Annotated in this window: 41 protein-coding genes, 1 tRNA gene and 1 pseudogene (2 of these 43 running past the window's edge); 20 read left to right on the top strand and 23 right to left on the bottom strand. The window is 67.8% G+C overall.

The features are described from left to right. Together VGI12_01485 and VGI12_01480 are read right to left on the bottom strand one after the other, a co-directional pair. On the bottom strand, positions 1-2,259 hold the 5' portion of the coding sequence (locus VGI12_01485; GenBank protein ID HEY2431314.1) for a PD-(D/E)XK nuclease family protein. The gene continues 1,101 nt to the left of window position 1, outside the view; only the first 2,259 of its 3,360 coding nucleotides appear in the window; its start codon is at positions 2,257-2,259; its stop codon lies beyond the left edge, outside the window. Between the two features lie 105 nt (positions 2,260-2,364). Continuing rightward, a complete protein-coding gene (locus VGI12_01480) occupies positions 2,365-3,432 on the bottom strand; it encodes an NADH:flavin oxidoreductase/NADH oxidase (GenBank protein HEY2431313.1) in 1,068 nt (355 codons plus the stop codon). A gap of 19 nt (positions 3,433-3,451) precedes the next feature. Here VGI12_01480 and VGI12_01475 point away from each other — a divergent pair, with 19 nt between their 5' ends. Next, complete coding sequence (locus VGI12_01475) at positions 3,452-4,309, top strand: GNAT family N-acetyltransferase (protein HEY2431312.1); 858 nt, start codon at positions 3,452-3,454, stop codon at positions 4,307-4,309. Positions 4,310-4,327: 18 nt separating this feature from the next. On the opposite strand, the gene VGI12_01470 is transcribed toward VGI12_01475, so the two are convergent. After that, positions 4,328-5,701, bottom strand: a complete 1,374-nt coding sequence (locus VGI12_01470) for a hypothetical protein (protein ID HEY2431311.1) — start codon at positions 5,699-5,701, stop codon at positions 4,328-4,330. A gap of 119 nt (positions 5,702-5,820) precedes the next feature. On the opposite strand from VGI12_01470, the gene VGI12_01465 reads away from it, so the two are divergent. After that, the gene (locus tag VGI12_01465) at positions 5,821-6,243 is read left to right on the top strand and encodes a hypothetical protein (GenBank protein ID HEY2431310.1); all 423 of its coding nucleotides are present in this window, start codon (positions 5,821-5,823) and stop codon (positions 6,241-6,243) included. On the opposite strand, the gene VGI12_01460 is transcribed toward VGI12_01465, so the two are convergent. Continuing rightward, complete coding sequence (locus VGI12_01460) at positions 6,218-7,114, bottom strand: hypothetical protein (protein ID HEY2431309.1); 897 nt, start codon at positions 7,112-7,114, stop codon at positions 6,218-6,220. The two genes, VGI12_01465 and VGI12_01460, sit on opposite strands and share 26 nt — an antisense overlap. A gap of 173 nt (positions 7,115-7,287) precedes the next feature. On the opposite strand from VGI12_01460, the gene VGI12_01455 reads away from it, so the two are divergent. From VGI12_01455 to VGI12_01440, 4 genes are all read left to right on the top strand, one after another. Further along, complete coding sequence (locus VGI12_01455; protein ID HEY2431308.1) at positions 7,288-7,773, top strand: periplasmic heavy metal sensor; 486 nt, start codon at positions 7,288-7,290, stop codon at positions 7,771-7,773. A 97-nt stretch (positions 7,774-7,870) separates the two neighbouring features. Further along, positions 7,871-8,044 (top strand): hypothetical protein, encoded by a 174-nt coding sequence (locus VGI12_01450; GenBank protein ID HEY2431307.1) that lies wholly within the window; start codon positions 7,871-7,873, stop codon positions 8,042-8,044. Between the two features lie 361 nt (positions 8,045-8,405). After that, positions 8,406-12,509, top strand: coding sequence for a DNA/RNA non-specific endonuclease (locus VGI12_01445; protein ID HEY2431306.1), 4,104 nt, complete (start codon positions 8,406-8,408; stop codon positions 12,507-12,509). A gap of 57 nt (positions 12,510-12,566) precedes the next feature. Continuing rightward, positions 12,567-13,541, top strand: coding sequence for a WYL domain-containing protein (locus tag VGI12_01440; GenBank protein ID HEY2431305.1), 975 nt, complete (start codon positions 12,567-12,569; stop codon positions 13,539-13,541). A gap of 107 nt (positions 13,542-13,648) precedes the next feature. Here the strand turns inward: VGI12_01440 and VGI12_01435 are convergent, their stop codons facing one another. The 5 genes from VGI12_01435 to VGI12_01415 all read right to left on the bottom strand — a co-directional run bounded on the left by VGI12_01435 (position 13,649) and on the right by VGI12_01415 (position 20,170). After that, positions 13,649-16,177: a DUF5916 domain-containing protein gene (locus VGI12_01435; GenBank protein HEY2431304.1), complete on the bottom strand. Its 2,529-nt coding sequence runs from the start codon at positions 16,175-16,177 to the stop codon at positions 13,649-13,651. A gap of 144 nt (positions 16,178-16,321) precedes the next feature. Continuing rightward, entirely contained in the window at positions 16,322-17,308 is a 987-nt protein-coding gene (locus VGI12_01430; GenBank protein HEY2431303.1) for an L-histidine N(alpha)-methyltransferase, read from the bottom strand. After that, positions 17,274-18,620 carry an SUMF1/EgtB/PvdO family nonheme iron enzyme gene (locus tag VGI12_01425; GenBank protein ID HEY2431302.1) on the bottom strand — a complete coding sequence of 449 codons (1,347 nt, stop codon included), beginning with the start codon at positions 18,618-18,620 and terminating at the stop codon, positions 17,274-17,276. Before VGI12_01425 ends, VGI12_01430 begins: the two co-directional genes overlap by 35 nt. A gap of 4 nt (positions 18,621-18,624) precedes the next feature. Beyond that, entirely contained in the window at positions 18,625-19,467 is an 843-nt protein-coding gene (locus VGI12_01420; protein ID HEY2431301.1) for a Ku protein, read from the bottom strand. A gap of 130 nt (positions 19,468-19,597) precedes the next feature. After that, entirely contained in the window at positions 19,598-20,170 is a 573-nt protein-coding gene (locus VGI12_01415) for a hypothetical protein (protein ID HEY2431300.1), read from the bottom strand. Between the two features lie 241 nt (positions 20,171-20,411). Between VGI12_01415 and VGI12_01410 the strand changes: the two genes are divergently transcribed. From VGI12_01410 to rpmE, 11 genes and pseudogenes are all read left to right on the top strand, one after another. After that, positions 20,412-20,495 (top strand) — tRNA-Leu (locus tag VGI12_01410). A 158-nt stretch (positions 20,496-20,653) separates the two neighbouring features. Continuing rightward, positions 20,654-21,973 (top strand): trigger factor, encoded by a 1,320-nt coding sequence (gene tig / locus VGI12_01405; protein HEY2431299.1) that lies wholly within the window; start codon positions 20,654-20,656, stop codon positions 21,971-21,973. A gap of 64 nt (positions 21,974-22,037) precedes the next feature. Further along, positions 22,038-22,646, top strand: a complete 609-nt coding sequence (locus VGI12_01400) for an ATP-dependent Clp protease proteolytic subunit (GenBank protein ID HEY2431298.1) — start codon at positions 22,038-22,040, stop codon at positions 22,644-22,646. A 5-nt stretch (positions 22,647-22,651) separates the two neighbouring features. Next, positions 22,652-23,902 carry an ATP-dependent Clp protease ATP-binding subunit ClpX gene (gene clpX, locus VGI12_01395; GenBank protein HEY2431297.1) on the top strand — a complete coding sequence of 417 codons (1,251 nt, stop codon included), beginning with the start codon at positions 22,652-22,654 and terminating at the stop codon, positions 23,900-23,902. A 68-nt stretch (positions 23,903-23,970) separates the two neighbouring features. Further along, entirely contained in the window at positions 23,971-26,349 is a 2,379-nt protein-coding gene (lon, locus tag VGI12_01390) for an endopeptidase La (protein ID HEY2431296.1), read from the top strand. A 71-nt stretch (positions 26,350-26,420) separates the two neighbouring features. Further along, entirely contained in the window at positions 26,421-27,032 is a 612-nt protein-coding gene (gene yihA, locus VGI12_01385; protein HEY2431295.1) for a ribosome biogenesis GTP-binding protein YihA/YsxC, read from the top strand. Next, complete coding sequence (gene rho, locus VGI12_01380; protein ID HEY2431294.1) at positions 26,993-28,393, top strand: transcription termination factor Rho; 1,401 nt, start codon at positions 26,993-26,995, stop codon at positions 28,391-28,393. The genes yihA and rho overlap by 40 nt, the downstream gene beginning before the upstream one ends. Positions 28,394-28,497: 104 nt before the next feature. After that, on the top strand, positions 28,498-28,851 hold the full coding sequence (locus VGI12_01375) for a PadR family transcriptional regulator (GenBank protein ID HEY2431293.1): 354 nt from the start codon (positions 28,498-28,500) through the stop codon (positions 28,849-28,851). Between the two features lie 40 nt (positions 28,852-28,891). After that, entirely contained in the window at positions 28,892-31,552 is a 2,661-nt protein-coding gene (locus VGI12_01370; protein ID HEY2431292.1) for an ABC transporter permease, read from the top strand. Positions 31,553-31,706: 154 nt separating this feature from the next. Further along, complete coding sequence (locus VGI12_01365) at positions 31,707-32,672, top strand: aldo/keto reductase (protein HEY2431291.1); 966 nt, start codon at positions 31,707-31,709, stop codon at positions 32,670-32,672. A gap of 88 nt (positions 32,673-32,760) precedes the next feature. Continuing rightward, positions 32,761-32,958: pseudogene (gene rpmE, locus VGI12_01360) on the top strand (50S ribosomal protein L31). A 135-nt stretch (positions 32,959-33,093) separates the two neighbouring features. On the opposite strand, the gene VGI12_01355 reads toward rpmE, so the two are convergent. From VGI12_01355 to VGI12_01325, 7 genes are all read right to left on the bottom strand, one after another. Continuing rightward, on the bottom strand, positions 33,094-34,494 hold the full coding sequence (locus tag VGI12_01355; protein ID HEY2431290.1) for a ribonuclease H-like domain-containing protein: 1,401 nt from the start codon (positions 34,492-34,494) through the stop codon (positions 33,094-33,096). Between the two features lie 28 nt (positions 34,495-34,522). Further along, positions 34,523-37,018, bottom strand: a complete 2,496-nt coding sequence (locus VGI12_01350) for a DEAD/DEAH box helicase (protein HEY2431289.1) — start codon at positions 37,016-37,018, stop codon at positions 34,523-34,525. Positions 37,019-37,115: 97 nt separating this feature from the next. After that, positions 37,116-38,426 carry an amino acid carrier protein gene (locus VGI12_01345; protein ID HEY2431288.1) on the bottom strand — a complete coding sequence of 437 codons (1,311 nt, stop codon included), beginning with the start codon at positions 38,424-38,426 and terminating at the stop codon, positions 37,116-37,118. A 99-nt stretch (positions 38,427-38,525) separates the two neighbouring features. Continuing rightward, the gene (locus VGI12_01340; protein HEY2431287.1) at positions 38,526-39,305 is read right to left on the bottom strand and encodes an SDR family oxidoreductase; all 780 of its coding nucleotides are present in this window, start codon (positions 39,303-39,305) and stop codon (positions 38,526-38,528) included. A 158-nt stretch (positions 39,306-39,463) separates the two neighbouring features. Then, entirely contained in the window at positions 39,464-40,276 is an 813-nt protein-coding gene (locus VGI12_01335) for a DUF547 domain-containing protein (protein HEY2431286.1), read from the bottom strand. A 30-nt stretch (positions 40,277-40,306) separates the two neighbouring features. Then, on the bottom strand, positions 40,307-41,107 hold the full coding sequence (locus tag VGI12_01330; GenBank protein ID HEY2431285.1) for an alpha/beta fold hydrolase: 801 nt from the start codon (positions 41,105-41,107) through the stop codon (positions 40,307-40,309). A gap of 258 nt (positions 41,108-41,365) precedes the next feature. Continuing rightward, positions 41,366-42,130, bottom strand: a complete 765-nt coding sequence (locus tag VGI12_01325) for a glutaminyl-peptide cyclotransferase (GenBank protein ID HEY2431284.1) — start codon at positions 42,128-42,130, stop codon at positions 41,366-41,368. 76 nt (positions 42,131-42,206) lie between these two features. Between VGI12_01325 and VGI12_01320 the strand changes: the two genes are divergently transcribed. Beyond that, a complete protein-coding gene (locus VGI12_01320; GenBank protein ID HEY2431283.1) occupies positions 42,207-43,826 on the top strand; it encodes an alpha/beta hydrolase-fold protein in 1,620 nt (539 codons plus the stop codon). Positions 43,827-43,841: 15 nt separating this feature from the next. Here the strand turns inward: VGI12_01320 and VGI12_01315 are convergent, their stop codons facing one another. Further along, on the bottom strand, positions 43,842-44,549 hold the full coding sequence (locus VGI12_01315; GenBank protein ID HEY2431282.1) for a hypothetical protein: 708 nt from the start codon (positions 44,547-44,549) through the stop codon (positions 43,842-43,844). Positions 44,550-44,603: 54 nt separating this feature from the next. On the opposite strand from VGI12_01315, the gene VGI12_01310 reads away from it, so the two are divergent. Next, positions 44,604-44,906: a hypothetical protein gene (locus VGI12_01310; protein HEY2431281.1), complete on the top strand. Its 303-nt coding sequence runs from the start codon at positions 44,604-44,606 to the stop codon at positions 44,904-44,906. Positions 44,907-45,163: 257 nt separating this feature from the next. Here VGI12_01310 and VGI12_01305 read toward each other — a convergent pair whose 3' ends face one another. After that, positions 45,164-48,436 (bottom strand): hypothetical protein, encoded by a 3,273-nt coding sequence (locus VGI12_01305; GenBank protein ID HEY2431280.1) that lies wholly within the window; start codon positions 48,434-48,436, stop codon positions 45,164-45,166. A gap of 130 nt (positions 48,437-48,566) precedes the next feature. Between VGI12_01305 and VGI12_01300 the strand changes: the two genes are divergently transcribed. Further along, positions 48,567-49,784, top strand: coding sequence for a hypothetical protein (locus VGI12_01300; protein ID HEY2431279.1), 1,218 nt, complete (start codon positions 48,567-48,569; stop codon positions 49,782-49,784). A gap of 18 nt (positions 49,785-49,802) precedes the next feature. On the opposite strand, the gene VGI12_01295 is transcribed toward VGI12_01300, so the two are convergent. From VGI12_01295 to VGI12_01275, 5 genes are all read right to left on the bottom strand, one after another. After that, a complete protein-coding gene (locus VGI12_01295) occupies positions 49,803-52,889 on the bottom strand; it encodes a hypothetical protein (protein HEY2431278.1) in 3,087 nt (1,028 codons plus the stop codon). 106 nt (positions 52,890-52,995) lie between these two features. Next, on the bottom strand, positions 52,996-54,069 hold the full coding sequence (locus tag VGI12_01290) for an alpha/beta fold hydrolase (protein HEY2431277.1): 1,074 nt from the start codon (positions 54,067-54,069) through the stop codon (positions 52,996-52,998). A 19-nt stretch (positions 54,070-54,088) separates the two neighbouring features. Further along, a complete protein-coding gene (locus tag VGI12_01285; protein ID HEY2431276.1) occupies positions 54,089-55,558 on the bottom strand; it encodes an amidohydrolase family protein in 1,470 nt (489 codons plus the stop codon). Positions 55,559-55,714: 156 nt separating this feature from the next. After that, the gene (locus tag VGI12_01280) at positions 55,715-56,539 is read right to left on the bottom strand and encodes a helix-turn-helix transcriptional regulator (protein ID HEY2431275.1); all 825 of its coding nucleotides are present in this window, start codon (positions 56,537-56,539) and stop codon (positions 55,715-55,717) included. A 136-nt stretch (positions 56,540-56,675) separates the two neighbouring features. After that, on the bottom strand, positions 56,676-57,671 hold the 3' end of the coding sequence (locus tag VGI12_01275; GenBank protein ID HEY2431274.1) for a hypothetical protein. The gene runs 1,707 nt beyond the window's last position; 996 of the gene's 2,703 nt are visible here — the last part of the coding sequence; its start codon lies off the right edge, out of view — the gene reads right to left on this strand; it ends in the stop codon at positions 56,676-56,678.

The raw sequence follows: 57,671 nt of genomic DNA, 5'->3' as shown, positions 1-57,671 counted from the left end.
GCGCGCGCGCGGCTCGATCTGCATCAGCTCCCGCAGCACGGCGAGATCGTGCTCCACGTCGTCGATCGCGTCGGCCGGGCTGGCGGGGGCCGGCCACGCCAGTCCGGCGCCGCCGGCATCGAACGCCGCCGCCTGCAGCTGCGCCGGCGGTGGAATCCTCCCGGTGATCGCCCGCATCACGTCGAGCACGTAGAAGCTCGGCACGCGCGGCCGAGACTCGCCGGCCTCGAGACGCGGATAGGAGAGCCACAGGCGCTCGGTCGGCGCGCCGACCGCCAACCGCAGCAGCAGCCGTTCGGCGCGCGCCCGATCCTCCTGCAGCGCCAGGCCCGCGGCGAGCGGCGCGCGCATCTCGTCGTCGAGCAGCATCGGATCCTCGTGCGGCCGCTGCGGAAACATCCGCTCCGCGAGACCGGCGACGAAGACGACGCGGAACGTCCGGCCGCGCGCCTGCTCGGGACCGCCGACAAAAACGCGTCCGTAGCGGCTGCGCGGCGGGCGCGGCTGAAAAGTCCGCAGCGTGTCGGCAAGCACGCCGCGCGCTTCGCCGAGCGTGATCGGCCCGACGTCCGACATCGGGTTGAGTTGTCTGAGGGCGCGCCGCACGTGGCCGGAGCCGGGCTCCCGAAGCACGCGCGGCACCAGGGCTTCGAACAGCTGCAGCCACTCGCCCCACGTCGCGCGCGCCGGCCATCCGGCCAGGCTCTCGACGATCGGCAGCGCGAATCGGCTCAGATGTCCCAGATTGACGAAGTCGCGGGTAATCCGCTGCGCCTTCGGCGAATCCTCGAGCGCGTCCTTCTTCAGCTCGGCCGCGATCTGAATCTCATACTTGCGCTCGAGCCCCTTGAGGCGGCGGCGCCAGCGCTCCGCGTCGCCGCCGATGACCGACGATTCGACGATGAGCGATTCCCATTTCCAGGGCTGCGCGAGCGTGCCCTCGTCTGGATCCCCCTCGTCGCGCGCGTCGCCGGGAAGATCGGGCGGCGGCTCGAGCGCAGGGGCGTCCTCGTCGGCGACGGTCAGATAGCGATAGGGTCCCTCGAGCATCGCTTCCTCGGCGTCGGCGAGCGCGGGCGGTACCGCGCGGCTCGCCTCGGCGGCCTTCGGTACCTGTCCGAGCGACAGGTATTCGGCGAACCGCCGGGCCGAAAGCCCTTCGCAGGCGCAGTCGAGCAGCGCCAGGAACGCACGGCCGGCCGCGGCGGGACGGACGACGCCGCGATCGAACCAGGCGCGCGCCTGCCCGGACTCGTCCGGAATCGCCCGACGGAGCGCGTCTTCGAGCAGACCGACGTAGCGCTCCGGCGAACGCACGAAGACGGCGATCTCGTCGAGCGGCACGCCACGCCGCGCCTCCTGCAGGATGCGTCGCGCGATCTCGACGCACTCGCGTCCTTCGCCGGGTGCGGAGAACAGGCGCACGTCGCCGGCGGCCTGGCGCTCGGGCGGCTGCGATTTCGCGAACAGGTACCGGCGCAACGCGACGAGGTCCTCGTCGCCGGACGGTTCCAGGATTTCAGGCGTCACCCCCAGCGCGGCGAGGCGGTCGAGCGTCGCCACGTCGCCGAACGGCAGCGTGATCAGCGTGTCGGCCGACGCCGCCAGCAGCGCCGCGACGAACGCCATCGAGGCTGCCGAGTCGATCGCAACGTCGAGCAGCAGGAGCGCCGGAAACCGGACGCCGGCCGTCGACAGCTGCGAGCCGGCCGCGGGCAGGGTCAGCGCCCGTGTCGCCGCCTCCAGCAGCAGGGCGCGATCCGTGGCGCGAGCCTCGGTGAACTGCGCGTCAACGCGATCCAGCAGCCCCGCGAGATCCGGCCCGCCAAGCGGCAGTCGGCCGAGACGATCGGGCGGGATGGCGGCCTGCCGGAGTTCCTGGGCCGTACGCGCCAGCGCGCGCGGAAAGCCGGGCGTGCGCGCCACTGGTCCGAAATAGGTGAGCACGCCGTCCCGCTGCGCGCCGAAGACCGCGCGCGCCGCAACAGCCTCGAAGCCGAGAGAGGTGACCGGCGCCAGCCCCTCGCTGGCAAGGACGGGCCCGGCAAGGTGGAGCGCCAGTTGGGCGAGGCTGAAACGGTGGATCCCGATCGTCGCGCCCGCTTCCACGGCGATCGCGCGCGTCAGATCATCGGCGGCGCCCCGCGAGGCGGCGACGATCCAGACGTCGCTGCGCCCGGTCCGCTCGCGCACGAAGGCGCGCGCCGCGTCGAGGCGAAGGGGGGCTGACGAGGATTCGATCAGGCGGGTGGACGTCATGCGCGCGCTCCTCCCGGACACCGTGCCGGGTCATCGGATCCACGGCCGCGCTCCGCGGCCGTCACGCGCGCAGTATAGCCGATCGGGCAGCCGCGAGATGAGGCGTCAGAAGGCGCGGAGGTACTGGTCGGGAACGGGCGGTGCGTCGCCGAGCGCCTGGGCCGCGTGCAACGGCCAGTACGGATCGCGCAACAGCTGCCGCGCCATGACGATCAGGTCCGCCCGCCCCTGCTGCAGGATTTCTTCCGCCTGCCTCGGCTCGGTGATCAGCCCGACGGCGCCGGTCGGGATGCCTGCCTCGCGCCTGACGCGCTCGGCACCGGGCACCTGGTAGCCCGGAGCCACCGGGATCGTCGCGTGCGCGACGTTGCCGCCCGTCGAACAGTCGATCAAGTCCACGCCACGGTTCTTCAGATCGCGCGCCAGCGAAACCGAATCGTCGAGGGTCCAGCCGCCGTCAACCCAGTCTGTGGCCGAGATGCGGACGAAGAGCGGCAGCCGCTCCGGCCAGACGCGCCGCACCGCGTCGACGACTTCGCGCAGGAACCGCGCGCGGTTGTCGAACGCGCCGCCATACTCGTCGTCGCGCTGGTTGCTCACCGGCGACAGGAACTCGTGCAGCAGGTAGCCGTGCGCTGCGTGCAGCTCGATCACCTGGCCGCCGGCGGCGAGCACGCGCGACGCCGCGGCGGCGAAGGCGCGGACGACCGCGGCGATGTCGTCCCTCGTCATGGCACGCGGCACCTGCCAGCCGTCGCGAAACGGCTGCGCGCTGGGGGCCCAGATCGGTTCCCAGCCGCCGTCCGACGTCGAGAGCGGGCGGCCGCCGTCCCACGGCCGCCCGTTGCTCGCCTTACGACCCGCGTGGGCGAGCTGCACGCCGACGACCGCTCCATGCTCGCGGACGAACGCGAAGATCCGCGACAGCATGTCGACGTGCGCGTCCTGGTAGATGCCAAGGTCGTGCGGGCTGATACGGCCGTCGGCGGTGACGGCCGTCGCTTCCGTCAGCACGATCCCTGCGCCGCCAACCGCTCGGCTGCCGAGATGGACGAGGTGCCAGTCGTTCGCAAAGCCGTCGACGCTCGAGTACTCGCACATCGGCGACACGACGATCCGGTTCCGCAATGTGAGGCCGGCAAGCGCGTACGGCGAGAGCAGAAGCGACGGCATCCATCTATGATGAGGCCAAATGACGATCGCGACCACGACGCTCGCCGCGCGGATCGAGGGCGCCGAAGCCGACACGGCTGCCGCCTTCGCCCGCGCCTCGCGCAGGCCCGATCTGCTCATCGAAGCAGTGGGGGGAGGAACGGCGGTCTACGGCGGCGCCGGCCAGCCCTTCAACAAGATTGCCGGACTGGGGTTTGCGCCGCTCGACGACGGCGAGCTGGAACGGCTGGAGCGCCGCTACGACGAGCGCGGCGCCGCGATGCGGGTCGAGCTCTCGTCACTGGGCGATGCGTCCGTCGCGGCCGCGCTGACGCACCGCGGCTACGCACTGATCGGATATGAGAACGTACTGGGCCTGTCGCTGCTACGCGAGCACGTCGAGGCGTCTGCTCGCGCCCTCGAGGCCGCCGCCGAACGCGGAGTGCTCGCGACATCGACGGAAGACTCGCAGACGTGGATCAGGGCGGTCGCCGAGGGGTTCGCGTCACCGGACACATTCGACGGGCCGCCGCCCGCGGAGCCAGTCGGGCGCGAGGCGCTCGCGCAGATTTTCGCGGATTTCAGTGCGGCGCCAGGGTGCCGGCTGTTTCTCGCACGGCGCGGCGGCGAACTGGCCGGCGGTGGCGCGCTGCGGATCGTCGATGGCCTCGCGCAGCTGGCCGGGGCAGCGACGCTGCCGCCGCACCGGCGGCACGGCGTGCAGTCGGCGCTCCTGCACGCGCGGCTGGTCGAGGCCGCCGGCGCCGGCTGCGATCTCGCCATCGTCACCACCGAACCAGCGTCGACCTCGCAGCAGAACGTCCAGCGGGCGGGATTCGCCCTGTTGTACGTCCGCGCCCTCCTGGTCCGCGCAGCCTCTACTGCGGCGGCCTCCTAGTCGCAGGCGCGGCGGCGATCAGCGCAGCGGGAGACGGTGGATCGCGCCGAGCAGGAGGTAGTAGAAGCCGCCATCGGCCACCGTCGCCACCATCGCGTCGGGCGACGCGGCCAGGATCGCACGCGGCTGCGCCCGCGCCCCCGCGGCGTCCAGGACGAGACGAACGGCCAGCGACGCGCCGCTGGCATGCTGCACGCCGTAGAGCGCCCCCGCCCGCCACGCCAGCCAGACGAATCCGCTCAGGTCCTCCACCGACTTGACCGTCTGCACGACGCGCGACGGCAGGTCGACGCGCTGCAGGCCCCGATCCGAGGCCACGAACAACGTGCGATCGTCCGCCGCCGCCAGCGCGGTCGGGTTCGGCGCCTCGACGCGGCACGCCAGCTCGATCGCACGGGAGCCCGGACGCAGACGGAACACGCGACCGCCCGCCGAGTCGAGACCGAAAAGAGTGCCGTCGGGCGTGACCGCGAGCGCCACGAACCGCACCGGTTGCATGGACACGGCCGGCGTCGTCTCCATCAGGCCCCGTCCGGACACGAGCTGCAGCTTGTGCACGATCGACGTCGTGTCGTCGCCGCTCCCCTTCACGCTCGCCACCCACAGATCGCCGCGGCGCGCGTCGACCGTCAACGCCGTCAGTTCGTCGTAGAAACCCGCCGACGCCGCGCTCACGTACGGCACGACGTGCTTCGACACTTCGTCGACGATCAACAGCCGGCGCGACCGCGCATCGCCGATCACGAAGCGCCGCGACACCGCATCGTGCGCGAGTGCAAAAGCGCCGAGCCCCGCAGGAGCCTCGAACTCGGTCACCATGCCGGAGTCCGGCGGCGCCGTGGAGGCGCCCGTCGCAGTCGCGGCCGGAGGCGGGGTCACCTCCGCACCGGGCGCCCTGACGGGCGCGGCGCTCGCCGCCCGTGCAGGTTCACTCCTGGAGGCTGACGCCGGTGACGGAGCAACCGAGGTCGCGTCCGCGACCGCGGGCCGGTCTTTCCTGGAGGGCGCCGGAGACGCGGGCGGTGCCCCGCCAGCGGCGGGAGCGGCGGGCGCGGACATCCGTTCAGCCAGCGCGGCCCAACCCGGCCGCTGGCGGGCCCGGTCGAAGTCGGCCAGCGAAAGATCGATCGGCACATGCAGATCGGCCAGCCGCCCCAGCATGACGATCGCATCTTCCGGCCGGCCGCTGAGCGACTGCGCGCGTGCGAGCAGGAGCATCAGCGCGGGGTCGTTCGGCTTGCCCGCCTGAACCGCGCGCCAGGCGAGGTCGTGAAACGTCTCGTAATCGCCGCGCGCGTCGGCGGCTTCGGCGTCGGCCCGACAACGGGCGGCATCCGGACAGGACACCGGCGCCTGCAGCAGCGCCAGGAACACGAGCAGCACGACCCCCATCGGCCAAGGCTACCGCGGCCAGGTGTGCTGCGTAAAGCGTTGAATAACAGCGGGATAGGCCGGCAGACCGATCCGTGCTACGCTTTCTGCTTCACTTGGCTGGAGACTTCCTGAGGACAGTGCGTTCGGCCGGCCTGGCGCTCCTGTGCGCGCTCGTCGCGGCTGTCATCGTCGTTCCCGCCGTCCGCGCCCAGCGGACCGCGCCGGCCGACACCAAGGTCCGCGACGCGCGGACGCTCGCGCAGCGCAAGATCAACGAGCACGTGCTGTCGGCCATCTACCGCCGCCGTGGCGATCTTCAGGGAAAGACCGTTCCGGGCGATGCCGCTGTCGTGCGAATCGACCGACACGGCCGGGCGTTCGTCGACGTCCGCGCGCAGGTGCGGCCGGACCTGGAAAAGAAGATGAAGGCCCTCGGCGGCATCGTCGTCTCGACCTCGAGCACCTACGATTCGATCATCGGCTGGATGCCGCTGCAGACGCTGGAGCGGCTGGCTGCCGACCCGGGCGTCCGCGCTATCGAGCCGGCGTCGACGCAATAGACAGCGTCCCCCAGCCTTTCAACGGCTTCGCACTCTCGGCGTTCTCGCGGCCGCCGCCGCCACCGCCGTGGCTGCCGCCACCGCCGCCACCCCCGCGTCCGCCCATTCCACCGCCGCGGCCGCCCATCCCGCCGCCCATTCCACCGCCGCCCCCACCGAAACCGCCGGGACGCCCGCCACCGAACGACTCCTGCGAGGTCTTGCCGGCTTCGAGCCCGATGCCTACCGGCTTGCCTGGCGTGGCGTCGATGGCGTACGGATGATCCGCGTCGTGCACGAGCGGCACTTTCAGTTCGTACTGCAGCGTCCCCTGATCCTCCCGGATGGCGACGTCGATCCCCGGAGCATGGTCGCGCGTGAGCATCCGCGCATCGTCCTTGCCGGGGCCGAGCACGTCGATACGGTCGCCAGGCGAAGGCTCCGACGGGGATTCGCTCTCTCCACTTCCGCCTCCCTGCCCGCCGGCGCGGCGGCCGCCGTAGCCGCCGCGACCGGCATCGTCGCCGCCGGTTCCGTGTTCGACGACGGGATAGCGGATGCCGAGATGCTTCTTGGTTCCTCCGGCAGGATCGAACCAGACGGTGAAGCCCTGGCGCAGGATCTCACGGCGCTCCGCGCTCGCCGACGCGGTGAGACGCATGTAGAGATAGTCTTTGTCGTTCAGGAACTGAATCGCGACGGGCGCCTGCTCGAAGGGCTGAAGGTTGCCATACCAGTCGTCGTACTTACCGTCGATCGTGATGGCGCCATCCCGGAGTTGACTGTCGAAGTGCGGTTTCTCGGAGGCGCTCAGTCGCGCGATCGCGAGCGGCACGCTCGCCAGCACCAGAACGCCGCCAAGGGCTCGGATGTACATCGAACTGTTCGTCATGATTGCCGCCCGTTGATGAAGTCTCGCATGCTGCGCGTGTTGCGACGGCAGGTGCCGTACCCCTATCAAGCCACTGGCCGCGGCGAGAAGCAAGCCGGCGCGCCCCTGTCGTACTTATTTCATGGAAGGAAACGGGCATGAAGCGAGTCGAAGAAGGTAACAGGAGGCTTTCGATGACACGTCGATTCTCAACCTTCGCGGTGGCGGCCCTGATGCTGTCTCTCGGCGCGCTCCCAGCCATGGCACAAGGCCGCGGCGGCAGGGGCGGGCCTGGCGGGCCCGGCGGCCCGATGGGGATTCTGCCCGGACTGAACCAGGTCGGGCTCACCGATGCTCAACGGGAGCAGGTGCGCGCCATCATGGAGCAGGAGCGGCAGAGCGGCGCCCCCCCCGTCCAACTTCGCGCGGCCGAACAGACGCTGCACGCCGCCGTACTGGCCGATACCCCCGATCCGCAGGCGATCGCGGCGGCTGCGGCGGCGCTCAAGACGGCCCAGAGCGCCGAGCTCGACCATCGCGTCGAGCTGATGCAGAAGGTGGCCGCCGTGTTGACTCCCGCCCAGCGGCAACAGCTCGCAGAACAGAAGCCGCCGCCCCCGGAAGGGCGCGGCCCCCAGGGACCGCCGCGGCCCGGATCCCCAGGCGGACACGATCTTTAGCGGGGTCGGACCAAGTGGAAACGATTTCGCCGCCTCCGGCGTCCTAACGGTTGGGAGCCCTGCCAGCCAGGCTCCTGATAGTCACGGACGAACGGATATGCCCAAGCTCGATTTCGACGTCTGCGCGCGGTGCGGAGTGTTGTTCGACGATCAGGGCGAGGGCGGATGGTGGGTACGCGAGGGGATCTGGTGGCACGAGTGCGATTCCAGGCGTCCGGCGCGAATCGTCGTCCGCAAGCTCGAACTGAAGAAGACGGCAGCGGCCGCTTAAGTCAACCCTAATTCCCGGCGGGCGCGAATCTGTGCCCGCCGGCGTTTCAAATCAAGCATCCGATACCTGTCGAGCCCGGTTCCCACGGCGGAGAAGGTTCCCAGCCGTCCCGTGCGGCGCCCTGTCGGCCCGGGTGCGACCGTCCTCTCCCCGAGATCAATCCATATCGCTGCTGCTGTGGTACGCCGCTGCATGCCTTCCGCCTCCTGACCCCGACTCTACGGTCCGCCCGTGACAAGGAAGGTCAGGCCGAGGTCCGCGCGTGTTTGCACGGTCGTCGTTGACCGGATCCGCGGAGATCGCACAGAATCCGCAGCGGTCCGGTCCCTCGTCGACGCTATCAATGCAAAGGGTTGCCTTCATGCGCTCCAGGATTCTTCGCGGGTTCTTCGTGTTCGTCGCCGTCGCCGGCTGTCTGCTGCATCGATCAGATGGCGTCGCGGCGGTGTCGAGCGGCGTGGTCATCAGCCAGGTCTACGGCGGCGGCGGCAATGCCGGCTCCACGTGGAAGAACGACTTCATCGAGCTCTTCAACCGCGGCAACACGCCGGTCAGCCTGGCCGGCATGTCGGTGCAGTACGCATCGGCGGCGGGCACCACCTGGCAGGTCACGCCGCTTACGGCCGTGACGCTCGCGCCCGGACAGTACTATCTCGTCCAGGAATCCGCCGGCACGGGCGGCACCACCAGTCTCCCGACGCCCGACGCCAGCGGCACGATCGCGATGAGTGCGACGGCCGGGAAGGTCGCGCTCTCCGCTGCGACCACGAGCCTGACGGGTGCATGCCCGGCGGGCGTCGTCGACGTCCTCGGGTATAACAGCCCGGGCACGAGCGGTTGCTTCGAAGGGGCGATCGGCCCGGGGCTCTCCAACACGACAGCCGCGTTCAGGGGCGGCAACGGCTGCGCCGACACCGACAACAACGCGAGCGATTTCTCGACAGGCGCGCCGAACCCCCGCAACACCGCCGCGATCTTCGCGCCATGCAGCGCGTCGTCGACGAACCCGTCCGGCACGATGACGTCGAACGCACTGAGCTACGCGCCGGGCGATCCGATCACGCTGACGGTCAACGTCACACCCGGCACGAATCCGACCAGCACGGGCCTGGCCGTTACCGGGAATCTGGTCTCGATCGGGCTCGGCACGCCGGTGTTCACGAATCAAGGCGGCAACACGTTCGCGTTCGCCGGAGTCGTCCCGAGCGGCATCAGCGGCGGCGCGACGTCGCTCAGCGCCATTATCACCGACGATCAATCGCGGAGCGCCCCGACGTCGTCCGTCTCGATCACCGTCGTGTCGGCGACGTCACCGACGGCGACCGGCGGCGCAAGTCCGGCGAGCGTGCCGGCTGGGAGCACCACGACGCTCACCGTCACCGCCACGCCGGGTACCAATCCGGTGAGCACCGGCGTGACGGTGACGGGCGATCTCTCAGCTATCGGCGGGAACGCTGTGCAATCATTTCCGGCAGACGGGACCGGCACGTTCACGTTTGCGGCGACCGTTGACGCGGCGATCGCTCCCGGGCCGAAACAGCTGCCGATCACCCTCAGCGACGATCAAGGCCGTACTTTTTCGTTCAACCTGCCCGTCACCGTGACGGCGCCCCTCGCCAACAGCACGATCGTCATCAGTCAGCTGTACGGCGGCGGCGGCAACAGCGGCGCCAGCTATCAGAACGACTTCGTGCAGCTCTATAACCGAGGGAGCACGACCGTCGATCTCGCCGGATGGTCGCTGCAGTACGCGGCGGCCACCGGCACGAGCTGGGACAACAAGCAGCCGCTCGGCGGAACGATCGCGCCGAATCAGTACTATCTCGTCGCGCTCGCGTCTGGCGGCGCCAACGGCGCGGCGCTGCCCGACGCCAATATCTCCGGCCAGATCAACATGAGCCAGACGACCGGCAAGGTGGCGCTGGTCGACAACGGCGACACGCTGACCGGCCCGTGCCCGATCTCCAGTCTGCACGTCCGCGATTTCGTCGGATACGGCGGCAGCGCCACCTGCCACGAAGGCGCCACCGCGGCGCCGCAGCCGGGTCCGGCGACTGCGCTCTTCCGCCAGGGCGCCGGCTTCATCGACACCAATGACAACGGCGCCGACTTCGCCACCGGTCCGCCTTCGCCGTTCACGACGGCGCCGATCGTCGAGATCGGTCCGTCCGTCCTCACGACGGATCCGCTGCCCGGCGCCGTGACGGCGCCGCGCGACGCGACAATCGAGGTCAGCTTCACCGAGCCGGTCGACGTGTCCGGAGCGTGGTTCCACCTCGTCTGCTCGACGACCGGCGTGCACGACAGCGCCACCACCGCGACGGGCCCCGGCGCGCGCGATCAGTACATCACTCCGAACGCGAATTTCGCCGCCGGCGAGACCTGTACGGCGACCGTCTTCAAGGATCAGGTATCGGACCAGGACACCGATGACCTGCAGCCGGGCACCGATCACCTGCCGGCCGACTATTCATGGTCGTTCTCGATCGCCACTGGCGCCGCGCCACCGTATCCCGCCGGCGTGCACCTCACGCTCGGGAATCCGACCAGCGCGACGGCCGACGTCAATCAGCCGGACAACTACCTGATGACGAAGCCGGAGTATGCGCTGTCGTACAACCGCAGCCTCGGACGGCCGAACTGGGTGAGCTGGCACCTGACGCCGGAATGGTTCGGCACGCTCGTGCGCGTCGACACCTTCCGCGCCGATCCCGAGGTGCCGCCCGATTGGTATCGCGTCCAGTCGTTCAGCTTCCAATCGAGCGGCTTCGATCGCGGCCACATGACGCCCAACGCCGATCGCGACCTGGAGACGTCGATTCCGATCAACCAGGCGACCTACCTGATGTCGAACATGGTCGCCCAGGCGCCCGACAACAACCAGGGTCCGTGGGCGAACCTCGAGAACTACCTCCGGTCGCTCCTTGGCACCGATCGCCAGAATCCGCCCTACGAGATCTACGTGGTGTCGGGTCCGGCCGGCGCCGGCGGCACCGGCAGCAACGGATTCGCCACGACTGTCGACAACGGCCACGTCACCGTCCCGGCCTACACCTGGAAGGTCGCGCTGGTCCTGCCCTTCGATCGCGGCGCCGACGACGCGTCGCGCGTGACGTGTGCGGCCCGCACCATCGCCGTGATCATGCCCAACGCCCAGGGCATCCGGACCAACAGCCCCGACGACTGGATGAACTACCTGACCACCGTCGACGCCGTCGAGGCACTGACCGGCTACGACCTCTTCTCCAACGTCCCGCCGAAGATCCAGAACTGCATCCAGGCAGGCATCAACGGCAACAACCCTCAGGCGCAGGAAATCGCGTTCGCGCCGATCGCCGCGCATCGTTTCGGCGACGCCGACTTCGTCGTCACGGCCACCGCGGACTCCGGGCTGCCGGTGACGCTCACGGTGACGTCGGGACCCGCGACGATCGACGCGAACGGCACGGTCCACCTGCTCGGCGCAGGGCCGGTCACGATCCGCGCGACGCAGCCGGGCGGCACGAACGCCGGCCAGGCCTATGCCAGGGCTGTTCCGGTGGATCAGACCTTCACGGCCGACAAGGGCACGCAGGCGATCACGTTCGGCGCCCTCGGCGATCGGACCTACGGCGATGCGCCGTTCACGGTCAGCGCCGGCGGCGGCGCGTCGGGCAATCCGGTCGTCTTCGCCGCGTCGGGCATGTGCGTCAGCGGCGGTCAGAACGGCGCCACGATCACCATCGTCGCTGCCGGTGCCTGCAGCATCGCCGCCTCGCAGGAGGGCAGCGACAACTACGGGCCGGCGCCAGTGGTGACCCAGATCTTCACGGTGAGCAAGGCGACGGCGGGCTTCACGTCGCTCTCGTCCCCCTCGATCGAGGCCGGGACGGCGTCGACGACGCTCGGCGGCGTGATCCTGGCGGGTGGAGTCGTGCCGGGCGGCAGCGTCGCGATCTCCCTCAACGGGTCGACCGTGGCAGCCGCGATTGCGGCAGACGGGCGGTTCTCGGCGACGCTCCCCACGGGATCGCTGACCCCGTCCGGCGGTCCCTACACGGTGGCCTTCAGCTATGCCGGCGATGGCAACGTCGCCGCGGCCGCCGCCACCTCGTCGCTCGCCGTCGTCGACACGCTCGCGCCGGTGATCAGCAATCTCAAAGCGACGCCAGACACGCTGTTCTTTTCGACCAACACCTTGTGGCCGGTTCTCGTCGGTTACACGGCGACCGACAACGTCGGCGCTCCGGTCTGCTCGCTGAGCGTGACGAGCAACGCCGACGACCTGATCGATCATGGCCCCCGGAAGGGCGAAAAGGATCCCGACGTCGATGTCGTCGTGGTGGGACCGCATCTGGTGCTGCTGAAAGCGGAGAGAGAACCGAAGAAGGATCTGGCGCTCATCTACACCATCACCGTGTCGTGCGGGGACGGATCGGGCAACGTGTCGACGGCTCGGACGGACGTGCGCGTGCGCCGGCCATAGGGGCGCGAGAGGCGCCGCCGCCGGCCGTGGCGCGGGACACCTGATAAGTTAAGGGACGTGCCGCGCAACGCCGAAGTCATCCGCCAGTGGTCGGTCCTGCGCGACCTGGAAGCGTCGCGCCGTCTCACCATCGACGATCTGGCCAGCCGCACCGGCGTCACGACACGCACGATTCGGCGCGACCTCGAAGCGCTGCAGACTTCAGGGTTCCCCCTCTTCGACGAGCTCATCGACGGCAAGCGCTATTGGACGCTCGAGTCGAAGGCGTTCCGGCGGCTCGACGACACCGGCTTCACGCTGGCCGAGCTGAGCGCGCTCTATTTCAGCCGCACGCTGGTCGAAATGCTGGCTGCGACGCCGTTCCAGCAGGATGTCGCCGCCGCCTTCGACAAGCTCGCGGCGGTGCTGACGCCGCAGATGCGCCGGTTCCTCGACCGTCTGCCGCTCGTCCTCCAGGCCAAGGGGTCGGCGTCAGCGGAGGGAGACCGCCGCGCCGGCCGGGAGCTGGTCGCAAAGCTCCTCGACGCGACGCTCAACCACCGCCGCGCGACGATGAAGTACTTCTCGATGTCGAGCCGGCGCGAGAAGGAATACGTGATCGAGCCGTACCGGCTGATCTACTCCCCGGACGGCCTCTATCTGTTCGCCTACGTGCCGGAATACCGGGAGGTGCGGACCTTCGGCGTTGCGCGCATCCGCGGCGTGTCACTGCACGAGGAACGGTTCACGCCGGCGGAGCTGCCCGACACGATCTTCGCGCACTCGCTGGGCGTGCACGAGGGTCCGCCCGAGCACGTCGAGATCGTCTTCGACGGGCGCATCGCTCCCTACATCACTGAACGCACCTGGCATCCCTCGCAGTCGACCACCGCGCGCGCAGACGGGGCGGTCGTCCTGAGCCTGGAGGTCTCCAACGACTGGGCGCTGCGCAGCTGGATCCTGTCGTTCGGGCCCCTCGCCCGCGTGATCTCGCCCGCCGCGCTGGTCGTCGAGATCAAGACGGAGATCGACGCTGCCGCGGCGCGCTACTGACACGCCGCGCGGCGCGACTCCCGTGTTCGTCCAGGTTCATGGTGTCCTCGCCGGCGCCGGCGATGTCGATGGGAGCCGGCGCGTCGCGCCGCGGGTCCTGGCTGCCGTTACTGGTTGATCCAGTAACTCATCTTGACGAGAAACACGTTGTGCGCCGGCGCGTCGAACGTGCCGCCGAGGTCGCGCCCGAACCGGAAGGTCCCGTAGTCGAGGACGTCCTCGCGCCCCTGCTGCCAGACGACGAAGAGCGCGGAGCCGGGCTTGTACTCCCAGCGCAGCACGTTGGTCGAACGGAACGAGCGGTAGTTGAAATCGGGAGTGCCGTCGTAGGCGATCGGCGCGTAGCGGTCGGCATAGTGCGGCGCGCGTCCGTCGAGCAGCGCCTTGAAATGATCGTAGTCGCCGGTCGAGACGAACGGCGCAGCGTAGATCTGCACCGAGACCTGCGGCGTGATCGTGTAGTTGACGCGCCAGTTCATCGAGACGGTGTGCTGGTCGAGACGGCCGAACACATAGGTGTTGTCCGGACGGTTCTCGATCCACTGCGCGTCGTTGACCTGGCGGCTCCAGTCGACGCCGCTGCTGATCTCGACGAACGAGCTGGGGCGGTAGGTGACGCTGGGACTCCAGCCAATCCAGTGTCCGCCGGCCGCGTCGCGTCCCGAGTTGAAGAACACCGCCGCCGATACCGGCTTGCGCGAATCGGTGTTGAGGTACTGCCAGTAGTTGCGATTGCTGACGCCGATGGCGCCGGGGCCGACACCGCGGGTGGCGCGGTCGTCAAAGTTGGCGGCGTTGAGGTTGTAGCCAGCGCCGGTCGCCCAGTTGTTCCGGAAGACCCAATGGGCGTTGACGTTGCCGCCGTTCTGCAGGCGATCGCCGCCGAAGTTCCACCCGGCCCACTGGTTCAGGTTCCAGCGCACGCTGCGCAGGAACCGCCAGGGCGTGTCGCGCTTCCACTGCATCCAGTTGTTCATCGAGCGCGTGTCGGCGCGCTGCATGAAGCCGATGTCGTTGATCTCGAGACCCGGGCTCTTGTAGTTGAGGCTCGAGTTGAACCGGATCGTCGCGCCGCCGATCTTGCTGAACGAGACCTGGCCGCCGTTGCCGTTCATCGACGTGCGGGTCGGATCCTCTTCGACGTGTTCGGCGTCCGGGCGCTGGAACGCATGCACGGTGCTCGTCTGCAGGAGATCGATCGCCGGCGCGTCGCCGTGCACGGTGCTGCCGACCCAGTAGCCCTGGACGGCATAACGCTTCAGCATGCGCCAGTCCCAGTCGAGGCCGCCGGTCACCGCCGAATCCGGCAGCAACCCGGTGACGCCGTCGAGGCGCCGCGCGGTGCTGGTGAGCATGAAGCCGAGCGCCGACTGGTTGGCGAACTCGCGACGGGCGCGCAGCACCGCATAATTGGTCAGCGGTTCGACCATCTGCCGCGTGCGCACCGCCCCGTCCGCAATCGTCGCCTGCTCGTCGGCGGTGACCCCGTCGAGCGCGCCGAACGAGAACTTGCCCAGCCGCCCGGTCAGCTTCGCCGCGCCGAAAATCGTCGTCTGCTGCGGGACGACCGCGTAGGCGCCGTCGACGAGATCCGGCGCGCCGCGCGGCTGCCGGCCGATGCGCCGCGAGTAAAACAGCCCGCTGCAGCTGCCGTCGTTGCAGTCGAGATCGAAGTTGAACATGCCGCTGCCTTCGACGAAGAAGGGACGGCGCTCCGCGAAGAACGTCTCGAAACCGGAGAGGTTCACCACGGCCGGATCGGCCTCGACCTGGCCGAAGTCGGGGTTCACCGTCGCGGTCAGGGTGACGCCCGGGCGAACCGCGTACTTCAGATCCGCGCCTCCCGACAGTTGCTGATCGCGCGACGACACGAGGGGATTGCCGGGCTCGGTGGGCTGCGTATCGACCTGGGCCACCGCATAGGGCACCAGCTCGAGCCGCTTGGGCGACTGACTGATCTTGAGGTGCGTCAGATCGCCAAAGGACGAGACGATGCCGCTCGCGCTCTTGGAGATGAACGGCCAGGTGTCGGTCTCCTGCAGCCGGCCGATCTCGCGCACGACGGCGAAGCCGAAGACGGCATCGTCCGACGGATGAAAGCGCAACTGGCTGAACGGAATCCGGAATTCGGCGCGCCAGCCGTCGGCGTCCCGCGCAACGGCGACGTCCCAGACGGCGTCCCAGCCGCTGTCCTCGTTCGAATCACCGTACCAGTAGATGTCTTTCTTGACGCCAGCCGGGTTCACGCCGAACTCGAACGCGGTCCGCTTGTCGTGGAAGGAGTCGACCATGACGCGGATCCAGTCCGACGGCGACTCGGCATCCCGTCGGGTCCGATGGCCGACGATCCGCTCGGGCTGCGGATCGTGAGCACGCACCGCCACGTACAGGTTTTCCGCGTCGTAGGCGACCTTGACGTCGGTCGCGAACGTGGGTGCGCCGCCGTCCTTCGGCTCGCGCTGCCGGAAATCGCTGACCGCCGGGACCGCCCCCCAGACGTCTTCGCTGAACGACCCGAGTTTGATCGCCGTCGCCCCCGGCACCGCGACGGCCGCAATGGTGCCCGACGCGCCGCCGCCCTCGCTCGCCAGCCCCGACACACCGGCCAGCGCGAGCAGAAGTGAGATTTTTAGCATCGACCCTTCCTTAGACGGGGTCGAGCGCGCGCGGGTTTGCAAGGAAGTGTCGCGACGCGGCATTGGTCCTGGAAAGGCGCGATGCGCGAGAGGCTGCGCACGGGCGGAGCCGCCCGTTCACGCGGGATGGCTAGAAAAGGGAATTCAGATCGCGGCGAACAGATTCAACGCGAAACGCGCGGGCTCGTCGATCCACTGCTCGGTGATGCCGAAGCCGGCCCGCGCCCCCATCTCGACGATCTGATCCGGCGCGTACTTGTACGAGCTCTCCGTCCAGATCCGCTCCCCGATCGCGAACGCGACGCTCCACCCGTCGATCGTGACGCGCTGGTCGCGGCGGCTCTCGAGGTGCATCTCGACGCGGTGTTCGCGGCGGTTCCAGACCGCAACGTGCGCGAACGCGTCGAGGTCGAACGTGCCAGCCAGCTCGCGGTTGATGCGGACGAGCAGGTTGCGGTTGAACGCCGCCGTGACGCCGAGCGGATCGTCATAGGCGAGCTGCAGTTCGCGCTCCGGCTTGACGAGGTCGGCGCCGAGCAGCAGCGCGTCGCCCGGGGCCAGCGCCAGGCGGATCGCGCGCAGGAACTGCGCCGCCGCCGGCGCGTCGAAATTGCCGATGTTCGAGCCGAGCAGGAGGACGAGCATCGGGCTGTCGGGATCGCGCTGCCGCGCCGCCTCGCGCAGGCCGGCCTCATAGGTGTCGCGATGGCCGACGACCGAGATGTGCCGGAGCCGGCCGAGCGTCCGCTCCGACTGCTCGAGCGCCTGGCTCGAGATGTCGATGAGGTGGACGCGGCCCCGACGGCCAGCCGCCTGCAGCGCTTCCGCCAGAATCACGATCTTTTCGCCGCTGCCGCACCCCAGCTCGACGATGAGCGGGCCGGGGCTCGACGCGGCCGTCGCCGCAGGGCCGGCCACGGCTTCGACGATGTCGTCGGCGTGCGATTCGAGGAGATGGCGCTCCGCACCGGTGATGCGGTACCACGGCAGGCGGCAGATGGCTTCGAACAACGACGAGCCGAGCGCGTCGTACAGGTATTTCGACTGCAGCTGTCTCGGCGTCAGCGCGAGATCGCGCCGCACGTCGGCCGCGAACTCAGCCGCGAGCTGTTCGGAACTTCGCGTAGACATACGGATAATTGCCACGGAACCAGTTTCGGAAACTCGGACGAATCAGCTCGCGCGCCGTGGCGGGCGACGCGCCCTTCATCACGTAGTGGCGGCCGTCGAAGAAGTCGGCGGAATATTCCGGATACGACCGCATCGGCGCGAAGCCGTCGAACGGCCCGAAGATCGTCGACGTCCACTCCCACCCGTTGCCGACGAGATCCTGCACGCCATGCAGGCTGGCGCCGCCAGGGAAGGACCCGTTGTCGACGGGATCGAAGCCGGCGAAATCGGCGTGGCCCATGGTCGCCCCTTCCGCGGCGCGGTGCCACTCGGCTTCGGTGATCAGCCGCCGCCCTTTCCAGGCGGCGTAGGCGGAGGCCTCCGCGTGACTGACATAGACGGGCGCGTTCGATGGGAGAGGCTCGCAGCTGAACATGCCTCGCCAGAGCCATCGCCGTCCGATGGCCCCAGAGCCGTCACCGATATCCGACGGATCGGCGGCTAACCAGAAGGCCGGATGTTGCACTCGCTCCGACTGAATCCAGTCCCAGCCTTCGTCGCTCCACAGGTCGCGGCGGCGATAACCGTCGGCGTCCAGGAACTCGAGGAACTGCGCGTTGGTGGTCGGCTGCGCGTCGACTTCGAAGGACGGCACGTGCGACACATGCCGATCGAACTCGTTGTCCCAGCCGAAGGCAGCGACCGACCGATCGGCGCCGAGTACGGCGTCGCCATCCGGGACGACGACCGCCGCCAGAGTGGCCGCACCACCACCCGAGGAGCGCCCGTCGACGATTGGATGTCGGCCATCGGACAGCGGGCGCTCGCCGCGCAGAGAGCCGACCGCGCGCTTGGACGCGTACGGCAGCCGATGCCACATGTAGAGGAGCGTCTCCTGGTGCATCGCCTCGTGCTCGAGGGCGGTGTAGAGCCCTTCGATGGCCCCTGCCGCCGCCGGCAGATCGGCGAGCGCGGCGATCACCGCCTCGTCGCAGGCGCGGCCGAACGCGCGCACCTCGTCGCGGGCCGGCCACACCGTCGACGCGCCGCTGCGCGGCACCGCCGCATCGACCGAATCGGGATCGATGCCGCGCTCGAACAGCCTCTCGAACCGCACGTCGATCGGGCCGCGTCCGAGGCCCCGCTGCAGGAACGCGAGGACGCTGAACGCCGGCAGGTGCCCTTCGTAGAACACGATCGGGTTACGCAGCGCGATCGGTCGGGTGTAGTACGCCGACGGATCGATCATGTCGAAGAGGGCCGCGGAGCGCGCGCGGTTGCGGCGGTACCATGCGGCCGCGGCGGTGGCGTCGACGCGGGTCATCGTCGGCATCTGGTTATGCTACGCGCTTTCCTTTCGGTCGTTTCGACGCGCCGGCCCGGCGCGTGGATCCCGCGTGCTTGGGCTTCGGGGCGGCGCGCCTGCCCTTGAGCGAGGCGCGCAGCCGGGCCATCAGATCGACGACTTCGGCCTGCTTCGGCCCGTGATCCTCGGCGACGAACCTGGGCGCCTTGCCCTTCATTTTCGCCTCGATGAGCCGCATCAGGTTCTCCTTGTATTCGTCAGTGTACTTGCGGGGATCCCACGCCGCCTCGAAACTTCCGATCAGGTGGCGGGCCATGGTCAGCTCGGCGGCCCGGCTGCCCGAGTGCTTGGGAAAACGGAACTCGGACAAATCGACCAGTTCGTCGGCAAAGCGCATCATGGTGAGCACGAGCGCGTCGCCGATCGCCTCGATGGCGGCGAGGTGCTGCGCGTCGCGCAGGATGACTTTCGCGACCCCGACGCGCCCCGACTGACGGATCGCCTCCCGCAGCAAGGCATACGACCGATCTGCCCCGGTGCCGGGCGTCAGATAATAAGGCGTCTCAAAGTAGCGCTCGTCGATCTCCTTCGGATCGACGAAGTCCATGATGTCTATCGTCTTCGTCTTCTCCAGCGCCGCCGTCTTGAAGTCGTCCTTGGTCAGCACGACGAACTGGTGTTTCGCGTATTCGTAACCTTTGACCAGATCCTCCCAGGCGACGGGCTTCCCCTCTTTCTGGCAGACGCGCTCGTAGCGGACCGGCTCTTCGTCCTTCGCGTGCAGCAGCCGGAACTTCGGCCGGTGATCGCGCGTCGCGCTGTACAGCTCGACCGGAATACTCACCAGTCCGAACGCGAGAGATCCTTTCCACATCGAACGCGCCATGGGAGCCTCCGCCGTCGCGAGGTAGGAAATCCAACCGCCGATGGCTGCTGTACGTGGGAACGCCAGCCCGACATCGTGCGGGCTGGCGTCTCTACTTGCTACCTTCTCCTGCTGCCGTCTAGCTGCAGCTGTCGCTGACCATCTTCAGCGAGGTCACCGTCATCGAGCGCATTCCACGGGCGCCGCCCTCTGTACCGGTGGTGCCGGCTGCGTTCGTTCCGCTGGCCGTGCCCGATGTGGTGGTGCTGCCGGCGGCCGCGTCGGTGCCGCCGCGGCGTCCGCCGCCCGCGAGGCTGCCGGTCACCTCGACCTTGTGGCCGACGTGGGCCTTGAGATCGACGCTCGAGTCGGCGCTCAGCATCAGGCTCGTCATACCGCGGCCGCCCTGCATGGCGGCGCCCGCGGCGGCGGTATCACTCGTGGCGGAGCCGCTCGTGCTGGCGGTCGTGCTGCTGGCCGCCGCGCCGGCGCCGCGTCCACCCATCCCTTCGATATTGGTGAGCATGTAGGTGTCGGCGGTGTCGCCGGCTTTCACGCACCCGGTGATGGTGCGCGGCCCGCCGCCGCGCTGGCCGGCCTGCGTGGTCGCGCTCTGCGAGGCCGCGCCGGACGTGCCGGTCGCGGTCGACTGAGCCGCGAGGCCGACGGCGAACGCCGCGACACATCCCATTGCTGTCAGAAGTCGCTTCATGAGTCTCATCCTCCTGTCGGGCTGCTGGGCCGCCCGACGTACGAATTCACGCCGGGGGTGGTTGCAGGAACCAAGCCAGAGGCTGTTAGCCGAAAGAGCGGCCGCCGTACCCGGTTGAGGCGTAGCGGAGTCCTACAGGGAGAACCTCCGTTATTTACAGGGGGAATGTCCTTTATTGCATGTGCTACGCTAGACGGCTGCGGTAAGCCGGCCCCCCCTGCGTGGAGCGAGAGTCGAGTGGGCGAGAGTGGCGGAACTGGCAGACGCGCCGGACTTAGGATCCGGTGGCCGAAAGGCCGTGGGGGTTCGACTCCCCCCTTTCGCACGCCTCCGCTCCCGTCGCTCGAATGGATGGGCTCGAGTGGTTTTGGGGGGACGCGACCTGGTGCCGGGTACGCGGCGTCAGACGCGCGCCGGACACGATAGTTAGCCAATCCGTGAAAAACGGGCACTGCGCCCGATTCAAGCGGCCGATAGATCCGAATGAAAACAGAATTCGTCGACGTCAACGACACGCGCAAGAACCTGGTGGTGGAGATCGACAGTGAGGTCGTCGATCAGGAAATCGACAAGGTCACGCGCGATTACGGGAAGACGGCGCGCATCCCCGGGTTCCGTCCCGGCAAGGTGCCGCCCAAGGTGGTCCGGCAGCGGTTCCGCGAGCAGATCCTGCACGACGTCGCGCACGGGCTCATCCCCCGGGCCGTCGACGAGGCACTCCGCGAGCGCGGCGTCGAGCCGGTGGACACGCCCGACATCAAGGACGTCGTCGTCGAAGAGGGGCAGCCGCTGCGGTTCACGGCGTCCTTCGACACGGTGCCGCCGATCGATCCGGGAGACTACGCGACGCTGCAACTGTCGCGCGGCAGCCTGGCGGTGGGAGACACGGCGGTCGGCCAGGCGCTCGAAGGGCTGCGCGAGCGGTCGGCGCGCTACGAGCCGGTCGAGGGGCGCGGCGTCGGCGACGGGGATTCGGTGCTGATGGATCTGGTGCGCACGGAGCGTGCGGCGCCGGCCATCGTGCTGACCGACGCGCCCGCCGCGGGCGGCGAGGAGAAGACGGATCGGCACGAGAGCGTGACGGTCGATATCGGGGCGACGGCGAATCCCCCGGGGTTCGACGCGCAGCTGTTCGGGCTCGAGGCGGGAGCGCACAAGTCGTTCGACATCCGGTATCCGGACGACTACGCGGTCACCGAGCTCGCCGGCAAGACGGTGGCCTACGACGTCGTGGTCAAGGCGATCCGCCGGCGCATCGTGCCGGAGCTCGACGACGAGTTCGCGAAGGACCTGGGCGATTTCGCCTCGCTCGACGCGCTCCGCCAGCGCGTGCGCGAGGACCTCGAGCATGAGGCGAAGCACGAGGCGGACCGGGAGCTGCGCGGCGCGCTGATGAAGCAGCTCGCCGAACGCGTGTCGTTCGAGGTGCCCGAGGCGCTGCTCGAACGCGAGATCGACCGCCGCGTCGAGGAGTTCGTCCGTCGTCTGATCGAGCAGCAGATCGATCCGATGCAGACGAACATCAACTGGGAGGAATTCCGCGGGCGCCAGAAGGAGGCCGCCGCGGAGGCGGTGAGCGGGGCGCTGGTGCTCGACGAGGTGGCGCGCCGCGAACAGCTCGCCGTGGCCCACGAGGACGTGGACGCGGAGATTGGCAGGTATGCCGAGCGCACCGGCCGCACGCCTGCGGCGGTCCGCGCGAAGCTCGAAAAGGAGGGCGGCATTGGCAGGCTGTATGCGGGGCTGCGCCGGGAGCGCGCAATTGACTTCCTGCTGTCGCGTGCTACTATCGTACAAACGTAAGACTTCCGGTTCCGGCCGCTCCCCCAACAAACAGCCGTCCACGTCCCGCTGAAACGCGTTTCGCATGGCTTATTCTTCTTCTTATTCGCAACTGATCCCGATGGTGGTCGAACAGACCAACCGCGGAGAGCGCGCTTACGACATTTTTTCGCGCCTCCTGAAGGACAGCATCATCTTCATCGGCACGCCGATTGACGACAACGTCGCCAATCTGGTGATCGCCCAGATGCTGTTCCTCGAGGCGGAAGATCCGGATCGCGACATCCTGCTCTACATCAACAGCCCGGGCGGCGTCGTCACGGCCGGCATGGCCATCTACGACACGATGCAGTTCATCAAGCCGGACGTCCACACCTATTGCCTGGGCCAGGCGGCGTCGGTGGCGGCCGTGCTGCTGGCGTCGGGCACCCACGGCAAGCGCTTTTCCCTGCCCAATTCGCGCATCCTGATCCACCAGCCGTGGGTCCAGGGCCTCGGCGGGCAGACCACCGACATCGACATCCACGCCCGGGAACTGCTTCGCACGCGCGAGCGGCTGAACCAGATCCTGGCCGAACACTCCGGCCAGCCCCTCAAGCGCATCCAGGACGACACGGAACGGGACTACATCATGTCGGCCGAGCAGGGGAAGGAATACGGTATTATTGACGACGTCATCCGCAAACGGGCCTGACTTCCATGGTTAAGAAGAACGGCGAAAGCGAGATTCTGCGCTGCTCGTTCTGCAATAAAGACCAGAACGACGTCCGCAAGCTCATCGCGGGCCCGACGGTCTTCATCTGCGACGAGTGTGTCGAGGTCTGCAACGACATCATCGCGGACGACAATCGCTTCGAGGCGCGCGGCGGCACCCGCTCGTCCCTGCCGGTCCCGCAGGAAATCAAGAAGTTCCTGGACGAATACGTCATCGGCCAGGAGCAGACCAAGAAGAAGCTCGCGGTCGCGGTCTACAACCACTACAAGCGGATCGAGATTCAGAAGCAGTCGAGGTCGCGCAACGACATCGAGCTGACCAAGTCGAACATCCTGCTGATCGGCCCGACCGGCACCGGCAAGACATTGCTGGCGCAGACGCTCGCCAAGCTCCTGTCGGTCCCCTTCACCATCGTCGATGCGACGACGCTGACCGAGGCGGGCTACGTCGGCGAGGACGTCGAGAACATCATCCTCAAGCTGCTGCAGGCGGCTGGCGGAGACATCGAGAAGTGCCAACAGGGGATCATCTACATCGACGAAGTCGACAAGATCTGCCGCAAGGACGAGAACCCCTCGATCACGCGTGACGTGTCGGGCGAGGGGGTGCAGCAGGCGCTGCTGAAGATCCTCGAGGGCACCGTCGCCAACGTCCCGCCGCAGGGCGGGCGCAAGCACCCGCACCAGGAGTTCTTCCAGGTCGACACGACCAACATCCTGTTCATCTGCGGCGGCGCCTTCGTCGGGCTCGACAAGCAGATCGAGCGGCGCACGGGCAAGAAGACGCTCGGCTTCAAGGCCGAGGTCAAGTCGGTGAACACCCGCGACGTCGGTACGACCCTCGAGTTGGTCGAGCCCGAGGATCTCATCAAATACGGCCTGATCCCGGAGTTCGTCGGCCGCCTGCCCGTCGTCGGCACGCTCCACGAGCTCGATCGCGCCGCGCTCGTGCAGATCCTGACGCAACCTCGCAACGCCATCACGCGTCAGTACCAGAAGCTGTTCGAGTACGAGAACGTCAAGCTGAAGTTCACCGATGACGCCCTCGAGGCGATTGCCGAGCATGCGCTGGCGCGGAAAATCGGCGCGCGCGGCCTGCGCATGATCATCGAGGACCTCATGCTCGATCTGATGTACTCGCTCCCCGGCCAGAAGAAGATCCGCGAGTGCGTGATCACCCGCGAGGTCGTCATGAGCAAGGAAAAGCCGATCACCCTGATCGAAAAGGCCGGGTAATCGGCATTGGCGATAGCCCATCGCCCGTGAGCAATCGGCACATCTGCCGTGTCAGTCTGTACTAACGAATGGAACTCTACGAAACCCTTCCCATCGTCCCACTACGCGATGTAGTGGTCTTCCCCCACATGATGATGCCGTTCGTGATCGGACGGCCGTCGTCGACTCGCGCCCTCGAGCACGCGCTCGGGAAGGACAAGCGGATCTTCCTCGCCGCCCAGCACGACGCGGCGACCGACGAGCCCGAGCCGAACGACATCTTCACGATGGGCTGCGTCGCCAACATCGTGCAGAGCCTCAAGCTGCCCGACGGCAACATCAAGGTGCTGGTCGAAGGCATCGAGCGGGCGCGGGCCGTCGAGTGGAAGGAAGACAAGGGCTTCTACCGCGTCGTGGTCAAGGTGGTGCCGAAGCCGAAGGAAGCCGGCGTCGACGCCGAAGCGACGATGACCAAGGTGGTGTCGCTGTTCGAGCAGTACGTCAAGCTGTCGAACAACCTGAACTACGACGCGATGATCGCCGCGGTGCGGGTCGACGACCCGGGCAAGCTGGCCGACACCATCGCCGCCCACCTGGTGGTCGGAGTCGACGAGAAGCAGAACCTGCTCGAGATCATCTCGCCGATCGAACGGCTGAACCGGATTGCGGCACTCCTCGAAGCCGAGGTGGACAAGCTCCAGGTGGATCGCAAGATCCAGTCGCGCGTCAAGAAGCAGATGGAGAAGGCGCAGAAGGAGTACTACCTCAACGAGAAGATGAAGGCGATCCAGAAGGAACTGGGCCGCAAGGACGAGAAGGGCAACGAAATCGAGGAGCTGAAGAAGAAGATCGAGCAGGCAAAGATGCCTGACGAGGTCGAGGAAAAGGCGATCCAGGAGCTGAAGCGGCTGGAGGCGATGCCGCCGATGTCCGCGGAAGCGACCGTCTCGCGCAACTACCTCGACTGGCTGATCGCGGTGCCGTGGCACAAAAAGACCAAGGAGAGCCGCGACCTCAAGCGCGCCGAGGACGTCCTCAACGAGGACCACTACGGCCTCGAGAAGATCAAGGATCGCATCCTCGAGTTCCTCGCGGTGCGCGCCCTGGTCAAGAAGCCGAAGGCGACCATCCTCACCTTCTCCGGTCCTCCGGGAGTCGGCAAGACCTCGCTGGCCAAGTCGATCGCCCGCGCCATGAACCGCAAGTTCGTGCGGTTGTCGCTCGGCGGCGTGCGCGACGAAGCGGAGATCCGCGGCCATCGCCGCACCTACATCGGCGCCTTCCCCGGCCAGATCATCCAGATGATGAAGAAGGCCGGCAGCATGAACCCGGTGTTCCTGCTCGACGAAGTCGACAAGATGTCGATGGACTTCCGCGGCGATCCGTCGGCGGCGCTGCTCGAGGTGCTCGACCCCGAGCAGAACAATGCGTTCCTCGATCACTACCTCGACGTCGAGTACGACCTGTCGAACGTGATGTTCATCTGCACGGCCAACGTGCTGCACACCATCCCGCAGGCGCTGCGCGACCGCATGGAAGTGCTGCAGCTCGCCGGCTACACCGAGCAGGAGAAGGTCGAGATCGCGCGCAAGTTCCTCGCCCCGAAAGCGGTCGAGGGCGCCGGCCTGACGAAGGAGAACATTACGTTCCTCGACGAGGCGTTCTCGACGATCATCCAGCGCTACACGCGCGAGGCGGGCGTCCGCAATCTCGAACGCGAGATCGCGTCGATCTGCCGGAAGGTCGCCCGCAAGGTCGTGACCGAGGGCAAGAGCTTCAGCATGGAGGTCACGGCCGCACGGGTGACCGAATACCTCGGCGTGCCGCGCTTCCGCCCGGCGATGGGGGAAGAGAAGAACGAAATCGGCGTCGCGACAGGACTGGCGTGGACGGAAGTCGGCGGTGAGATCCTCACGATCGAAGCGACGTTGATGCCCGGCAAGGGCAAGCTGACGCTGACCGGCAAGCTCGGCGACGTCATGCAGGAATCGGCGCAGGCGGCGATGAGCTACGTGCGCAGCAAAGCCGACGAGTTCCGCATCCCGAAGAACTTCAACCGGACGACCGACGTCCACATCCACATTCCGGAAGGCGCCATCCCCAAGGACGGTCCGTCGGCGGGCATCACGCTCGCGACGTCACTGATTTCAGCGCTCGGGCGCGTCCCGATCCGCAAGGAAGTGGCGATGACCGGCGAGATCACCTTGCGCGGCAAGGTGCTGCCGATCGGCGGCCTCAAGGAGAAGATCCTCGCCGCCCACCGCTCGGGTCTGAAGACGATCATCGTTCCACGCGAGAACGAGAAGGACCTGGCCGACATCCCGAAGAACGTGCTCGACTCGCTCAACGTTTACATGGTCGAGTCCATGGACGAGGTGTTGAAGATCGCACTCACGGAGCCGTTGAGCGGCGTGGCGCCGGCCGTCGAGACCGACGTCGCGGGCGATGCAGCCCCTGTGTCTCACTGAGTGCGCCGCCAGGACGTGCCGCGTCACACATGCTGACTGGCGAATGACGATGGTCGTCCGTCGTCATTGACATGAAGGTGGTCGAGGCGCGGTTCGTCACGAGCGCGACCGGGGCTGGAGATGTTCCGCACGACGGCGTGCCGCACGTGGCGCTCGTCGGGCGGTCCAATGTCGGGAAATCGTCGTTGATCAACGCGCTCGCGAGGAACCGGTCCCTCGCCCGGACGAGCGCGGCGGCCGGCAAGACGCGGCTCGCGAACCTGTATCGCTTCGAGGTCGATGGCGGCCCTGGCGGTCCAGGCCGCTGGAGCGTGCACCTGGCCGATCTCCCCGGTTATGGGTATGCGCGCGGCGGCCGCGAATCGGTCGAAGAGCTGCGGCGGATCGCGGAAGGATATTTCACGTTCGACGGGATCGCCGGGGTCCTGCATCTCGTCGACGCACGGCACCCGGGACTCGAATCTGATCTGGATGCGGCGGCATGGCTGAAGACACTCCACGTGCAAACGGCGACGGTGGCGACGAAGATCGACAAACTGTCGCGCAGCGAACGGACCAGGAATCTCAAGGACCTGGAACGGCAACTCGGAACAACGGCCGTAACCCCGACAGCGGCGGTCAGCGGCGAAGGACTGGACGATCTGTGGACACTGATAGCAAGACTGAGCAGGCGCAGGCGGTAGCGGAACGACCCGCTCCGGCCAAGGAGGCCAAACCCGAGGCCAAGGCGGAACAACCGGAACAAGCGCCGCCGGCGGCGCCGCGGTCCTCCCCTGGGCCGGAAACCAAGGTCGACCTGGCGACGCTCAAGGAGATGAGCACCCAGGAGCTGACCAAGATCGCCAAGCAGCTCGACGTGCCGGGCGTCACCGGCATGCGCAAGCAGGAGCTGATCTTCCAGATCCTGCGCTGCCGCGCCGAAAAGTCCGGCAACCTCTTCTCCGAGGGGGTGCTCGAAACCCTGCCCGACGGCTTCGGTTTCCTCCGCGCACCGAACTACAACTACCTGCCCGGTCCCGACGACATCTACGTCTCCCCTTCGCAGATTCGCAAGTTCGACCTGCAGACCGGCGACACCGTCAGCGGCCAGATCCGCCAGCCCAAAGAGGGAGAGCGCTACTTCGCGCTGATCAAGGTCGAAGCGGTCAATTTCGAGCCGCCGGACCGCATCCGCGATCGCGTCTTCTTCGAGAACCTGACGCCGCTCTATCCGCAGGAGCGGATCCGGCTCGAGGCCGCGTCCGACAACCTGTCGGCGCGCGTCATGGACCTGATGGTCCCGATCGGCAAGGGGCAGCGCGGGCTGATCGTCGCGCCGCCGCGCACCGGCAAGACGATGCTGCTGCAGAACATCGCCAACAGCATCACCGCCAATCACCCCGAGGTCTACCTCATCGTCCTGCTCATCGACGAGCGGCCTGAAGAAGTCACCGACATGCAGCGGTCGGTGAAGGGCGAGGTCATTTCGTCGACCTTCGACGAGCCGGCCCAGCGCCACGTGCAGGTCGCCGAGATGGTGATCGAGAAGGCCAAGCGCCTCGTCGAGCACAAGAAGGACGTCGTCATCCTGCTCGACTCGGTCACCCGTCTGGCCCGCGCCTACAACACCATCGTGCCGGCGTCGGGCAAGGTGCTGTCGGGCGGCGTCGACAGCAACGCCCTGCAGCGGCCGAAGCGCTTCTTCGGCGCCGCGAGAAACATCGAAGAAGGCGGCTCCCTCACCATCGTCGCGACCGCGCTCATCGATACCGGCTCGCGAATGGACGAAGTGATCTTCGAAGAGTTCAAGGGCACCGGCAACCTCGAGATTCACCTCGACCGCAAGCTCGCCGACCGCCGCGTGTTCCCCGCCATCGACATCCAGAAGAGCGGGACGCGGAAGGAAGAGCTGCTCATCCCGAAAGAGGATCTCAACCGCACGTGGGTCCTGCGCAAGGTGCTCACCCCGCTCTCCCCCGTCGAAGGCATGGAGCTGCTGCTCTCGAAGATGGGCAAGACGAAGAGCAACGCGGAGTTCCTGGGTTCGATGGCCAACGGCAAGTAAGCGATAGCGCGATCGCCAGTGTAGGCCGGGTCCTGTGGGCCCGGCCTTTTTCTATATCCGCGCGGAACCTGCGACCCCCGGCGCCGTATGGTTACTTTAACCACATGGCCGATCCGCGCAATCACCTGCCCCTCAAACCGCTCGACCTCGAGCTGCTCATCGCGCTCGCCGGCGAGGATCGCCACGGATACGGCCTCGTCCAGGCGGTCGCCGAGCACACCGACGGGCTGCTCCAGCTCGACCCGGGCAATCTCTATCGCGTCATCAAGCGGCTGCTCGACGACGGTCTCGTCGCCGAGGCGGGGCACCGGACCGCCGACGAGGCCGCGGCCGAACGGCGCCGCTACTACCGACTCACGCCGCTCGGGGGACGCGTGCTGGCCGCCGAACTGGACCGCTTGCGAGCGCTCGTCAACGCACCCGGCACGAGGGACCTCGCGCGGCGGTGGACGTCGTGACGGCGTTGCGCCTGCGGCGTCGCGCCGAACGGAGCCGGCCGTGATCTTCTCCTGCCTGATCCTGCTCTTTCCGCGCGCCTTCCGCGACGCCTTCGGCGCTGAGATGCGGCAGGTGTTCGAGGCGCAGCTCGCGGCCGCGCGGGCGCGCGGCGGACGGCCGGCGGCGTGGGCGCTGATGGCGAGGACGGCGCCGCGGATGGCGGCGGCCGCCTGGTGCGAATCACGCGACTCGCGCGCCGGTCGGCGCGGACCGCTCGTGCAGTGGACCGATCTCCGCTACACCGTGCGCCGTCTCGCCGCGGCGCCCGGCTTCACGGTCGCCGTCGTTGGCACCCTCGGCCTCTGCATCGGCGCCAATCTGACGATTTTCTCGGTGGTCCACGCCGTGCTCCTGCGGCCGCTCCCGTTCCCGGAACCCGATCGTCTGGTGACGATCTACAACACCTATCCGCGCGCCAACGTGCCGGACGACGGGGCGACGGTCGCGAACTACTACGAACGGCGCGGACGCATTCCGGCGCTGCGCGGCGTATCGCTCTATCGAAACGATGCGGCGATCGTCGGCGACACCGGTCGCACCGAGCGCGAGTTCGTGATGCGCGTGTCGCCAGACTTCTTCGCGACGCTGGGCGTGCGCCTGCTGCTCGGACGGCCGTTCGGTGATGACGAGACCCTCTTCGGCAACGACCGTGTCGTGATCCTGAGCGAGCCCTACTGGCGTCAGCGCTACGCGGCCGACCCTGCCGTCGTTGGACGAGCGATTCGGATCGACGGCGTTCCGTTCATGGTGGTCGGCGTCCTGCCGCCCGACTTCGGGTTCCTGTCGTCGGCGGCCCGCCTCTTCCTGCCGCTGTCGTCGGGCGTCGACGACCGCTCGTCGGCCCGCCGCCACTGGGGCAGTTCGTCGAGCATGGTGGCGCGGCTCGCGCCGGGCGTGTCGCTGAACGAGGCGCAGTCGCAAGTCGACGCGCGAGACGCGGTCATGGAGCGTCAGAATCCGCAAGCCGCCAGGATGGCCGATGCGGGCTATCGCTCGCTGGTCGTGCCGATGCACGCCCGGCACGTCGCCTCGGCGCGTTCCGCCCTCCTGCTGCTGCAGGCTGGGGCAGGCACACTGCTGCTCATCGGGCTGGTCAACGTCGGCAATCTGTTCCTCGTCAGGGCAGGCAGCCGGGCGCGCGAGCTGGCCGTTCGCCGCGCGATCGGTGCGCGCGCATCACATATCGTCGCTGCGGTGCTGGCCGAAACCCTCGTGCTGAGCGCCGCCGGGGCAGCCGTCGGACTTCTCGTAGCGTCTGGCGGTGTCTCGCTGTTCGGACGACTGGGCGCCAGCCGGCTTCCACTGGGCAGCCGCATCGGGCTCGACGCGACGGCGGTGCTGGTCGCGATGGCCGCGGCCGTGGCCATCGCGCTGGTGCTCGGCACGGCGATGGCCCTGCATCATCTGCGCGGCGACGCGCGCCTCGTCCCTCGCTTCGACACGCGAGGCGGGACCGCCGGACCTCGCGCGCGGCGCACGCGCCACGCCATTCTCGTCGCCCAGATCGCGCTCTCGCTGGTGCTCCTGTCGAGCGCGGTGATCGTCGCCTCGAACGTCCGTTCGCTCGAGCGCGTCTCGCCGGGCTTCTCGCCCGATCAGCTGCTCACCGCCCAGGTGTCGCTGCCGTATGCGCGCTATCGGACGAGCGCGTCGCTCGAGTCCTTCCTGGATCGCCTTCACACCAACCTCGCGCGCGTGCCCGGCATCGTCAACGCCGGCATCGCCACGAACATTCCGCTCAGCGGCAGTGCGATCAAGAGCGCCGCGACGATCAACGGACGTTCAGTTCAGCATGGCGAGCCCCCGCACAGCGTCTACACGTACGCCGTGGGCGGCGACTACTTTCCCGCCATGCGCATTCCCGTCCTCGACGGGCGCGCGCTGCTGTCCTCGGACGTCGGCGCCGCCACGCGCGTCTGCGTGGTCGACGAGGATTTCGCGCGGCGCTACTGGCCGGCCGGAGGAGCGCTTGGGCAGCGGCTCTTTCTGGGCGCGTCGGCCGGCAACCGCGACGACGCCTACGCGATCGTCGGTGTCGTCGGGGCCGTGAAACAGGCATCGCTGTCGGAAGCGCCGGGATCCGACGCCGTCTACTACCCGTACAGCAACCGGTTCGATCGGGCGATCTATATCGTGGCCCGGACCACATCGGCTCCGGACACGCTCATTCCGGATCTGCGCCGCGTGATCCGCGAGATCGATCCAGAACTGCCGGTGAACAACGCTCAATCGATGCGCGCGCGGCTGGATACCAGCCTCGCTGGGCAGCGCTCGCCGGCGATGGCGGGCGCGCTGTTCTCCGCCGTCGCGCTGTTGCTGACGCTTCTCGGCACCTACGGCGTCCTGAGCTACGCCGTCACGCAGCGGCGGCGGGAGGTCGGTCTGCGGCTCGCGCTCGGCGCCAGCCCGGAGCAGGTGCGCGGCCAGTTCCTGCGGATGGGGCTGCGCCTGCTGGCGTGGGGACTCGCCGTCGGACTCGTGGGGTCGTGGACCGCCGTCCGGGCGATCCAGGCCACGCTGCCGGGCGTACCACACGCGCCTGCCGGCGCCGTCCTGACGGCCGCGGCGGTCCTGACCATGGTCTGCCTGGCCGCCTGCCTGGCCCCCGCGCGCCGTGCCGGCCGGATTGCGCCGATGGAAGCGCTGGCGCGCGATGCCTGAACGTCGCGTCTCGTCAAGGTGCACCGCCGCGCGCCCAGTGTGTGTCGTGAACGGCGTGAGCCTGGTTCCATAGCGGGGACCTTCGTCCGACGTCGGCCGACGCGTTGGGCATGGCCGTGGTCGCCAGCCGCCGCGGTTGCACTATGATTTCCGGATGCAGGATCGCACGTTCGGGCGCACGGGATGGCGGGTCTCCGAGATCGGCTATGGCATGTGGGGCATGGCCGGCTGGACGGGATCCGACGACGAAGAGTCGTCGCGGTCCCTCGATCGCGCCGTCGAGCTCGGCTGCACGTTCTTCGACACGGCGTGGGCCTACGGCGAGGGACGCAGCGAACGGCTCCTCGGCGCGCTGCTGAAGCGGCACGCCGGCCGGGAGCTTTACGCCGCCACCAAGATTCCGCCGAAGAACCGGCAGTGGCCGGCGCGCGACAGCTACGCGCTGGACGAGGTGTTCCCCGCCGACTACATCCGCGAGTACACCGAAACCAGCCTGCGCAATCTCGGTGTCGAGACGATGGACCTGCAGCAGTTCCACGTCTGGAACGACGCCTGGGCGGCCGACGACCGCTGGCAGCGGGCGGTTTCAGAGCTCAAAGAGCAGAAACTGGTGCGCGCCATCGGCATCAGCATCAATCGCTGGCAGCCGGAGAACGTGCTGCGGACGCTCGCTACCGGCCTCATCGACGCCGTGCAGGTTGTCTACAACGTCTTCGACCAGGCGCCGGAAGACAAGCTGTTTCCGGAATGCCAGCGGCGGAATATCGCCGTCATCGCCCGGGTCCCCTTCGACGAGGGCAGCCTCACCGACACGCTGACCGCCGACGCGCGATGGCCCGAAGGGGACTTCCGGAACATCTACTTTCAGCCGGACAACCTGAAGAACACGCTCGAGCGGGTTGCGGCCCTCAGGCCGGTGGTCCCCGCCGGCATGTCGATGCCGCAACTCGCCTTGCGGCACATCCTGGAGCATCCAGCGGTCAGCACGGTGATTCCCGGGATGCGCAAGCTGCGGCACGTCGAGGCGAACCTGGCGAGCAGCGACGGACACCGGCTTCCCGCCCAGCTCGTCGCGGAGCTGCGCGGCCACCGCTGGGATCGCTGGATCGACATTCCCTGAACCAGCTGGGCGCTATACTCTTGGCTCGACAGGGGTTAGACCGCCTGTGGTATACTGTAGTTTTCCCATAGGGACCAAGGAGCAGGCCGTGAAGGAAGCGATTCACCCCAAGTACTACGACATCGAGGCGCGCTGTGCGTGCGGGGCGACGTGGAAGACCCGCTCGACCAAGTCCGAGCTGCACCTCGAAATCTGCAACAACTGCCATCCGTTCTTCACCGGACGCCAGAAGCTGATCGATACCGAAGGCCGCGTGGATCGATTCACCAAGCGCTTCGGCGCGCAGACCTCGGAAGCGCACAAGGCCGCGGCCGCGGCGGCGAAGACCGCCAAGGCCAAGAAGTCGGCAGCCGCGACGCGGTAAACGCGCTCGTCCCGAACCCCGGCGGTTCGGTCTTTCTGAGACACACGCGACAGCCAGCTATGCAAATAGCTGGCTGTCGCCGTTTGAGGCGATCTTCCGATCCAACCTGGCCAGGCGATGGCGGACGCGCGCGCGGGTCTCGAAGGTTTCGTCGTCGAGGAGCGTGAGCGCAAGATCGCGCGCGCCCTGATAGTCCTTCTCGCGATGCTCGTGGTGAACGGCCAGCGCTTCGGTGGCGAACTGGCGCAGCGTCCGCAGCAGCTCGCTGCGCCCCGGCAGCGTCAGGATCCGCCGCCAGATCTCGGCGGCGTTCGCGAACCGGCGATCGCGCCGCAAGCGCACGCCCAATCGATACAAGGCCTCCCCGCTGACCTCGGCCGGCGCGCCTGGAGCGTCTGCGGCGTGCCGATAGCAGTCGTTCGCGCGATCCAGCACGCCGCCCCGCTCATAGACTTTTCCCAGCGCCAGCGCTTCGGCGGCGTCGCGGCAGCGCGGCGCCCCGTGCTCCACGAGCTCCACTGCATGTGCGGCGACGGCGGCCAGCGACACCAGATCGAGCCGGTTGTGTTCGAGGACCGGCTCCAGCGGTCGGGCGTCGCCGCTGCGCAGGAAACGGAAATAGCGGGCGGGAATCTCCATACCGGGCACGTCGCCGGCCCGCGTCACGTCGCACAGCACGCGTTCGAGGGTGCCGAGACGGCAGCCGCCGGCGTCCTTTGACGCCCGGGACTGCCCCTCGATGCCGGTGTCTGCCGAGCGGCAGCCCCACAGACGCCGGGCCGGATGCAGCATGTCGAAGTGGCGCACCGACCTGAGCGGCATCGGCATGCGGTGGAACATCCAGCGCGTCTCCATCATCGGCACGTCGAACGTCTTGCCGTTGTAGGTCACGAGCAGTGCCGCGGCATCGAAGCACTCGGCGACCGCGCAGAGCAGCGCGCGCTCGCTGGCATAGCTCGCGAGCAGGAACTGCCGCACCTGAAACGCGCCGAGGTCGAACCAGCCGATCCCGACGAGAAACGCCACGGTGCCGGCGCCGCCGCTCAACCCGGTCGTCTCGAGATCGACGAACAGCGTCCGCTCTCCAACGGCGTCGGGCGGCGGCAGGCCAGGGTCGAGCAACCGCAGGAGATCGTCGTCGGCCACCTCGCAATCGCCCACCCGCCGGCAGCCATGCAACCGATCCGACTCATATCGCCGTTCGATCGCCAGGGCCCGACCATAGCGGTTCGACACGACGCGTCCGCCCAGCACGTCGGCGACGCGCTCGAGATCGATGCTGGCCTCGTAGCGGCCGGTGTCGGGCTCGTAGGTGAGCTCGTTTCTCTGCGTCGCGCCGCCGCGTGCGTCGACTCGGTCGTCCGGGCTGCGATCGATCTGCGGCTCGGTTGGGTCCCGAGGTGTCACCGGCGCACCGCCGCTGACGATCCCGCGAAGCCGCGCTTTGAGGTCCATCATCGGGCGGACCCTCGCCGTGCCGCGCCTGTCAAAACGGCACGACCTCCGTCTCGCCCGACGTCAACCGATCGATGATCTCCAGCGCCACGGCTTTGGCGTGGGGACCGGTGTTGCCCTCCGGGCCGACGCACGACGGGCATCCCGACTCGCAAGGACAGGTCCCAACCAACTGTCGCGTGCGATCGAGCAGGGCGCCGTGCATGTCGTACAGCGGGCGGCTGAAACCGATGCCGCCGGGATAGTTGTCGTAGATGAAGATGTTCGGCTCGGCCTGCAGCGCATCGGGCACGCCGCCGCGGCCGCCGGTGCGGGTGACCCGCTCCAGCGAGCCGCCGTCGATCGAGACGCCGACGTCGCCGCGATCGCCCATCAGGAGCAGCTGCGCGACGTGCCGCATCGCGAACGACAGCCCGATCACTCCGTCCCGCCGGTCGTCGGTGGCATAGGGCAGCGCCTGCATGACCGCCGCCGGGATCGTCAGCCAGTACGAAGTCGTGTGCATCTGCTGCTCCGGCAGATCCAGCTCGCCGGAACCGACGTTCTCGTTGGTGTAGAACTTGATCTTCTTGAACCCGACGACGCGCGACACGACGTGGACTTCGCCATGAGAGCGGGTCGCTGGTTGCAGGTCGCTGGTCTCGCACGACACCGAGCTGTCGGCCGTCTCCATCCCCTTCTCGAGTCCTAGGTCCCGCGAGCCGCGACCCGCGAAGGTGTCCAGAATCGTGACCTTCGTATACGTGATCGCGTCGGTGTAGTAATCGCAGTCGACCGCGCGGACGTACGCCTTGCGGCCGTCGAAGTCGAGCCGCTCGACCTGGAACAGCTGGCCCTCGAGCAGGTAGATCGCCTTCTCGTGCAGCATGGCCGGGCCGCTGGTGAAGTCGGTTTCGGCGATGACACGCTCGCCCTGCGTCGTGTCGACCACCACAAAATTGTCCGAAGACACCGAGCGCAGGCTGACGGCATCGGCCGGATAGGACTCGTGCGTCCAGTTCCACTGCCCGTCGGCTGCGTGCACGAATCCTTCCTCGGCGAGCACGGCCAGCACGTCCTGCACGTTTTCGCGACCGAAGGTCTCATCGACCGCGAACGGCAGCTCGAACGCGCCGCACTTCACGTGGTCGAGCAGGATGTGCAGGTTGTCTGGGTTGATCAGCGCGTGCTCGGGCGACGCGTCGAAAAAATAGGCAGGGTGGCGGACGATGAACTGATCGATCGGCGCGCTGCTCGCAACGAGCACGGCGGCCGAGCGCGTCGATCGCCGGCCGGCGCGGCCGGCGCGCTGCCAGGTGGCGGCAATCGTCCCGGGATAGCCCGCCATCACCGAGACGTCGAGCGCGCCGATGTCAATCCCCAGCTCGAGGGCGTTGGTCGAGACGACGGCGCGGACGTTGCCGTCGCGCAGGCCGCGCTCGATTTCGCGCCGCCGGTTCGGCAGATAGCCGCCGCGATAGCCGCGGATCACGTCCGACGCGCCGGGCGGACCCTGATACGCGTCCTTGAGATAGGTCGTCAGGATCTCGGTCGCCAGCCGGCTCTGCGCGAACAGGATCAGCTGCAACTTGTTCTTCAGGAACTCGAGCGCGACGCGGCGCGCTTCCGCCAGGTACGACCGGCGGATGCCGAGCTGAGCGTTGACGACCGGCGGATTCACGAACAGGAAGAACTTCTCGCCGCGCGGCGCGCCGCTCCTCTCGACCAGCTCGCAGGCGCGGGCGGTCAGCCCTTCGGCCAGCTCGCGCGGGTTGGCGATCGTCGCCGATGAGCAGATGAACACCGGATCGGATCCATAGTGCCGGCAGATGCGCTGCAGCCGCCGCACGATGTTCGCGAGGTGGCTGCCGAAGACGCCGCGATACGCGTGCAGCTCGTCGATCACCACGAACTTGAGGTTCTCGAACAGCTTCGCCCAGCGTGGATGGTGCGGCAGGATCCCCGAGTGCAGCATGTCGGGGTTGCTCAACACGACATGCGCCTTGCCGCGGATCGCGCGCCGGGCGTCCGACGGCGTGTCGCCGTCGTAGGTGAAGACGGCGATCTCTGGCGTCTGCGGACCGGAGCTTTCACGCCCGGCATGCATGACCAGCTCGGCGAGCGCGTGCAGTTCGGCGAGCTGATCCTGCGCCAGCGCCTTCGTCGGAAACAGATACAGCGCGCGCGTCGTCGGATCCTTCAGGATCGCGTCGAGCACCGGCGCGTTGTAGCAGAGCGTCTTGCCCGAGGCCGTGGGCGTGATCGTAACGACGCTGCGGCCGGCGAGCACGTGCGCGAACGCCTCGGCCTGGTGCGTATACAGCTGGTCGATGCCGCGCGCCGCCAGCGCGGCCCGCAGGCGAGGATCGGTCTCCTCCGGGAACGGGGCGTAACTGGCCGCAACCGCCGGCAGCCGCCGGCTGGTCGTGACGATCGGGTCCGCTTCGTCGGGCCCGCCGGGCCGGACAGACGTCTGGAGCCGGACCAGCGCCTGCTGCAGGAGCTGGTCCTTGTCACCCCAAACAGCGGGCAGTGCGTTCGACGGCATGGAGGTAACCTGCTGGATCCGCAGGAATTGTGGGTGATCCTAGCAGGTGCGGCGATGGCGATCAAGAGGCGAAAGTCTGGAGGCCGACCAGCCGAATCTATTTCGTCGACGCCGGCGCCAGTTTCTCGCGTGCGAACGCGGCGACGATGCCGCTCAAGCCGATCAGGCCGATGAGATTCGGGAACACCTGCAGCGCGTTCATCAGGTCGCCCCACGCCCAGACGACTTCGACCTTCGTCACCGCGCCGAACGGAATCAGCAGGCAGTAGATCCAGCGATATGGCAGCGTCACCTTGCGGCCCAGCAGGTATTCGAAGAACTGCTCGCCGTAGTAGGCCCAGCCGATGAGCGTCGTGTAGCCGAACAGGAACACACAGAACGCGACGATCCAGCCGCCGACGGTCGGCATCACGGCGTTGAAGCCGGCCGCGACAGCGGCGCTGCTGGTCAGTCCGCTGCCGTGCCAAACGCCGGTCAGGAGGATCGTCATCGCGCTGATCGTCGAGGTCACGAACGACACCGTGAAGACCTCGACGACGGCGTTCAGCCCCTGCATCGTCGGCTGCGTGCTCTTCGCGGTGCCGTAGGCCACGGCGGCGGTCCCGTAGCCGGCCTCGTTCGCATAGATGCCACGCGCGATCCCGTAGCGCATCGCGACGAACAGGCCGAACCCGAGCGCCGACCGTGGCGTCAGCGCTTCATGCCACACCAGCGCCAGGGTGGCGGGGATGCGCGAGAGGTTGGCGCCGATCACGATCAGTCCGCCCACGAGATAGAGGCCGACCTTCAGCGGCGACAGCCGCGCGGCGGCGCGGCCGATCGACTGGATGCCTCCGATAATCACGAGCCACGTGAGCACGGCGACCGCGATGCCGATCGCCCATTTCGGGATGCCGAACACACTGTTGACGACGAGCGCGATCGAATTCGGCTGGGTGAACGGGGTCGTCGTCAGCGCCGCGACGGCGGCGACGAGCGCGAACGTCGTGGCGAGGGACGGCGACCGGAGGCCGTCGCGCAGGTAGTACATCGGCCCGGACAGGACGCTGCCGCCGCGCGTCTCGCGGAACTTCAGCCCGAGCGTCGCCTCGGCGAACTTGATCGCCATCGCGAGAAAGCCGTAGACCCAGATCCAGAACAGCGCCCCGGGGCCGCCCGAGACGATGGCGGTGGCGACGCCGGCGATGTTGCCGGTCCCGATCGACGCACCAAGCGCGGTCATGAACGCCTGAAACGGCGTCAGCGCCCCTGTGGCACCGGCGTCGCGCCGAGTGAAGGCCACGCGCCAGGCCTCGCCAAACCGCCGCACCTGCACGAACCTGGTCGCGACGGTCAGCCACACACCCGCCAGCAAGAGGACGCCGACCACCCACGGCATGAAGAGGGCGTCGGCGACGGGCTGAATCATCGGAATGTGGAAATGTGGAAATGTGGGAATGTGGAGATGCGGGGCAGACTACCAGATTTCAGCACATTCCCACATTCCCACATCTCCACATTTCCAAATCTACAGATTGCTTTTCCCCTGGCAGCCGTCAACCGTGATCGAGGCTCCCGAGATCCACGAGGCGCGTGTCGAGGCCAGGAAGGCGACGACCATGCCGACTTCCTCGGGACGGCCGAAGCGGCCGAACGGCAGATCGCGCTTAAGCATTTCGGCGATCGCGGCGGGATCTGACTGCTGGCGCTTGTGCCAGGAGCCGCCGGGAAAGAGGATCGATCCGGGGGCAACGCTGTTGACGCGGATATTGGCGGGGGCGAGCTGCTGCGCGAGCGCTTTGGCGAGCGACGTTTCGGCGGCCTTGACCGCGTTGTAGGTCATGCGGCCTCCCGACTCGCGTCCCCAGATCGAAGTGATCATGATGATCGCGCCGCCGCCGCGTGCCTTCATGTGGGGCACGGCGAGGCGCGAGGCGCGAATCGCCGGGAACAGCGTCTCGTCGAACGCCGCCTGCCACTCGGCGTCGCTCGTGCCGAGCAGATCCGACCCGGCGGCCCTGCCGACGTTGTTGACGAGGATATCGAGACCGCCGAACGCGTCGACGGCGCGGGCGACGACCAGCTCGATCCCGGCGGCCGTGGTGACGTCAGCCTGCACGGCCGCGATCATGTTCGGCCGGCGCGCCGCCGCCTCGACCTCGAGCGCCGCCTCGGCGAGCGTCTCGGCGCCGCGCGCGCAGATCACGACGCGGCAGCCTTCGGCGACGAGTGCCCGCGCGCTGGCCAGCCCGAGGCCACGGCTCGAGCCGGTCACCACCGCCACTTTGTCGGTAAGTCCCAGGTCCATTGATTGGCGCTCGGGGCCGCCGCTACGCGGCGGTGCCCTCCGGCCCCTCGCTCAGGCTCGCTCCATTACGCGGCCGCCAGGCGCGCCGCTCCATTCCGCGCGCAGTCATACGATCTCACTCGTCAAAGCCCGCGCTTAGGGCGCGCAGTCGCACGATCTTACTCGCCCACGCCGTGGCCGCCGCCGGTCAGATCGTTGAGGCGCCAGTCCATCGGCAGGAAGGTCATCTTCCAGGCGTTGGTGCGGACGAACTCCTTCTCGGAGGGGAGCAGCGACGGCATCAGGAACGCGACCACGGCGCGCTCGACCGGCGAGCGCGCGGCGAACGCGGCGTCGCCCTTGTCGTAGCCGGCGATGAAGGCGGCGTCGTGCCAGCTGATGATCGGCGACACCGCAATCGTGCCGGCCACTCGGTCGAGGCGGTACATGTGCGCGTTCTGCACGAACTCCGTCTGGATGTCGGCGAGCTGCCCGTCAAGCCGTTCGGCGGTGTAGGCCTCGCTACGCAGCCGGCCGCCGCCGATCGCGCCGCGCCCGAGCGCGAAGTAGACGCGCGGCTCCTTGAACTCCGGCAGGATCGTCTTCTCGATCTGATCCAAGGTAACCGTGCGGCCGGCGGCGCGCCAGGTCGCCTTGTCGAACGCCCCTGGAATGTCTGCGATCGTGCCGTGCAGCGGATAGTGGTTGATCACCGTTTCCAGCACGAACGCGTTGTAGGCGTCGAGCCAGAACGCCGTCTGCTGTTTCGGCGGCCATCCTCGATAGGTCGCGTCGGGAACGTTGAGCGACGCCACGTAGCGATCGAGCCGGCCGCGATCGGCCTTCAGCGCGCGGTAGTAGACGAGCCCGTCGCGGACGTCGACATCGAGGATCTGGTCGAACGGCCGGTGCAACGGATCGGCGCCGGCGGCGGGCGTGAACTGCTGAGCCGGAAGCAACGCTGCGATCGCGCAGGCAAGCAGGATCCGCATCCGTCGATCATACTCTCGGCGGCGCCGAGCCTACGCGCGGGCGATCAGGAAGTCGGCGAGGGCGCGCGAGAACGTGTCGGGCTGCTCGAGGTTCGAGAGATGGCCGGCGTGCGGCACGACGGTCAGCGTCGCGCGCGGGATCGCGCGCTGCATCGCGTCGGCGTCGGCCACGGAAGTGATCGCGTCCTCCTTCCCGACCAGCACGAGCGTCCCGCAGGAGATATGCGGCAGGTCGGCGGTCGAGTCGGGGCGATCCATCATCGCGAGAATTGCGGCGTCGATGCCGGCGGGATCGGCGCCTGCGATCGTGTCCCGCACCTGCGCCACGAGCGCGGCGTCCGCGCCGCTCGAGAGCAGTCGCGGCAGCATCTCATCGGCCACCGCGGCCGGCCCGCTGCGTGCCAGCAGCTCGCGCATGCGCACGCGTCCGTCGCGTCCCGCCGGGGTATCGGCCTGGGCGCGCGTGTCCGCGAGCACCAGCCCCGAGAACCGCGCCGACAGCGCCCGATGCAGTGCGAACGCCACGTAGCCCCCCATCGACAACCCGGCGATCACCGCGGCATCGATCTCGAGCGCGTCCATCAGCCCGCCGACGGCCGCGGCGTAAGCATCGAGCCCGCGGCGTCCGCCATCCAGGAAACCGGCGCTGCGGCCGAAGCCCGGAAAGTCGGGCGCGATGAATCGCCATCCGTCCGGGACGCGGGCAAGCTGCGGCAGCCACATGCTCGAGTGCAGCGGAAACGCATGCAGCAGGACGACCGGCCAACCCGCACCCGCTTCGATCCAGGCGATCCGGCCGCCTGGTGTCTCGAGCTCTCTCTCGCGAACCATTGGGGTATCTGCCTTTCGGGGTGCTAAGGGTGCTAAAGGAGCCAAGGGGGCTAAGGGTGCCGGGTGCTAAGGGCGCTAAAGGGGCCAAGGGTGCCGGGTGCGAAGGGTGCTGGTGTGCTCTACACACTGTCGGATTCTTGGCCCCGCACCATGGCACCGTTAGCACCCTTCGCACCAGCACCCTTCGCACTTTTGGCCCCTTTAGCCCCTTTGGCTCCCTCGTCTGGCCCCCTGTGGCTCCCTCGTCTGGCCCTTTCTCTAACGTTTCACCGTCCTGATCTCAAACACCCGTGGCCAGAGCTTGCCGGTCACGAAAAGACGATCGCCGGCCGCGTCGTAGGCGATTCCGTTCAGGACGTCGACGCCGCTGTGCTCGGCCGGCGACAGCAGGCCGGACAAGTCGATCCAGCCGGTCACGCGACCGTCCTTCGGCGAGATCCGCGCGATCCGATCGGTCTGCCAGATGTTGGCGTAGATCTCCCCTTTCACGAACTCGAGCTCGTTCAGATGCTCGACCGGCCCGTTGGCGTCGCGCACCGTGATGCGGCCGCTTTCCTTCAGCGTGGCGGGATCGAGGAACCGCAGCTGGGCGGTGCCGTCGCTCATGATCAAACGCGTGTCGTCGTGCGTCAGGCCCCATCCCTCCCCGGCATAGCTCCAGCGTTTCGTCTGGTCGAACGTCTGCAGGTCGTAGACGAAGCCGACCTCCGATTGCCAGGTGAGCTGAACGATCTGTCCTTTCCAGTCGGTGATCCCCTCGCCGAAATACTCCGGCGCGAGCGGCTTGGTCTGCAGCACTTCGCCGGTCTCGATCTTCACCCTGCGGATCCCGGAGCGGCCGTTCAGCCCGGTCCCCTCGTAGAACACTCCGTCGCGCACAATCAGGCCCTGGGTAAAGGCGTTGTGATCGTGCGGATACGAACGGACGACGGTATAGCCGTAGGTCGGTAGGGGACCGCCGCCGGATCGCTGGGCCGAGAAGAAGCCGATGGCCGCCATTGTGAGGACGAGTGCTCCTTTCATTTTGCTAGCATAAGCCACGGGCGCACGGCCCCCACCAAACCACGTCAAGACTACGGACGAACACGAACACATGCGGATGAAGAGCCGACTCGTCTTTGCCACGCTTCTCGCCGCCGCGGGAGCGGCCGGCTCGCGCCATCTCTCGGCCCAGTCCGCCGCCGGACCGCGGATCACGGTCGCGTTCGCCGCCGGTGCGCATGCCGAGCCGATCACCGGGATGGTCTATGTCGCGATCAGCGCCGACAATCGCACGCCACCGATTCAGCAGACCGATCCGGACGGTGTGCCGCTCTTCTCGAAGTACGTGGAGCAGCTGAAGGCCGGCACACCGGTGGCGTTCGACAGCGGCTACCGCGGCCATCCGCTGGCGAGCCTTCGCGACATCCCCGCCGGCGACTACTGGATCCAGCCGTTCGTGAACGTCTACACGCGGTTCCCGCGGGCCGACGGTCACACGATCTGGATGCACATGGACCAGTGGGAAGGACAGAACTGGAAGCGCTCGCCGGGCAACCTGTACGGCGATCCGGTCAAACTCCACCTCGATCCGTCATCGTCGACGCCGATCGCGCTGGTCGCCGACAAGACGATCGCCCCGATCACGCCGCCGGCCGACACCGCCATGGTGAAGCGGATCAAGATCCAGAGTCAGATCCTGACCAAGTGGTGGGGACAGCCGATCTTCCTGGGGGCGACCGTGCTGCTGCCCAAGGACTACGACCGGCATCCCGACGTCCACTATCCGGTGAACTACATTCAAGGGCATTTCTCGCTCGGCGCGCCCAACGGCTACGGACGCGGCGGCGACTTCGACCGCGCGTGGATGGCCGACGACAGTCCGCGGTTCATCGACGTGACGCTGCAGCACCCGTCGCCGTACTACGACGATTCCTATGGGGTCAATTCGGAGAACAACGGCCCATACGGCGACGCGATCATCCAGGAGCTGATACCGGCCGTGGAAACGCAGTTCCGCGTGATCCGGCAGCCGTGGGCGCGGATGCTCTCGGGGGGCTCGACCGGCGGCTGGATCGCGGCCGCGCACCAGATCTTCTACCCGGATTTCTACGGCGGCTCGTTCGCCAGTTGTCCCGACTCGGTCGATTTCAACTACCACCAGATCGTCAACGTCTACAAGGACGACAACGCCTACTATCTCGATCGCGGCTGGCTGAAGATCGATCGGCCGTCGGAGCGCCGGCCGGACGGCACCGTCGTGATGACGATGAAGGGGGAGAACGACTACGAGCTGACCGTCGGCGACCGATCGCGCAGCGGCGGACAGTGGGACATCTGGGAGGCCACCTACTCACCGGTCGGGGCGGATGGCTACCCGATGCGCATCTGGAACAAGGAAACCGGCGTCATCGATCATCGCGTGGCCGAGAAGTGGAAGACGTACGATCTCCTCGACGTGCTGAAGACGAACTGGGCGTCGCTCGGGCCGAAAATCGGCCACAAGCTCAACGTCTACGTCGGCGACATGGATTCCTACTACCTGAACGACGCCGTCGAGAATCTCAACGCGTTCTGGCAGAAGAACGGAAACCCCGGCGAGATGGGTGAGATCGTCTTCCAGCGGCGGGCGCCGCACTGCTGGGGCCCGCGCGGCGCCGAACTCCTCGGAAAAATGGCCGCCCAGATCGACAAGTACGCGCCGGCGGGCGCCGACAAAACGAGCTGGCGCTATCGGTAGTGTGGAAATTCCAGCTCACTTCTTCCGCGACGCGGAGAAGGTGCCTGCCATCGCGCCGCCGCCGATGTCGACGGTTCCCTTGAGGCTGCCGTCGGGCTGCAGGACGCCACTGTAGACCGCGGCGAGGGCGTTCCCCTCGATGTTCATCGAGACCGTGAGCGTCACCGCGGTGCCGGTGATCTCGCCGGTCAGCGGAAACTTGCCGTATTGCTGGCTGACGTACTCGCCGGTGAGCTTGTTGCCGTCCTGCTTGAGCGAGAAGGTCGGCGTCGCGGTGATCGTGTCGAGTTGCAGCGATGCGTTCCAGTCGCCCGACAGGTCGACCTTCCCGGCCGGCTCTTTCGTGTCCTTGGCTTTCGTGGCTGTCCAGTCGCCCGCCGGACTCCCGCCGGCCGTCATCGTGCCCTTCGCCGAATCGCCGTCGACCGTGCCGGTCATCTCGACCGGGATCGCCTGCCCGTTGGCGCTGTAGTTGAACCAGACCGACAGCGACTTGCCTTTGATCTCCGCCTCGAGAGGGCTCGATCCCTCCTGCGAAGTGATGGTCCCGCTCAGTTTCTCGCCGTCCTTCTGCAGCTTCAGCGTCGCCGGAATGACGCCCTGCTGCGTGTTGAACGACGCGTTCCAGGTTCCAACCGGGTCGGCGGAGGCCGCGGGGGTCTGCGCGGCAGCGCCCGCGACCGTCAGGGCCAGTACCGCGGCGCACGCGAACAACTTCGTCATCATGAAAGCCTCTCCGCGGATGATAATAGCCGCAAATTTCAGTGGAGGTCTCGCGTGAAAAAAATTGTGGCTCTTGCGCTCGTTCTGACGGCCGGGGCGTTCGGCGCCGGCTACGCGACTGCCGCCGCGGCGGCGGTCAAAACCTACCAGGTCACCGGCCCGGTCATCGAAGCCCGGTCCGACGCCATCGTGGTGAAGAAAGGCACGGACAACTGGGAAATCGCCCGCGACGCCACGACCAAGCTCACCGGCAGTGAGCCCAAAGCCGGAGACAAGGTGACGGTGACCTACCGGATGACCGCAACCGGCATCGAGGCGAAGCCCGCAGCGGCCAAAGCGCCCGCGAAAAAGAAGTAGGGCGGAGGGAGGGGCGGGAAGCGGCTAAGGGTGCTAAGGGTGCTAAGGGCGGGTGAAGGGGCCAAGGGGGCCAAAGGCGCCAAAGGTGCTAAGGGTGCTGGTGCCAAGGGTGCGAAGAGTGCCAAAGGGGGCAGGTGCCGGGGGTGCACTCTTGGCACCGGCACCTTCAGCACCCTAGCACTCTTTGCACCAGCACCCTTGGCACCTTTGGCGCCCTTAGCACCCTTGGCACCTTCAGCGCCCCCGCTCACCCCCCGCTATCTCTCCCCCAGCCACCTGTCCTGCGCCACCTGCACCGGCTTGCTGAACTTCTTCCCCCCGACGTCGAGCGTCACGACATACGTGCCGGGCTCGACGGCGGCGGCGCCGCCGCGGCCGCCACCGAAGCCGGCCGGCGCCGGCGCCGGCTGTGGCGCCAGGTTCCACATCACGCGGTTGATGCCCGCGGTCTTCGGACCATCGAGTGTTCTGATGACGCGGCCGTTGACGTCGGCGATCGTGATCTTGACGTCGCCCGCCGCGGCCGACTTCAGGTAGTAGTTGATGGCCGCACCGCGCGGCGCGTTCTCGCCGATGAACACCTTCTGCCCGCCCACCTGCTGGTTGTTCTGTTGATCGTTGACCCAGGCGACCGCCGGACGGATGTCGAACAGCGTCGCATCCGATTCCCGCACCGCCGGCGTCAGTTGCTGCAGCGGGGAAATGTCGTCGGCAATCCACACGCTGCGACCGTGCGAGGCCACGATCAGGTCGTTCTCGCGCGGATGGACGAGAATGTCGTCGGTACGCACGGTCGGATAGCCGTTCATGAACCGCTGCCAGCTCTTGCCGGCGTCGAGCGACAGGAACAGTCCGAACTCGGTCCCCACGTAGAGCAGATCCTTGTTCTTCGGATCCTCGCGGATGACCTGCACGTTGCCGTACTGCGGCAGGCCGCCGCCGAGACTCTGGAACGTCTTGCCGAAATCGTGCGTGACGAACGCATAGGGCTTCAGGTCATCGCTGCGATGTCCGTCGACCGCCACATACGCCGTGGCCTGATCGAAGTGCGATGCGTCTATACGCGAGATCCAGTACCAGTTGTCCTTCGGGAGTCCCGGTATGTTCTTTCCCACCTCGGTAAACGTCAGACCGCCGTCCCGGCTCACCTGCAGGTTGCCATCGTCGGTTCCGGCCCAGACGACGCCTGGCATCACCGGCGACTCCGAAATGCTGATGATCGTGCTGTAGGCCACCACACCGTCGTTTTTCGAGAGCTGTGAGTAGTTGCCGGGCACTTCCATGACCGGCACCTTGTCGCGATCGACGTTCTTCGTGAGGTCCTCACTCGCGACCCACGTGTCGCCCTGGTTGTACGACTTGAACAGCCGGTTGCCGCCCAGCCACACGATCTTCGGATTGTGCGGCGACATGATCACCGGCGTGTTCCAGTTGAAACGGTAGACGTCACCCTGCGCAGCGTTCAACACGTTGGGCGGACCGCCGCGCCCGCCGAATCCGCCGGCGCCGCCAACCTGCACGGGAGGCGCCGCGGGTGTCCCCGGAACCGCACCCGACTGCGCTTCCGGCGTCGCGGCGGCGGCCGTCGGCGCGGCGGCAGCCGTCGGCGCGTTGCCGCCCCGCCCGCGTCCGCCGCGTCCGCCGGGAGCGACCGGACGGATGCTCCGTCCGCGTCCTCCCTCTGCGAGGTTGTAGCGGTTCGTCGCACCGTCCTGCGACTCGGTGATGACGATGTTGTAGTCGGTCGGATCGACGGCCGTATAGAAACCGTCACCGCCGCCGATGCCGAACCAGTGCGAGTTCATGATCCCGCCGCGGCCGCGCACCGCGCTTGGACCGCCCCAGCTGCCGTTGTCCTGCAGCCCGATATAGACGTAGTAGGGATGGCGCATGTCGGCGGTGACGACATACGCAAGGGCGGTGGCCATGGTGTTGACGAAGTCCCAGGTCTTCCCCTGATCCCAGCTGACGTCGAGGCCGCCGTCGTTTCCTTCCATGATGTGCCTGGAGTTCTTCGGATCGATCCAGATCGCATGCTGATCGACGTGGCCCGGCTCGCCGTAGCCGCCGGCCTCGTCGAGCGTCGCGAACGTCCTGCCGCCGTCGAGCGATTTGGCAACCGGCAGGCCGGCGACATAAATGATCTTGTCGTTCGAGGGATCGACGCGGAGCTGGCTGAAGTACATCGGACGCGAGTTGCAGTTGCTCAGGAGCGTCCACGTCTTTCCCTTGTCGTCCGAGCGGAGCACGCCGCCGGTCTTGGGATCGAGCGTCGGCGGCACGCGCGGCTCGCTCGGTGCGGCCGGCGGCTGCTGTCCGAATCCGCCGCGGCCGATCGGCCAGCCCTTGCCAGGCCCGGCGGTGTTGCACCAGTCGAACTGATTTCCACGGCCGCCCCCGCCTCCGCCTGCGACGGGAGCTTGCGCTGGCGCCGCAGCCTGTGGCGCGGCGCCGCCCCGCTGTCCTCGACCGGGGGGCGCCCCTGGCTGGCCAGGCTGTGGAACGGCGGCCGCTCCCGCCGGAGTCGCTTCACTCGCTGCCGCGAGATCGTCCCCCGGACCAGTGCGAATCGGCTTGCCGACGTCGCCCGCTTCGATCTGCGCGTAGACGACGTTGGGATTCGAACGCGAGACGTCGAGCGCAATGCGGCCGTAGGTGCCCGGCGGCAGGCCGTTGCCGGTCAGCCGCGTCCACGACTTGCCGGCGTCGGCCGACTTCCAGAGACCGCTGCTCGAGCCGCCGCCGTTGAAGCAGCACCCCTGCCGGCGGCGCTGATAGCTGGCCGCGTAGACGACGTTGCTGTTCGACGGATCGAGCGCGAGGTCGGTGAAGCCGGTGTCCTGGTCGATGAACTTGACGAGGGCCCACGTCTTGCCGCCGTCGGTCGTCTTGTAGACGCCGCGCTCCTTGTTGGGACCGAAGAGGTGGCCGATCGCGGCGACGTAGACCGTGTCGGGATTCCTGGGATCGATCACGATGCGCGCGATCGACTGCGTCTCCTTCAAGCCGACATTCGTGAAGGTCTTGCCGCCGTCGGTCGTCTTGTAGATGCCGTCGCCGAACGACGAGGTCTGCCGGTTGTTCGACTCGCCGGTCCCGATGTAGACGATGTTGGGATCGCGCGGATGAATCGCGATGTCGCCGATCGAGGCGGTGCCCGAGGTCTGGAACACCGGCTCGAAGGTGACGCCGTTGTTGTCCGACTTGAACACGCCCCCGACCGCATAGCCGAGGTAGATGACGTTCGGATCCGACTCGGAGACCGCGATGTCGTCGATCCGGCCACCCATGCTTGCCGGACCGATCGAGCGGAACCGGAAGCTGCGCAGGATCGGGTCATCCGACTGATTGATGGCCGGCGGAGCCGCCGCGGCTGCCGGCGCCGTCTGCACGGCGGCGGCCTGCGGCGTCTGCGCGGCGGCCTGCGGTGCCTGCGCCGAGGGCCGCACGGCGAAGCCGGAAATCCCGAACGCTGCCAGCGCCAGCGCGAGCGATGCGCCGCGAGTTAAACGGTTGGTATGCACTGTCATAGGAGGCCTTTGTCCGAAACCATCACGACTATATCGTGTCAACTACGACCAGTCGTCGCTGGTTGCTTACCCGACGTGACGTCCGGGACCGGGTCGGGATTCTGCTAGGATTCGCAGGCGGGGTCCCTGAGTGTCCAGACTGACGAAACGCTTCTCGATCGCGGTGTCTTTGGTCGTCACGTTCGCGGCGTTCCCGACATCGTGTATCCACCATCCGGCCCAGTCCGCGCCGGCCGCGCCGCCCGCCGCAGGATCCGCATCGACGCCGGCCCCCACCGCCGACACCGCACCCGTTGCCGCGCCGGCAAAAACAGGCCTGCCGGATCGCTTGACCGATGCGCAGTTCTGGGAGCTTTCGCAGAGTCTGTCGGAGCCGAACGGCAGCTTCCGATCCGACAATCTGCTCTCCAACGAGGTCTGGCTGCAGTATGTGATCCCGGATCTGGTCGGTTACAACCATCCCGGACGCGTCTACATGGGCGTCGGACCGGAACAGAACTTCACCTACATCACCGCCCTCAAGCCCGCGATGGTGTTCATCGTCGACGTCCGCCGCGGCAATCTCGATCTGCATCTCATGTACAAGGCGCTGTTCGATCTGTCGAGCGATCGCGGCGAGTTCCTCTCGAAGCTGTTCTCGCGGCCGCGCCCGGACGGGCTGACGAAGGACGCGAGCGCCGAGGATCTGTTCCGCGCCTTCTCCGCGTCTCCGGTCATCCCGGCGGAGGAACCGCTGCCGCCGCTGTTCGAGGCGAACTTCAACGCGATCATCGACGACCTGAAGGTGAAGCACCACCTGCCGCTGCTCGACGAGGATGTGACGGGCATCAGGTACGTCTACGAGTATTTCGGGCACTACGGCTCAGAGCTGACCTACTGGATGTCGGGCGGTTTCGGCGGCCGCGGCGGCGGCTTCCGCAACTCTCCGACCTATGGCGATCTGATGGTCGCTACCGACGGGAGCGGCGTCCTGCGCAGCTATCTGGCCACTGACGAGAACTGGAGCGTGCTGAAGGCGCTCGAAACGAAGAATCTGCTCGTGCCGATCGTCGGCAATTTCGCCGGTCCGAAGGCGCTCCGGTCGGTCGGCGCCTGGCTGCGGCAGCGCCACGCGACGGTATCGGCGTTCTACCTGTCGAACGTCGAGCAGTACCTGAACATGGACGGCATCTGGATGGACTTCTGCCGCAACTCGCTGGAACTGCCGATCGACGACGACAGCCAGTTCATCCGATCGTATCGGGGCGGCGGTGGCTACGGCGGCGGTGGCTTCGGCGGCGGCAGCCTGAGCCAGGGGATCTTCCCGATGGCCGCCGACCTCAAGCAGTGCGCCGGCGCGGTGCACTGAGACTCGCTGCCCTCCGCGCTAGATGCCCGCGGCGTTCGCCTTCGCCACCAGCCCGTCGAGCTCTTTCCGAAGCGTCTGATACCGTTCGATCGCGTCGCGACCGATCTGCTGGTCGACACCGCTCGTCATGCCTGCCAGGTATTGCACCTGCGACTGCAGGCCGGGCTTGTTGTAGCGGACGCCCTCGGGCATGCTGACGATCGCGTCGTAGATCGTCTTCGCGGCTGACGCCTTGGCGGCGTCGGGACTGGCGAGCGCACCGCGGACGCGAGTCAGGAGCTGCGCCACGGCGCCCGACAGCTCGCGCACGCGGACGTTGTGATCGAACTGCTCCTTCAGGTCCGCGCCCGTCACCCCTTCGGCGGCGATGCGCGGATCGATCAGCACGGTGAACGCCTGTGTCTCGCTGACGTCGCCGGCCTTCAGCCGCACCTGATAGCTCCCGGGCGGCAGCGTCAGGCCCGCCGCGTTCCGCACGTCCCAGGCGACGCGATTCATGCCGGCGTCCTTCGTCACACGCGGCGGCGGGATGCCGCGGCCGCGGCCACCGCCGGCCTCGGGATCGAAGTTCCCTTCAGCGCCGGCCGCGGCGTCCGCGCCTGCCCCGGCGCCACGGCCGCCCCGACCACCGCGTCCGCCGCCGATCGGCGTTTCGCTGCTATAGCTGTTGACGACGGCGCCGGCGGCATCGAGGATTTCGAGCGTCACCGCGCCGGACGCCGGCGCCGGCAGGTAGTACTCGAACTGCGGTGCGAGCGTCTGCGGGCTGATGCGGGTACGGTAGCCGGGACGCGGCTCGAAGAGATGCACGGCCGTCGTCGTCACCTGCGGCGTCAGCTGGTGCAGCGCGCTGAGGTCGTCGAGCATCCAGAACGCGCGTCCCTGCGTCGCGACGACGAGCGCCTTGTGGTGCACCTTGATGTCGGCGATCGGCACCTGCGGCAGGTTGAGATTGAACGGCTGCCAGTGGCCGCCGTTGTCGAACGAGACGTAGATGCCGAACTCGGTGCCGGCATAGAGCAGCCCTTCGCGGTCGGGGTCCTCGCGGACGACGCGGGTCGGGGTGTCGGCGGGAATGCCGTTGGTACCGTCGGTCAGGCGTGTCCAGGTCTTGCCGTAGTCGTCGGTGCGGTAGAGATACGGCGCATAGTCGCCGAGCAGGTAGCGGTACACCGCGAAATACGCCGAGCCCTTGCGGTGCGGCGAGACGTCGATGTACTGGACGCGGCCGCCAGGCTGCAGGTCCTTCGGCGTGACGTTCGTCCAGGTGCGGCCGTTGTCGCGCGTCACGAAGAACGGTCCGTCGTTCGAGCCGGTCCAGATGACGCCGCGCTCGAGCGGCGACTCGAGGATCGCGTAGAGCGTGCTGTAGAACTCCTCGCCGGTGACGTCGCGCGTAATCGGCTCGCCGCTGACCCCCTGGCAGCAGTCGGGATGCGCCGTGAGATCGGGCGAGATCCGCTCCCAGCTGACCCCCTTGTCGCGCGAGCGATGAAGGTACTGCGAACCGTAGTAGAGCACCTCGGGATCGTGCGGCGACGTCGCCATCGGCGAGACGCGCTGGAAACGGTAGATTAGATCGCTGGCCGGGTTCCCGTAGAGCGACTGCGCGCCCACCCAGTAGTTCTTCTCCTGTCCCGTCTTCAGATCCATCACGCCGTACTGCCCCTTGCACGAGCCGTAGACGATCTCGGGGTTCTTCGGATGCGGCATGATCGGTCCGGTTTCGCAGCCGGGGCCGGCGCGCCAGTCGCCCAGGTTGTAGGGCTCGGCCACGCTCGAGATGATCACGGTGTCGTCATCCTGCTGCGCGCCATACAGCTTGTAGGGAAACCCCTCGTCGAGCCAGACGCCGTAGAACTCGCCGGTCGGCTGGTTCATCTGCGTCGACCAGGTGCGGCCGCCGTCGAACGACACGTTGGCGCCGCCGTCGTTCGCCTGGATCATCGTCTTGCCGTCGTTGGGGTTGATCCAGATGTCGTGCTGATCGCTGTGCGGCGTCCGCATCGGACTGAACGTCCGGCCGCCGTCGACGGACTTGTAGAAGTTCTCGGCGCCCGTGTAGAGGACGTCGGCGTTGGTCGGATCGACGCCCAGCGTGTCGTAGTAGAACGGCCGCTGGATCATGCCGGAGGCTGCGGACGCAGGCTGCACGTCCATCTTCTTCCACGTCTGGCCGGCGTCGTCGGAGCGATAGAGGCCCCCGCCCGGCTTCGCCTCGATCAGCGCGTAGACGCGAGCCGGGTCCGCGGCGCTGACGCCGATGTTCCCCTTGCCGATCAGATCGGCCGGCAGGCCCCCGGTGATCTTCGTGAAGTGCTCGCCGCCGTCGGCCGACCGGTAGAGACCGCCTTCCCGGCCGCCGCTGATGATCGTCCACGGCTTCCGCTGCAGTCGCGACATCCAGACGAAGACGACACTGGGGTTGCCGGGCTGCAGCTCGACGTCCATGGCCCCGACGCCGTCGCTGATGTAGAGCACCTTGCGCCACGTCTTCCCGCCGTCGGTGGTCTTGAAGACGCCGCGCTCGGCGTTGTCCCTGAACGCGTCACCCTGCGCCGCGACCCACACCGTGTTCGGGTCGGAGGGATGGATACGAATGCCGCCAATCTGCCCGCTGTCCTTGAGACCGGCGAACGTCCACGTCTTCCCTTCGTCGATCGACTTGTAGATGCCGCGCCCCGTCGACACGTTGCTGCGCACGTCGTCGGATCCGGTACCGAGATAGATGACTCGCGGATCGGAGAGCGCGACGTCGACAGCGCCGGTCGAGCCGAGCGGGACCTGGCCATCGGTGAGCGGCTGCCAGCTCTGGCCGCCGTCGGTCGTCCGGAACAGTCCGCCGCTCGCCACGCCCATGTAGAACGTCTTCGGCTGGGAGGGCACACCGGTCACCGTCGTGACACGGCCGCCGCGTGAAGGGCCGACGAGGCGGTATTGGAGGCCCTTGAAGAGCGCCGGATCGACCGCCGCCATCTGCGGCGCCGTAGCGGGCTTGGCGGCGCGGGTGGCGGGCTGCGTGGCCCGTGACGCGGGTTGTGGGGCACGCGTCGCAGGAGCCTGCGCGGTCGCGAGCGCGGTGGCGCAAACGACGGCAGCACCCACGAGAAATCTCGAGCGATGTCGCATCCGTCCACTGTACCGCACCAACGCGAGGCGATAGTAGTCGGGCCGACTAGAAGCCGCCGTGGCGAGTGAACGCGGACCTGAGTTACGGCTTTTCCGACACCTTCAGCAGCTCGACGAGATAGTCCTTCCACACCGCCGCCAGCGTATGCGTGCCGTGGCCGGCCGTCTTGTCGCTGAACGCAATCATGATGGCGCGCCCCTTGGGCACTCGCGTGATCTCTTTCTCGAGCACGCCGATCTCCGGCGGGTTGACCAAATCGTCGGCGGAGTTCACCGCGAACAGCGGCGCCGTGATCTTTTCGAGATTCGGGCCCGGGTCGTAGTCGAACGAGGCCTCGAGCGCATAGAGCTGGTCGTTGGCGTCGTTGTTCCTGACCCAGTTGGCGACGTAGGCGTCGATTTCTCGATCGGCCTGGGCGAGCGTCGGCGCGCTCCGGGAACGGATCGCCGGATTGCTGCTCACCAGCCACAGCATCTCGGCCGCGGTGCGGGCGCTTGGCGGCTGCGTCGTGTAGTCGCCTCCCTGCCACGCCGGATCGTTCCTGATCGCGTCGATGACGACGCGCCGCCAGACCCGATTGCGGCCGGAGATCTGGCCCGGCACGCTGGCGAGCGGCATCAGCGCGTCCATGAAGTCGGGCCAGCGCTCGCCCCAGAGCCACGTGTGCATGCCGCCCATCGACGTGCCCATCACGAGTCGCAGGTGATTCACGCCGAGGCCTCGGGTGAGCAGCGCGTGCTCCGCGGTCAGCATGTCCTGGTAGCCGAATTTCGGGAATTTCGCGCGCCGCCCGTCGCTCGGCTTGCTCGACTTGCCATGGCCGATGTCGTCGGGAAGGATGACGTAGAACTTCGTCGCGTCGAGCGGCTGGCCGGGCATGAACAGCTCGCCGGCGAACCCGCGCCCGACGAACTGCGCGCCGGTCCCGCCCGTGCCGTGCATGATCAGCACCGCGTTGGTGACAACGCCCTGGGCGTTCTTCTTCGGGGTGCCGAACGTACGGTAGTGAATCCGCAGCTCCGGAAGGGTCTCACCCGAGTTGAACGTGAAATCCTTGATGACGAAGTCCGACTCGGTCATCGGCGGCGCCTGGAACTGCGCGCGTCCGCCACCCGCCTGCAACACCAGAGACAGCGCCACGGCCTGAAACAGCATCAGTCGATACTCCTGTGAGCTACCACAGTCCAACTTTCCCCGTCACCGAGGCGCGCAGCTTCGCCGGATCGAAGCCGACGCCCTGCTTGAACACCGTCTCGACCTTCCGCACGTCGCCGATCGTCGTCGACGGATTGCCCCCGATGACGACGAGGTCCGCCTGCTTGCCGACCGCAATCGAGCCGATGCGCGCCTCGCGGCCGAGATACGTCGCGCCGTTGAGCGTGCCGATCCGGATCGCTTCGAGCGGCATGAAGCCGGCCTCGACGAGCAGCTCGAGCTGGCGCTCGTTCGAGTAGCCGGGAACGACGCCGCCACCGCCGGTCGGATCGGTGCCGGCGATGAGCATGCCGCCAGCGCGGACGAAGGCGCGCTCGAGCGCCATCCCCTTTGGGAAGAGCGTCGCGTAGAGCGACTGCGGATTCTGCGCGGTCCGCGCGTAGTTCGCCTCGAACTGCTGCTTCAGTTCCGGCAGCAGGACGTCGAGACCCGGCGGCAGCGGCCGGCCCGGGGTGAACGTCTCGAAGACCGTCAGCGTCGAAGTGAGCGCCACATGCTTGTCGACGAGCTTCTGCACCAGCGCCTTGAACGGGGCGCCGTTCTCGTCCAGCGCCGCGATCGTCCGCTGACCAACCGCCTGTCCGGGACAGACATCGGGTTGCTTGTCGGCCACGAAGTCGGTCGCGGCCATGAAGCCGTGCTCCAGATTGTCGATGCCGAGATCCGCGGCTTCCGAGTACGTCACCGAGCAGAGATGCCCGGTGATCTTCATGCTCCGCTTGTGCGCTTCTTCGATCGACGCCTTCAGCTCGTCGCGTGTGATCTGCATGTAGGCCTTGAACGACGTCGATCCCATGTCGGCCCAGTAGGCCACCTGCTTTCGCGCGTCTTCGGCATCCTTCAGCGGGTGCATCTGCAGCATCCCCTGCGGTCCGTTGAGGTACGGTGCAGTCGCGTCGATCGACGGACCTGCCTGGGTGCCGGCGTCGATCTGCCGCTTCAGCTCGATGTCCATCACGCCATTCGTGTTGCCCGCCGTCCGCATCGACGTCACGCCGCCGGCCAGATACAGGCGCGCGAAGCTCAGCCCGAGCTGGCCGTAGACACCAGGACCGGTTGGATAGTAGGTGTGCTCGTGCACCATGACGAGCCCCGGTATCACCGACTTGCCGGTGAGATCGATCGTCGTCGCGCCGTCGGGCGCCTTGACGCGAGCCGTGTCGCCGATCTCGGCGATGTTGCCGCCGCGGATGACGATCGTCTGATCGTCCCTGGCCGGCGCGCCGGTGCCGTCGATGACGCGGACGTGCGTCAGCGCGACGCCGGGAGCGTCGACCGTGATGAAGCCGCGGACGGTCGTGGAAAACTGTCCGGTCTGTGCGGCCGGCAGGATGACGATCGCCGCTGCCAGCGCGACCGCCAGCGCGGCGGTGCGCGGCGTCGAGGCCAGGGCCACGGCCGGCCCCAGCAGTCGAGTCTGAATCCGCATGCGCGGGATGTTAACGTAAAAGGATGTGCCGCAACATCCGGCCGCTCTTCAATTTCGAACCGCCCGTCACCGAGGATGAAGTACGGGGGGCGTCGCTGCAGTTCGTGCGCAAGATCAGCGGCTTCAGCAAGCCGTCGAGAGCCAATGAAGAGGCGTTCACCCGCGCCGTGGACGAAGTGGCGGCGGCGGCACGGACGCTCGTCGACTCGTTGACCACGTCAGCCGCTCCTCGCGATCGCGCGGTGGAGGCGGAGAAGGCGAAGTCGCGGGCAGCCGATCGGTACCCGCCACGCCAGCGGATGTGAACGAGCGGCCGACCCAGGCGCCGGCGCGGTGGATCGCCCGCGCGTCGGCGGTCGCAGCGGCCAGCGTGCGAAGGAAGATCGCGCGCAGCGTCAGCGGCCGCGGGTCGCGCCGCCGCGGCTCGGGTCCGACGGCATACTCGCCGAGCGTCGTCCCGCTCAACCCGCCCAGCCACACGTAGTAGCCCAGGCCGAGCACCAGGCCGACGAGCAGGAGCGGCGCCGACGCACGATGGAGGGTGGCAACCGACACGCGAGCCAGGATCGCGGCGCCGCCGCTGACGAGCAGGAGCAGCGCGCCGTTGACCGCGCCATCGAGCGACGCCGCCGCGAACGGCTGCCAGGCCGGCTGTCGGGACGCGCCCGACGCCGGCGGGGCGGCCGCGGAAACGGTGACGACGCCGCGCCTTCGCGCCAGCGCGTCAATCGGGTTCTCGATGCGCGGCAGCAGCGGTTCGCAGTCGGCCAGCACGGCCTCCGCGTCGAGCGCGTAGGCGGCGGCAAACGACCGGATCGCGGCCCGGCCGTAGATCCCGGGCGGAAGGTCGCCGTACCGCCCCTCTTCAATGGCGCGGGCGTGCTGTGGACGCAGTCCCGTCCGACTCGCCAGTGCCGCGAGATCCTCGCCGCGCTGCGCGCGCGCGCGCCTGAGCTGCTCGTGCGGTGCCGCCGGAGCCATCGATCGGCCTATCGACCGCAGGCCCGGGCGCCTTCACTCAGCCGTATGCGGCGCGGCGGCTCGGCGAGTCCGAACGCGGGGATCGCGTGGCTCAGTTACTGAATCGTCGGCGCGCGCGCCTCGCCGTTCGCGTCTCTCAGACTCCTCCTCGCGGATCCGCATGGACGACGAGCGGCTGCGTGTAGGCGGTGCCGTTCACCGTCAAACGAACGCTATAGACACCATGCGCCACACTGGCGCCGCGGCCGCGGCCGCCGCCCCCACCGCCTCCGCCCGCGCCGCGGCCACGGCCACCTGCCGGCGGCGTCGGGCGCAGATCCCAGACCCAGCGGTGCAATCCCGCACTCGACGGCAGCGGCTCAGGACTCGGCGCCCATATCGTCTGGACGGCGAGCGTGTCCGGATCGCGCGGCTGCGGACGATCGTCGCTGGCATAACGCCGGATCACCGCCCCGGCGGCGTCGAGAATCTCGAGCGACACCGGACCCTCGGACGCCGACTTCAGGTAGAAGTCGATGATCGCTCCCGACGCCGGATTCTCCGCCTGCGGTTCGTCTTTCGGCAGCGGCGTGCCCTGTTCGCTCGGAGCCGGCAGGTCGTAGGCGTCCGCCGGCCTGAAGAGAATCGCAGCGGCCGCAGTCGACTTCGCGTCGAGCTGCCGCAGCGCGGTGATGTCGTCGAGCACCCAGAAGCCGCGACCGTGAGTGGCGACGACAAGGTCGTCCCCCTTGACGGCGAGATCGCGCATCGACGTGGCCGGCAGGTTCAGTTGCAGCGACTGCCAGGAATCGCCCTCGTCAAAGGAGACGTAGACGGCGCGTTCGGTGCCGCAGAACAGCAACCCGCGGCTCTGCGGATCCTCCTTGACAGTCTGCGCGTACACCCCCGGCGGCAGCCCTCCGGTGATCGACTGCCACGTCTTGCCGCCGTCGCGCGTGCGGTAGAGATGCGGGTCATAGTCCTCGAGCTGGTGGCGCTCGACGGCGACGTAGGCGGTCATCGCGTCGAAATGAGACGCTTCGATCATCGTCACCTTGGTCCAGGCGGTCAGCTCGGGCGGGGTCACGTTCTGCCACGTCCCGCCGTCGTCCGACGTCACCTGCACCAGGCCGTCGTCGGTGCCGGCCCAGAC

The organism is Vicinamibacterales bacterium (genome assembly GCA_036496585.1).
In the GTDB taxonomy this organism is placed as follows: domain Bacteria; phylum Acidobacteriota; class Vicinamibacteria; order Vicinamibacterales; family 2-12-FULL-66-21; genus JAICSD01.
The sequence above is the reverse complement of the archived record's forward strand: the minus strand, read 5'-3'. Positions and strand labels throughout refer to the sequence as shown.

What these genes read in the sequence shown, in the direction of transcription:
- VGI12_01445 (HEY2431306.1), top strand. Translation starts at nt 8,406, where the DNA reads ATGCGCTCCAGGATTCTTCGCGGGTTCTTCGTGTTCGTCGCCGTCGCC.
- VGI12_01325 (HEY2431284.1), bottom strand. Translation starts at nt 42,130, where the DNA reads ATGAAAGGAGCACTCGTCCTCACAATGGCGGCCATCGGCTTCTTCTCG.
- lon (HEY2431296.1), top strand. Translation starts at nt 23,971, where the DNA reads ATGGAACTCTACGAAACCCTTCCCATCGTCCCACTACGCGATGTAGTG.
- VGI12_01470 (HEY2431311.1), bottom strand. Translation starts at nt 5,701, where the DNA reads ATGGGGGTCGTGCTGCTCGTGTTCCTGGCGCTGCTGCAGGCGCCGGTG.
- VGI12_01400 (HEY2431298.1), top strand. Translation starts at nt 22,038, where the DNA reads ATGGCTTATTCTTCTTCTTATTCGCAACTGATCCCGATGGTGGTCGAA.
- clpX (HEY2431297.1), top strand. Translation starts at nt 22,652, where the DNA reads ATGGTTAAGAAGAACGGCGAAAGCGAGATTCTGCGCTGCTCGTTCTGC.
- VGI12_01320 (HEY2431283.1), top strand. Translation starts at nt 42,207, where the DNA reads ATGAAGAGCCGACTCGTCTTTGCCACGCTTCTCGCCGCCGCGGGAGCG.
- VGI12_01315 (HEY2431282.1), bottom strand. Translation starts at nt 44,549, where the DNA reads ATGACGAAGTTGTTCGCGTGCGCCGCGGTACTGGCCCTGACGGTCGCG.
- VGI12_01280 (HEY2431275.1), bottom strand. Translation starts at nt 56,539, where the DNA reads ATGGCTCCGGCGGCACCGCACGAGCAGCTCAGGCGCGCGCGCGCGCAG.
- tig (HEY2431299.1), top strand. Translation starts at nt 20,654, where the DNA reads ATGAAAACAGAATTCGTCGACGTCAACGACACGCGCAAGAACCTGGTG.
- VGI12_01345 (HEY2431288.1), bottom strand. Translation starts at nt 38,426, where the DNA reads ATGATTCAGCCCGTCGCCGACGCCCTCTTCATGCCGTGGGTGGTCGGC.
- VGI12_01430 (HEY2431303.1), bottom strand. Translation starts at nt 17,308, where the DNA reads ATGTCTACGCGAAGTTCCGAACAGCTCGCGGCTGAGTTCGCGGCCGAC.
- VGI12_01350 (HEY2431289.1), bottom strand. Translation starts at nt 37,018, where the DNA reads ATGCCGTCGAACGCACTGCCCGCTGTTTGGGGTGACAAGGACCAGCTC.
- VGI12_01435 (HEY2431304.1), bottom strand. Translation starts at nt 16,177, where the DNA reads ATGCTAAAAATCTCACTTCTGCTCGCGCTGGCCGGTGTGTCGGGGCTG.
- VGI12_01460 (HEY2431309.1), bottom strand. Translation starts at nt 7,114, where the DNA reads ATGACGAACAGTTCGATGTACATCCGAGCCCTTGGCGGCGTTCTGGTG.
- VGI12_01330 (HEY2431285.1), bottom strand. Translation starts at nt 41,107, where the DNA reads ATGGTTCGCGAGAGAGAGCTCGAGACACCAGGCGGCCGGATCGCCTGG.
- VGI12_01355 (HEY2431290.1), bottom strand. Translation starts at nt 34,494, where the DNA reads ATGATGGACCTCAAAGCGCGGCTTCGCGGGATCGTCAGCGGCGGTGCG.
- VGI12_01335 (HEY2431286.1), bottom strand. Translation starts at nt 40,276, where the DNA reads ATGCGGATCCTGCTTGCCTGCGCGATCGCAGCGTTGCTTCCGGCTCAG.
- VGI12_01480 (HEY2431313.1), bottom strand. Translation starts at nt 3,432, where the DNA reads ATGCCGTCGCTTCTGCTCTCGCCGTACGCGCTTGCCGGCCTCACATTG.
- VGI12_01420 (HEY2431301.1), bottom strand. Translation starts at nt 19,467, where the DNA reads ATGTGGAAAGGATCTCTCGCGTTCGGACTGGTGAGTATTCCGGTCGAG.
- VGI12_01305 (HEY2431280.1), bottom strand. Translation starts at nt 48,436, where the DNA reads ATGACAGTGCATACCAACCGTTTAACTCGCGGCGCATCGCTCGCGCTG.
- VGI12_01375 (HEY2431293.1), top strand. Translation starts at nt 28,498, where the DNA reads ATGGCCGATCCGCGCAATCACCTGCCCCTCAAACCGCTCGACCTCGAG.
- VGI12_01290 (HEY2431277.1), bottom strand. Translation starts at nt 54,069, where the DNA reads ATGCTGTTTCAGGCCGTGGCGCTGTCTCTGGTGTTGCAGGCGGGTGGC.
- VGI12_01450 (HEY2431307.1), top strand. Translation starts at nt 7,871, where the DNA reads ATGCCCAAGCTCGATTTCGACGTCTGCGCGCGGTGCGGAGTGTTGTTC.
- VGI12_01475 (HEY2431312.1), top strand. Translation starts at nt 3,452, where the DNA reads ATGACGATCGCGACCACGACGCTCGCCGCGCGGATCGAGGGCGCCGAA.
- VGI12_01455 (HEY2431308.1), top strand. Translation starts at nt 7,288, where the DNA reads ATGACACGTCGATTCTCAACCTTCGCGGTGGCGGCCCTGATGCTGTCT.
- yihA (HEY2431295.1), top strand. Translation starts at nt 26,421, where the DNA reads ATGAAGGTGGTCGAGGCGCGGTTCGTCACGAGCGCGACCGGGGCTGGA.
- VGI12_01340 (HEY2431287.1), bottom strand. Translation starts at nt 39,305, where the DNA reads ATGGACCTGGGACTTACCGACAAAGTGGCGGTGGTGACCGGCTCGAGC.
- VGI12_01425 (HEY2431302.1), bottom strand. Translation starts at nt 18,620, where the DNA reads ATGCCGACGATGACCCGCGTCGACGCCACCGCCGCGGCCGCATGGTAC.
- VGI12_01285 (HEY2431276.1), bottom strand. Translation starts at nt 55,558, where the DNA reads ATGCGGATTCAGACTCGACTGCTGGGGCCGGCCGTGGCCCTGGCCTCG.
- VGI12_01415 (HEY2431300.1), bottom strand. Translation starts at nt 20,170, where the DNA reads ATGAAGCGACTTCTGACAGCAATGGGATGTGTCGCGGCGTTCGCCGTC.
- VGI12_01365 (HEY2431291.1), top strand. Translation starts at nt 31,707, where the DNA reads ATGCAGGATCGCACGTTCGGGCGCACGGGATGGCGGGTCTCCGAGATC.